This is a genomic window from Enterobacter sp. T1-1, assembly GCF_000710795.1.
Classification (GTDB): Bacteria; Pseudomonadota; Gammaproteobacteria; order Enterobacterales; family Enterobacteriaceae; genus Enterobacter; species Enterobacter cloacae.
Map to the genome: position 1 here is coordinate 1 of NZ_JALW01000011.1, position 55,715 is coordinate 55,715.

Below are 55,715 nucleotides of genomic sequence, written 5' to 3' on the forward strand. Positions count from 1 at the left end.
GGCTTATCGGGGACGGGCGGATGTAACGTCCCTGTAAAGCCGCCCTCTCGGCGCATCCCTGCGCCTCGCCCCGGCCTGCAGGAAACGCCTCAGCGATTTACAGCCGGACCAGGGCATCGCTGAATGCTCTCAGTCATTCTGAGAGCAGCGTTATCGCTTATGGTTAAAAAATTACTGGGGAACCCTCAGCCCACAGGGAGAGGGAACAAACACTAAAAACGGCAACTTATGTTGCCGTTTTGCTTTTACCTAAGCCACCTGCTGATTTTCCGCTTCCGCATTACGCTGCGCTTCTTCCGCCTCCTGCTCCAGCAGCTGCTTCTCGTACACTTTAAAGAACGGGAAGTAGATAATGGCGGAGACACACGCAAGCACCACTACCAGAATGGCCGCGCGGAAATCCCAGCCCAGCGCCCATGCGGCGCCCACAGGCGCGGGTGCTGTCCATGGAACAACAGAGATAACGCGGCTAATCAGATCAAACTTCATTGCCGCCCAGGCCAGCACGGCGTTGACCATCGGCGCCAGCAGGAACGGAATAAAGAACACCGGGTTCATGACGATCGGCGTACCAAAAATGACCGGTTCGTTGATGTTAAAGATGCTCGGCACCACGCTCAGACGCCCGATGGAGCGCAGGTGCGCTGAACGGCTGCGCAGGTAGCAGAACACCAGCCCCATTGTCGCGCCCGAGCCCCCAATCACGATAAAGAACGTCCAGAACGCTTCCATAAAGATATGGGGAAGAGGCTGGCTTGCCGCAAGGGCGGTCTGGTTAGCCCCGAGATTGGTCAGCCAGAACATCTGCAGCATCCCGGAGACAATTGCCGCCCCGTGGATCCCTGCGAACCACAGTAAATGACCAATCAACACCGCCAGCAGGATGGCAGGCAGAGAATCCGCAGCGGAAACCAGCGGTTTGAAGATTGACATAATGGCCTGCGGGATCAGCATGCCAAACTGAGATTGAATCAACAAACTCAGCGGATAGAGCGTCAGTACGACCACCAGCACCGGGATCAGCAGATCAAAGGAGTTTTTGATCATCGGAGGAACCTGGTCCGGCAGACGGATACCGATATTGTGCGCTTTGAGGAAACGCATCATCTCAACGCAGTAGATTGCTACCAGAATTGCGGTAAAGATCCCCGTGCCTCCCAGGCTGTCTACGGGCAGCGTGCCTTTGGTCTTAGGTGCAGCCACCAACAGAAACGCCATCAGCGACAGCATGGCGCACATGAACGGATCTAACTGATGCGATTTCACATAGTGTTTGCCGAGGTTATAGGCAATGGCCGCACAAATATAAATGGACATAATGCCCATCGTCATATCGAACGGCGTGAGAATCTGGCCTTCAAATTGCTTTGCCATGTCCAGCCAGGCGCGCGCGAAGCCCCAGGTGGTGTCTGGCGAAAACGGTGGGTAAGCAAACACTAACAAAAATGAACCGACAATCATAAAGGGCATCGCGGAAATAAACCCGTCGCGGATAGCCATAACATGACGCTGGGAAGAGATCCGCCCGGCAATGGGACTGACGTAATTTTCAACGAAACGGAATATCAGATTAAACGCAGCATGGTTGGCAGACATAGCAGATCTCCTGTCAGACGTTCGATACGGGCGTTTTCACGCCACACGTTGTTCCATAAATCAGCTTCACAACCTTGCTGGCTCGTGTACCAGCGGTACTGCTCAGACGGAATGGTTTCATAATGTGCTCTTATTATTGGATACAGGGGACGTTACGTCCTCAGTATTAATCTCTGATTCACGCTCTGCAACCGGTTACTGTAACCGGTTTCCGTGAATGTGAAGGCGATCCAGAAATCGGCCATGTAGGATATTTGTTACTTAAGAGATATTTACAGCAGATAAATTCTTATGACAGATTACGCAGGATATTTGTCAGGAGGAAACAATGAGTTTGCAGTCTGTACAGCAGTTTTTTGCCGACAACGCGCCGGATATAGAAATCATTGAACTGAGTCAGAGTACCGCGACCGTTGCGCTGGCTGCTGCCGCTCATCGCGTTGAGCCGGGACAAATCGCCAAGACGTTATCGCTAAAAGTAAAAAATGAGGTGATTCTGGTAGTGGCGAAAGGCGATGCGCGTCTGGACAACAAAAAACTGAAAGATACCTTTGGTGCAAAAGCGCGCATGCTCAGTAGTGATGAAGTGGTGACGATTACAGGCCATCCCGTCGGGGGAGTCTGTCCGTTCGGGCTGGAAAACCCACTTTCTGTTTACTGCGATATTTCGTTAAAACAGTACGCGGAAGTGCTGCCCGCCGCAGGTGCCATCCACAGCGCCGTACGCATTTCACCAGACCGGATGGCTGAGCTGACGTCCGCAAAGTGGGTCGATGTATGCATTTAATTGATGTGCCAGAATGTATCTGGCGCATCAAAAAATCACCGATTATAAAAATGCCGGCGAGCCTGACACCGAACAGCGCATGTCTCTTGCCGGAAGATGAGTAAGAATATCCGCCGCATCAAGCAACCCTACGTCAGAATTCACCCCCAGTTTCACCATCGCATTAAACTTGTGCGCGCGGATGGTTTTAATATTGCGTTCAAGTTGTGTCGCGATTTCAGGAATGGAAAACCCGAAAGACATATACCGCAATATCGCCCGCTCCGTTGGGCTTAACAATCTGTTTTGATTGACATACCAGTGGTTCAGCATATTGTCATTGATATGATGCGTCTCTCTCAATAGCACCACCAGCTCCTCCTGCAGGTGGCTCAGCGGTACCGATTTACTCACAATGCCATGCAGACGAGAAGGCGACAGATGGCTTATCAGGCGCGCTTCCATGTCATCAGACGCAAGTACAATTCGCTGAATATCGCTATGGGTGAAAGCGAGATCCCGCAGGGAAGCCAGGCAGTTACGACGCTCCTCACGCGCATCTGAGAGCGAATAGATCACCGAGAAAAAAGAGATATTGGTCAGCGCCTTTTTAAAGCTTTCGAACTGACTGAAGAGGTGCAGTCGATAATGGCTGAGCATCGGCATCGCAAAAAGATGCTGCAGCCCAACGGCACTCATTGTGCAATTTTCGATGACAGCGATATGTCCTGGTGTATCGGTTTTTTCCATTCCTCATACTCTCCATAGGCTGACATTAAACTCAGCTCTCTCATTCCCTGTGCACTGTTAATCCAGGCGTACATATCGGCATTGCTGCGCAGCGACAACCGTCGCATCGCACTGTTTTTCTGCGCACTGATTGTTTTGTTGCTCTTCTTGAGCAAGGTAGCAATTTGGTTAATTCCCCAGCCCTTACCTAGCAGGCGTAACACTTTGCGTTCAGAGTGGGTAAGCGCAACAAACGGTTCGTCTTCGGTTTCCGCCTCGGCGGGTTCAGGAGACAATAACGTCTGGCTTATCCGCTCCGCCCGCTCGCTACCTGCACGAATAGCATTAATCACGCCTTCAATCGGCTCCATTTCAGAAAGCAACGTGCTTTCCGGGCGCATAAGCAGTTCCACTGCAATGGGATAAAGGGGACGAGAGACCATAAAAATCCAGTGAATATCCCGGTATTGGTTCAGTAAGTTGTAATATTCTTCTAACGTTCCCCGGGGTTTCCTGTATTCACCTGAAATATCAGCAATAATGACATTAGCCCGGCGAAGCTGAAGTAACGTTAACTCCTGCAGCGAACGACAATAAGTCAATTCAAATTCTGGGAAATGGTTTGCCATAACGCTGCCTAACCCGTTTTGCATAACGGGTACCCTGCTAATAACTACGCCATGTTTACCATTCAATGACAACATAGACCCTCCGTGTCCATTTTTCATTTGATGAGTAGCGTCTAAACGCATCAAGATTTATGTTTTTTCGTCCCTGAGTGTAGACTGATTAATACAAGCAGAAGATGAGATATGTTCTTAGCTTAAGAAAGGCCTAAAACAACGCTAATATCTCACAAAGCGCAATTAAATTTAATTGCAAGAGCATTAAAATAATGAAAACATAAAATAAGAATAACTTAATATAAATATTCTATATTTCGACTCATATAAATTCATCGCATTTATATTTAAACCGCATTCTCTTTCGCGAACCGGGCTGCAACTGTTTGCAGGAATCTTGATCTGACCCAGAGCAAGGGATACCGCACTCTGTGCTAAAAGTAAGCATCAGGGGCCAACAGGCAAGCGACTCACCAACACTTCGGGACACTACATGCAGGCAGAAATATCGATGCAGCGTGCCACCACGCGGCTGTGTATTCAGTGCGGACTTTTCCTGCTCCAGCACGGGGCGGAAAGCGCCCTGGTCGAGGAGCTTTCGACGCGTCTGGGGCTGGCATTGGGGATGGATAGCGTCGAAAGCGCGATTTCATCGAACGCTATCGTGCTGACCACCATCAAAGATGGCCAGTGCCTCACCTCTACCCGTAAAAACCACGACCGCGGCATTAATATGCATGTGGTAACCGAAGTGCAGCACATCGTCATTCTGGCTGAACATAAGCTGCTCGACCTGAAAGAGATAGAAAAACGGTTCAACCAAATCAAACCTCTACGTTATCCGCGCTGGCTGGTGGTGTTGATGGTGGGGTTATCGTGCGCCTGTTTTTGTAAGCTCAATAAAGGGGGCTGGGACGGCGCGTTCGTGACCTTCTGCGCCAGCAGCATCGCCATGTATGTACGCCAGGTACTGACGCACCGGCAGTTGCACCCACAAATCAACTTCTGCATCACCGCGTTTGTTGCCACCACGGTGTCGGGGCTGCTGCTGCGCCTGCCGCAGTTTGCCAACACGCCCACCATCGCCATGGCCGCCAGCGTGCTCCTGCTGGTTCCGGGCTTCCCGCTGATTAATGCCGTTGCCGATATGTTTAAAGGGCACATCAATACCGGTCTGGCGCGCTGGGCGATTGCCAGCCTGCTTACGCTGGCAACCTGTATCGGCGTAGTGATGGCCATGACGCTGTGGGGGTTACGCGGATGGGCATAATAACGTTTCTGCTGGCACTGATGCAGGACATGATCCTGGCCGCCATTCCCGCCGTCGGCTTTGCGATGGTCTTCAACGTCCCGCAGCGCGCTTTGCCATGGTGTGCGCTGCTGGGCGCCATCGGTCATGGCTCGAGAATGATCATGATGACCGCTGGTTTTAACATCGAGTGGTCAACTTTTATGGCCTCCATGCTGGTCGGCAGCATTGGTATTCAGTGGTCGCGCTGGTATCTGGCGCATCCTAAGGTGTTCACCGTCGCGGCCGTCATCCCGATGTTCCCCGGCATTTCAGCCTATACGGCCATGATTTCAGCGGTAAAAATCAGCCACTTTGGCTACACCGAGCCACAGATGATCCTGCTTCTGAGCAACTTTCTTAAGGCCTCATCTATTGTTGGCGCACTCTCGATCGGGTTGTCGATCCCGGGACTGTGGCTTTACCGCAAACGCCCGCGCGTTTGATGTTTGTGTTATTTCGCTGCCATGGGGATAATCTTTCTATTCCGTTTAGTGACGATAAGGAAAGGATGTGGCAAACCCTGGCAGCGAACTCCCGGAGCACAGTGAAGAATCCAGCCTGAAGGAAAAAATCTTTCAGAGCGCTATCGCCCTTTTTGCCGAATATGGGTTGAACGGCGCCCGCATGGAGCAGATCGCAGAGAAAGCAGGCACCACTAAACGGATGGTGGTTTACCATTTTAAGAACAAAGAAAATCTTTACCTTCTCGTTCTTGAGTACGTCTACACCCGGATCCGCGCCAGTGAAAAAGCGCTCAGCCTTGCAGAGATACCGCCGGTTGAAGCGCTGGTGCACCTGGTGGAAGCCACCTTTGACTACCACGCAGACCACCCGGATTACATTCGTATTATCTGCATGGAGAACATGCAGCGTGGTCGCTTTATGCAGCAATCCAGCTACCTGCGCCAGGTCAACCGCAGCGCGCTCGACCTGCTCGACGATATCCTGCGGCGCGGAAAAGAAAAGCAGCTGTTCAGCCAGTCGGTTGACCCGCGGGATCTTCACCGCCTGATCAGCAGCTTCAGCTTCCACTATGTTGCCAACAGCTACACCTTTACGCTGCTGTTTGAAGAGGGAGCAGACGAGCAAGCTCAGCGCCAGCACTACCGGAAAATGGCCGTTCAGGTGGCGCTTCGTTATACCTGCCCATAAAATTGCTTGCAATTATATCGTGCACTATCTATATTCAACACATGAACGCAAAAACGAACGACACCACCAACGCGCTTCTGCTGGATAACCAGCTCTGTTTTGCCCTCTATTCGGCAAACCTGGCGCTTAACAAGCTGTACCGGCAACTGCTGGCGCCGCTTAACCTGACCTACCCGCAATACCTGGTGATGCTGGTACTGTGGGAGCAGGATGACATTACGGTGTCGGACATCGGTGAGCGGCTGTTTCTTGACTCTGCCACCCTGACGCCGCTGTTGAAGCGTCTGGAAAGCGCCGGGCTGATCAACCGTCAGCGTTCGCGTAAAGACGAACGCCAGGTCGCCGTCACGCTGAGCGATGCGGGACGTGAGCTGCAGCAGCAGGCCTCCGGGATCCCTCACGCGGTGGGATGCGCAGCGCAATGTGACACTGACACCATGCTGGCACTCAAGCAGCAGCTTGAACTTTTGCGACATCAGTTACATCACGCGTAAGGCTATACTTTTCGCGTATTTATTTACCCCAATATATCGCGCGCTATTTAATAGCACGCACTAACGTAAGATGAGGAACCTGCCATGTCTTTAGAAAAAGTTGTCTACACTGCCAAAGCAAAAGCGACCGGAGGCCGTGACGGCCGCGCAACCTCTTCCGATGGCGTCCTGGACGTCAAACTGGGTGTGCCAAAAGAGATGGGCGGCATGGGGGGCGAAGTGACCAACCCTGAACAGCTGTTTGCTGCCGGCTACTCTGCCTGTTTCCTGGGGGCGATGAAATTTGTGGCTGCGCGCGACAAATTTACGCTGCCAAAAGAGGCCTTCATTGAAGGTGAAGTGGGAATTGGTCCACTGCCAACCGGTTTTGGTATCGAAGCCAAACTGAACATTCACGTTGAAGGCATGGATCCTGCAGAAGCCAAAAAACTGGTGGATGCCGCGCACATTGTGTGCCCGTACTCCAACGCGACCCGCGGCAACATCGACGTGACCCTGAATATCATCGCGTGATAAATGCCTGATGGCGCTGCGCTTATCAGGCCTACGACTGTAGCCCCGGTAAGCGCAGCGCCACCGGGGAAATCCCCTCCATTCCCTCATCCTCTCTGTGCTACCATAAGCCCATATCACGCCCGTAGTAATCAGTAGAGAAAGCGTTATGTCCTCCAGAATTCTGACCACCAGCATTGCTGGTATTGATGCCTTTATGCGCGATCCCCGCGGTGTGTTGACGCACGCCGAAGGCGGCACGCTTGCAGTGTTGGCCGATAACGCCCCGGCGTTTTACGCCCTCACCCCGGAGCGTCTGGCGCAGCTTCTGGAGATAGAAGCGCGGTTGTCGCGCCCGGCAAGTGACGTCACGCTCGATAACCAGTTCTTTGAAGAGCCGGGTAACGCCCCCGTCACGGTGCCGATGGGGAAATTTGCCCTGTACGCGGGCTGGCATCCGGATGTGGATTTTCAGCGGCAGGCGGCATTGTGGGGCATTGCGCTGACGCAACCGGCTACCCCTGAGGAGCTTGCCGCCTTTATTGCCTGGTGGCAGGCAGAAGGCAAAGTCTTCACCCACATTCAGTGGCAGCAAAAGCTCGCCCGCCATCTGCAAATTAACCGCGCCAGCAATAACGGCCAGCCAAAACGCGATATCAACGCTTTTTCAGAACCGGATAAACAGATCCCTAATGGATTCCGAGGTGCGAAATGAAAAACGTCGGCGACCTGATGAAACGACTGCAAAAGATGATGCCAGCCAATGTGAAGCCTGCCTTCACAACGGGTGAAGAACTTCTGGCGTGGCAAAAAGAACAGGGTGAGATCCGCGCTGCCGCCCTCGCCCGTGAAAACCGGGCGATGAAAATGCAGCGTACCTTTAACCGCTCCGGTATTCGCCCCCTGCATCAGAACTGCTCATTCGATAACTATAAAATTGAGACCAACGGGCAGATGAACGCCCTGGCCGCCGCCCGGCAGTACGTGGACGAATTCGACGGCAACATCGCCAGCTTTATCTTCAGCGGTAAGCCCGGCACCGGTAAAAATCACCTGGCCGCCGCCATCTGCAACGAACTGCTTCTGCGTGGGAAATCGGTGTTAATCATTACCGTGGCCGATATCATGTCTGCCATGAAAGACACCTTCAGCAACCGTGAAACCAGCGAAGAGCAGTTGCTTAACGATCTGAGCAATGTGGATTTGCTGGTTATTGACGAGATCGGTGTTCAAACCGAATCCCGCTATGAAAAGGTGATCATTAACCAGATTGTCGATCGCCGCTCTTCTTCCAAGCGTCCCACCGGCATGCTGACCAACCACAATATCGACGAGATGACCCGCTTACTGGGCGAGCGCGTGATGGATCGCATGAAGCTGGGCAACAGCCTCTACGTCATCTTTGACTGGGAAAGCTATCGCAGCCGCGTCACCGGTAAAGAGTATTAAGACAGTTCCAAGAATCGCCGCCGGAACGGAGGTATATACTGGACCCCTTCCGGCCCAAAACGGACCTTTTTGAGAAAGTCATTATGAAAAAACAGATTCTTTTCAGCACACTTTTAGGCGCACTGCTGGTCACCGGCATGGCCCATGCCGCGTCATGGCAGGAGTCCCTCTCCAGCGCCGCCAGCGAACTCACCAAAGAGAGCGGCAGCACTCAGAGCGGGCTGTCAGCCTCTTCCCTCACCAGCCTGCTGGGCAATAGCTCCCAGAGTCTGAGTGCCGGCACCATGAACAACGCAGCAGGCATCCTGGAATACTGTGCGAAGCAAAAGCTGGCTTCCGTCACCGATGCGCAAAATGTGAAAAACCAGGTGCTGGGTAAGCTGGGTCTGGACACCCAGGAGCAGAAAGCCGACACCAACTACATGGACGGCATTCAGGGTCTGCTGAACGCGCAAAATGGTCAGCAGCTGAATCTGAGCACCCTTGGCAACTCATCTCTGGCGAAACAGGTGAAAACCAAAGCCTGCGATCTGGTGCTGAAACAAGGCGTTAATTTCATCTCCTGATCGGCCCCATTTCCTGCCACAACACGCCGCGTTTAATACGTTAGTCTTGCAACGCGGCGTGAAACCGGCATTTTCCCCTTCTGCCCTCGTCTCAGCATCCGTACAGCAGGATGCGACCGCCTTCAAAAAATCGATTTTCTAAACCAATTCCTAACAACGGCACACTTTCGTGACACTAAAATTGCAGCTTAGCGACATCACCATTACATTGTATTACCCAAAAAATAATCAATTAGCCAGCGAAGCACCTGGCGTCATGAGGATATGCTGTTGTCAGAGTTAATGTCCCTTGCCCTTTTTCTGGCCTCCATCGGCGTTTACGCCTGGAAAGCTGGCCGTAACACCTGGTGGTTTATCGCCACGCTGGTGGTGCTCGGCATTTTTATTGTTTTAAACATTACGCTCTACGCCAGCGATTACTTTACCGGAGACGGGATAAACGATGCGGTGCTCTACACCCTGACCAATAGCCTGACGGGCGCGGGAGTGGGTAAATATATCCTCCCCGGTCTGGGCCTGGTGCTGGCGCTGGTGACCATTTTTGGCGCGCTCGCCTGGGTGCTGCGCCGCCGCCGTCATCTTCCGCACCACCATGGCTACAGCCTGCTGGCGCTTTTCCTTGCGCTGGCCTCCGTGGATGCCAGCCCGGCATTTCATCAGATCACCGAGCTGGTGAGATCCCAGTCGCGCGACGGTGACCCGGATTTCGTGGCGTACTATAAAGAGCCATCGAAAACGATAGCCAACCCGAAGCTTAATCTGGTGTACATCTACGGCGAGAGTCTGGAGAGGACCTATTTCGATAACGACGCCTTCCCGAACCTGACGCCGGATCTGGGCGCGCTGAAAAACGAAGGCCTCGACTTCAGTCACACCATGCAGCTGCCCGGCACCGACTACACCATTGCCGGAATGGTCGCCTCCCAGTGCGGCATTCCTCTGTTTGCCCCCTTTGAAGGCAACGCCTCAGCTTCAATGTCGAGCTTCTTCCCGCAGAATATCTGCCTGGGCGACATCCTGAAAAACTCCGGTTACGAGAACTATTTTGTCCAGGGGGCCAACCTGCGCTTTGCCGGGAAAGATGTGTTCCTGAAATCACACGGGTTTGATCATCTGTACGGCTCAGAAGAGTTAAAAACGACCGTCGCCGATCCCACTTACCGCAACGACTGGGGCTTCTACGACGATACCGTGCTGGAGGAAACCTGGAAAAAATTCGAAGAACTGTCCCGCGCCGGGAAACGCTTCTCCCTCTTTGCCCTGACGGTAGATACTCACCATCCTGACGGTTTCGTCTCGCGCACCTGCAAGCGCAAACGCTACGACATTGACGGAAAAGATAATAAATCCTTCAGCGCCGTCACCTGTAGCCAGGAGCATATCGCCGCCCTTGTTCAGAAAATCAAAACCTCACCCTGGTTCAAAAACACGGTGATCGTGGTCTCTTCAGACCATCTAGCGATGAAAAACAGCGCGTGGGATCAGCTGAACAAACAGGATCGCAGCAACCTGTTCTTCGTTCTGCGCGGCGACAAACCGCAGCAGGAGGTAATCGCCACCAAGCGTAATTCGATGGATAACGGCGCCACGGTGCTGGATATTCTTGGCGGTGACAACTTTATTGGCCTGGGCCGCAGCACGCTGTCGGGACAATCGCTGTCCGAAGTGTTCCTCAACATGAAGGAAAAAATCCTCGCCTGGAAGCCGGATATCATACGTCTGTGGAACTTCCCGAAAGAGATGAAAGACTTCATTATCGATCAGGATAAAAAAACGATCGCCTTCTCAGGCAGCCACTTCCGGCTGCCGCTGCTGCTGCGCGTGTCGGATAACCGCGTTGAGCCGCTGCCCGAAAGCGAATACTCGGCGCCGCTGCGCTTCCAGCTGGCGGAGTTTGCCCCGCGAGATAACTTTGTCTGGGTCGATAAGTGCTACAAAATGGGCCAGCTCTGGTCGCCGCCGCTGGCGCTGTCGACGGACTGGTGCGTCTCTCAGGGGCAGCTTGGCGGGGAGCAAACCGTGCAGCACGTGGATAAGCCAGTATGGAAGGGCAAAACCGCCTTCAGGGATACGGTTATCGATACCGCCCGCTATCAGCGCAACATTGATATGCTGAAAATCGTCGACAACGATATTCGCTATAAAGCGGACAGCTTCATCTTCAACGTCGCCGGTGCGCCGGAAGAGGTTAAACAGTTCAGCGGTATCTCTCGTCCGGAGTCCTGGGGACGCTGGTCCAACGCACAGCTGGGCAATGAGGTAAAAATTGAGTATGCCCACCCCTTGCCGCAGAAATTCGACCTGGTGATCACCGCCAAAGCGTATGGCGCTAATGCTAACCGCCCTGTTCCGGTACGGGTGGGCGACAGCGAGCAAACGCTGACCCTTGGCAACGAAGTCAGCACTACCACGCTGCATTTCGATAATCCTTCACGGAGTAATACCCTGGTGATTGTGCCGCCAGAGCCGCAATCCACCAATGAAGGCAATATTCTCGGCCACTCACCGCGCGAGCTCGGGATTGGCATGGTCGAAATTAAAATCGTGGGTAACGCAGGCTAATGCGTGTCGGCCTTAACATCACCGTTCGCCCAACACGCCCCGGTGACGTCACCGCCCTGCCCGCCATAGAACGCGCGGCGGGCGAGCGTTTCCGGGATTACCCGGAACTCGCCTGGCTTGCAGAGGGCGATGTCATTTCCGCTGAGCAGCATCTCGACTACGCCGAACGCGGACTGAGCTGGCTGGCGCTGGCCAACGAACTGCCGGTCGGTTTTATCCTCGCAGAGACGCACGTTTCGTCGCTGTTCATCGTGGAGCTTTCGGTGCATCTGGACTGGCAGGGAAAAGGGATCGGCCGACGGCTCATCGCCTGTGTCGCTGACCAGGCCCGCAAAAGGGGGCTGGCATCGCTGACGCTGACAACCTTCCGGGACGTGCCGTGGAATGCGCCGTTCTATGCGCGGCTGGGGTTTGAAATGATAACGACGCTGACGCCTGAACTGCGTGAAAAACGCGAAGAAGAGACGGCGCACGGTTTAGCGTATGACGCTCGCTGTGCCATGCGCCTGCCTCTGTAATATCGTCCGACGGCGCACCGTCATTGCGTAGGCCGGGTAAGGCGTAGCCGCCACCCGGCACCACATACGGCGTTAGAAGGTTTCCCAGTTATCGCCCGCATCCGCGGTCGCCGGTTTACGCATCACCACCGGTGCAGCAACGCTTTTGGCAGCGGCAAACTCACGTGCTTTCATCTGCTCCTGCTGAATACGGAACACCGCGACGGCCTGCGTCAGGCGGCTCGCCTGCTCTTCCAGCGCCGCAGCGGCAGCAGCAGACTCTTCCACCAGCGAGGCGTTCTGCTGAGTCACGCGATCCATCTCCGCCACCGCCAGACCAACCTGATCGATACCGCGGCTCTGCTCATCAGAGGCAGAGGCGATTTCGCCCATGATATCGGTCACGCGGGTCACCGCATTAACGATTTCACCCATCGTTTCACCGGCGCTTTCCACCAGCGTTGAGCCCACTTCCACACGACCGACGGAGTCTTCAATCAGGCTCTTGATCTCACGGGCAGCCTGGGCACTGCGCTGGGCCAGGTTACGTACTTCACCTGCCACGACGGCGAATCCGCGACCCTGCTCACCCGCACGTGCAGCTTCAACCGCCGCGTTCAGTGCCAGAATGTTGGTCTGGAAGGCAATACCGTCAATCACGCTGATAATATCGGCGATTTTCTGCGAACTGCCCGCGATGTCGCGCATGGTTTGCACCACGTTATCCACCACTTTCCCGCCCTTCTGTGCGGTTTCAGACGCGCTCAGCGCCAGGTTGCTCGCCTGGCGGGCATTCTCGGCGTTCTGCTTCACGGTCGCCGTCAGCTGCTCCATGCTGGCTGCGGTCTCTTCCAGGGAAGCGGCCTGCTGTTCAGTACGGGAAGAGAGATCGTTATTGCCCATCGCGATTTCGCTCGCGCCGCTGTAGATGGCGTTTGCGCCGTTACGCACGTCACCAACGGTACGTACCAGTTCGCTCTGCATATGACGCAGCGAGTCGGCCAGTTCACCCATCTCGTTAGCGCCTTCCACTTCAATGCGCTTCACCAGATCGCCGCTGGCGATATGGCGGATGTTGTCGATGAGACGGGTCAGCGGAGAGATCAACGCCTGCTTGATACCCAGCCACACGCCCACGATGACCACCAGCACAACGATCAGCACGCTGATCAGCACCCAGATCGCCTGGCTGTAAGAGCTGTTGCTGTTTTCCACCGCCATCTGATACAGCTTGTCGTTCTGCAGCAGGTAGTTCACATACTGCTTCTCAAAACCATCCTGATAGCTCTGGGTAGGCTGATCGAAGAAAGCGTTAATTTTGCCTGCACCCAGCAGCTGAATCAGCTCCGCCAACGCGCCGTGATAAATATCGTAGTTACGCTTAATTTCCATCGCTTCAGCGTCGCTCTGACGCGGATCGCGCGGCAGGGCTTCGTAGGCAGCCCAGTTTTTTTCCGCCTGTTTCAGTGACACAGAGGCAATTTGCATCAGATCGTTCACGGTCGCGCCGCTGCCGATATTGTTCTGATCCATCATGTAGCGGATGCCTGCGCGGTTCAGGGTGTTACGGGTTTGCAGCAACGCCACCCAGCTGGCGTTCAGCGTGGATTGTTGCTGGCGAATGGTTTGCAGGACGGTGAAATTCTCTTTGTCATGCTTCAGGGCATTGAAGAAAAGACCACCGGAGGTCAGTTGTAAAAGGCCAAATATCGCTAAAACCAGCATTAAGCTGGTGACAATCTTGATACGGTTTAACATGTTTTCTCTTCCTTCAGACAGATACAGAATTTTCGGCCTGGAAAGGGAAAACTTTACGAAAATCATCCTTTAATTTGTGGTTTTTACTCTTCGTCACGCGCTGCGTTATGGCGGTTTCCCAGCGCGATAAACTCCTCAAGCAGCGCCGTCAGCTGTTTCATCTTCTCCGGCGTATATTCCGCCTCTATTTGCTGGTACGCCTCTTCCACCTGCGCCTGGGCGTGCTCATACAGCGCGTTGCCCTCTTTGGTCAGCGACACGTACAGCTTGCGCTGGTCATTGACCGGTTTTAAGCGCAGCACCAGACCGTCGCGCTCCATGCGCGTCAGAATGCCCGTCAGGCTCGGGCGCAATATGCAGGTCCGAAACGCCAGATCGTGAAAATCCATCGAGGGATGTTCAGCCAGCACTCGCACAATGCGCCACTGCTGCTCGGTCAGGTTATGCCGCTTCACAATCGGTCGGAAGTAGGACATCGCCGCTTCCCGCGCCTGCAACAGGGCGATAGTTAAAGAATCATGCATAGCCACTCCCGCTTATTGTTAACAAGTAAACAATTCAAAATCGCTGTTTTAATCAACTGCTTTTTGACCATCGAAAAGTCTAACAGAAACAACAGCACTTTATTAACACGATGATAAATATATTATTTTAAACGAAAATGTAAATTTATTGTTATTCATATCACAAATATTTCACTTCTGATTGCGAAATAATCAGTAAAAGCATAAAACCAGATCATTAACATATTAACAAAATCAACGCCGGCGTTCCGGCCTGAGGAGTATGTCAATGAAAGGTACCGTTTTTGCCGTGGCGCTGAACCACCAAAGCCAGCGCGACGCCTGGGCTGAGGCGTTTGAAAAAGCCCCTTACAACACCCCGCCAAAAACCGCGGTGTGGTTTATCAAGCCACACAACACGGTGATCCGCGCAGGTGAACCCATCCCGTTCCCGCAGGGTGAGACGGTGCTGAGCGGCGCAACCGTCGCGCTGGTGGTGGGCAAAACGGCCAGCAAAGTTCGCGTGGAGGACGCGGCGGCCTACATCGCCGGGTACGCGCTGGCCAACGAGGTAAGCCTGCCGGAAGAGAGCTTTTATCGTCCGGCAATCAAAGCCAAATGCCGGGACGGGTTTTGTCCGCTGGGTGAGCTGGTCGCCGTCGACAACGTAGATAACCTGACTATCATCACTGAAATCAACGGCCGTGAAGCGGACCACTGGAACACCGCCGGGCTACAGCGCAACGCCGCCGAACTGCTGAGCGCCCTGAGCGAGTTCGCGACCCTGAATCCGGGCGATGCGATCTTGCTCGGCACGCCGCAAAGCCGCGTCGAGATCCGCCCGGGCGATCGGGTACGCATTCTGGCGGAAGGGTTCCCGGCACTGGAAAACCCGGTGGTGGATGAACGCGACGTGGCGATGGCTCAGGGCGCGCACCCTCACCCCACGCTGTTCGCCCTCGGCCTGAACTACGCCGATCACGCCAGCGAGCTGGCATTCACGCCACCGACCGAGCCGCTGGTATTTATCAAAGCGCCCAATACCTTCAACGGCGACAACCAGACCTCGGTACGCCCGGACAACGTTGAGTACATGCACTACGAGGCGGAGCTGGTGGTGGTCATTGGCAAAACCGCGCGTAAGGTCAGTGAAGCCGAGGCGATGGATTTTGTTGCCGGCTACACGGTCTGTAACGACTACGCCATTCGCGACTATCTCGAAAATTACTACCGCCCGAATCTGCGGGTCAAAAGCCGCGACGGGTTAACCCCCATCAGCCCCAACATCGTGCCAAAAGCAGCCATTCCCGATCCGCATAACTTAACCCTGCGCACCTTCGTCAACGGTGAATTACGTCAGGAAGGGACCACGGCGGATCTGATCTTCAGCATCCCATACCTGATTGCATACCTGAGCGAATTCATGACTCTGCAGCCGGGTGACATGATCGCCACCGGCACGCCAAAAGGACTGTCCGACGTGGTACCGGGGGATGAAGTGGTGGTGGAAGTGGAAGGCGTGGGTCGCCTGGTAAACCGGATTGTGAGTGAGGAGACGGCAAAATGAAAAAGATTAACCACTGGATCAACGGCAAAAACGTGGCGGGAAGCGACTACTTCCACACCACCAATCCGGCCTCCGGCGAGGTGCTGGCAGAAGTCGCCGCCGGCGGGGAAGCGGAAATCCATCAGGCCGTGGCGGCAGCAAAAGAGGCTTTCCCAAAGTGGGCCAACCTGCCGATGAAAGAGCGTGCGCGTCTGATGCGTCGCCTGGGCGATCTGATTGACCAGAACGTGCCGGACGTTGCCGCGATGGAAACCGCCGACACCGGCCTGCCCATCCACCAGACCAAAAACGTGCTTATCCCGCGCGCCTCGCACAACTTCGAGTTCTTCGCCGAAGTGTGCCAGCAGATGAACGGCAAAACCTACCCGGTTGACGACAAGATGCTGAACTACACCCTGGTGCAGCCGGTGGGCGTCTGCGCGCTGGTGTCGCCGTGGAACGTGCCGTTTATGACCGCCACCTGGAAGGTCGCCCCATGCCTGGCGTTGGGGAATACCGCCGTGCTGAAGATGTCTGAACTCTCGCCGCTGACCGCCGACCGTCTGGGCGAACTGGCGCTGGAGGCGGGTATTCCGGCGGGCGTGCTGAACGTGGTGCAGGGCTATGGCGCCACGGCAGGCGATGCGCTGGTGCGCCATCACGACGTGCGGGCCGTCTCCTTCACCGGCGGCACCGCCACCGGGCGCAATATCATGAAAAACGCCGGGCTGAAGAAATACTCCATGGAGCTGGGCGGCAAATCCCCGGTACTGATTTTTGAAGATGCCGACATTGAGCGCGCGCTGGACGCCGCCCTGTTCACCATCTTCTCCATCAACGGCGAGCGCTGCACCGCGGGCTCGCGCATTTTCATCCAGCAGAGCATCTACCCGGAATTCGTCAAACGCTTCGCCGAGCGCGCCAACCGCCTGCGCGTGGGCGATCCGACCGATCCGAACACCCAGATTGGCGCGCTGATTAGCCAACAGCACTGGGAGAAAGTCTCCGGCTATATCCGCCTGGGCATTGAGGAGGGCGCGACCCTGCTGGCGGGCGGCCCGGACAAACCGGCCGACCTGCCCGCGCACCTGAAAGGCGGTAACTTCCTGCGCCCGACGGTACTGGCGGATGTCGACAACCGCATGCGCGTGGCGCAGGAGGAGATCTTCGGCCCGGTAGCATGCCTGCTGCCGTTCAAGGACGAAGCGGAAGGGCTACGCCTGGCCAACGACGTGGAGTACGGCCTGGCGTCGTACATCTGGACCCAGGACGTCAGCAAAGTGCTGCGTCTGGCGCGCAATATCGAAGCGGGCATGGTGTTCGTGAATACCCAGAACGTGCGCGATCTGCGCCAGCCGTTTGGCGGCGTGAAGGCCTCCGGTACCGGGCGCGAAGGCGGCGAGTACAGCTTTGAGGTGTTCGCGGAGATGAAGAACGTCTGCATCTCCATGGGCGACCATCCGATTCCAAAATGGGGGATCTAAAATGGGAAAGTTAGCGTTAGCGGCAAAAATCACGCACGTACCGTCAATGTATCTCTCTGAGCTGCCGGGTAAAAACCACGGCTGCCGTCAGGGGGCCATCGACGGGCATAAAGAGATCGGCAAGCGCTGCCGCGAGCTGGGCGTCGATACCATCATCGTTTTCGACACCCACTGGCTGGTGAACAGCGCGTACCACATCAACTGTGCCGACCATTTTTCAGGCGTTTACACCAGTAACGAGCTGCCGCACTTTATCCGCGACATGACCTACGACTACGACGGCAACCCGGAGCTCGGGCAGCTGATCGCCGACGAGGCGGTCAAGCTTGGCGTGCGCGCCAAAGCGCACAACATCCCGAGCCTGAAGCTGGAGTACGGCACGCTGGTGCCGATGCGCTACATGAACGCGGATAAGCACTTCAAAGTGGTCTCCATCTCGGCGTTCTGCACGGTTCACGACTTCGCCGACAGCCGCAGGCTGGGCGAGGCCATCGTCAGCGCCATTGAAAAGTATGACGGCACCGTGGCGGTGCTCGCCAGCGGCTCGCTGTCGCACCGCTTTATCGACGACCAGCGTGCGGAAGAAGGGATGAACAGCTACACCCGCGAGTTCGACCGCCAGATGGACGAACGGGTGGTGAAGCTATGGCGCGAAGGCCAGTTCAAAGAGTTCTGCAGCATGCTGCCGGAGTACGCCGATTACTGCTACGGCGAGGGCAACATGCACGACACGGTGATGCTGCTGGGCATGCTCGGCTGGGACAAATACGACGGCAAGGTTGAATTCCTCACCGAGCTGTTCGCCAGCTCCGGTACCGGCCAGGTTAACGCCGTTTTCCCGCTGCCCGCGTAAGGAGCCACCATGCCGCATTTTATCGCTGAATGTACCGACAACATCCGCGAGCAGGCCGACCTGCCGGGGCTGTTCTCCAAAGTGAACGAGGCGCTGGCCGCCACCGGAATTTTCCCCATCGGCGGTATCCGCAGCCGCGCCCACTGGCTGGATACCTGGCAGATGGCGGACGGCAAGCAGGAGTACGCCTTTGTGCATATGACGCTGAAGATTGGCGCCGGGCGCAGCCTGGAAAGCCGCGAGGCCGTGGGGGAGATGTTGTTTGCGCTGATCAAAGCGCATTTTGCCAACCTCATGGCGAGCCGCTATCTGGCGCTGTCGTTTGAGCTCGATGAACTGCACCCGACGCTCAATTACAAACAAAACAACGTACACGCGTTGTTTACGTAATACCGGCACGGTCTGTCCCCTCTCCCACTGGGAGAGGGAGAAAACAAACATAAAACAGGATATCGCCATGCTCGACAAACACACCCATACCCTGATCGCCCACCGCCTGCATCAGGCGGAGCAGTCCCGGGAGCAGATCCGCGCGATCTCGCTGGAGTACCCGGAGATCACGATTGAAGACGCCTACGCCGTACAGCGCGAATGGGTGAACCTGAAAATCGCCGAAGGCCGCGTGCTGAAAGGCCACAAGATCGGCCTCACCTCAAAAGCGATGCAGGCCAGCTCGCAGATCAGCGAGCCGGACTACGGTGCGCTGCTGGACGATATGTTCTTCCACGACGGCAGCGACATCCCCGTCGATCGCTTTATCGTCCCGCGCATTGAGGTGGAGCTGGCCTTCGTGCTGGCAAAACCGCTGCGCGGCCCGAACTGCACGATCTTCGACGTCTACAACGCCACGGATTACGTCATCCCCGCGCTGGAGCTGATCGACGCCCGCTGCCACAACGTTGACCCGGAAACCCAGCGCCCGCGCAAGGTGTTCGACACCATCTCCGATAACGCCGCCAACGCGGGCGTCATCCTCGGCGGCCGTCCGATTAAGCCCGACGAGCTGGATCTGCGCTGGATCTCCGCCCTGCTCTATCGCAACGGGGTGATCGAAGAGACCGGGGTCGCCGCGGGCGTGCTCAACCACCCGGCTAACGGTGTGGCGTGGCTGGCTAACAAGCTTGCGCCGTACGACGTGCAGCTTGAGCCGGGGCAGATCATCCTCGGCGGTTCGTTTACCCGTCCGGTCGCGGCCAGCAAAGGCGATACCTTCCACGTGGACTACGGCAACATGGGCTCCATCAGCTGCCGCTTTGTCTAGGAGATAACCATGCAAAACGCATTCAAAACGGCGCTGAAAGCCGGAAAGCCGCAGATTGGTTTATGGCTGGGGCTGACCAGCAGCTACAGCGCCGAACTGCTGGCGGGGGCTGGTTTCGACTGGCTGCTGATCGACGCCGAACATGCGCCGAACACCGTGCAGACCGTCTTAACCCAGCTGCAGGCCATCGCCCCTTATCCGAGCCAGCCGGTGGTACGCCCGTCGTGGAACGATCCGGTGCAGATCAAACAGCTGCTGGATGTGGGCGCGCAAACCCTGCTGGTACCGATGGTACAAAACGCCGAAGAAGCCCGTCTGGCGGTCCGTTCCACGCGCTATCCGCCTGCGGGTATTCGCGGCGTGGGCAGCGCCCTGGCGCGGGCCTCGCGCTGGAACCGCATCCCGGACTACCTGCACCAGGCCAACGACGCCATGTGCGTGCTGGTGCAAATCGAAACCCGCGAGGCGCTAAAAAACCTGCCGCAGATCCTGGATGTGGACGGCGTCGACGGGGTGTTTATCGGCCCGGCGGATCTGAGCGCCGACATGGGCTTTGCCGGTAATCCTCAGCACCCGGAAGTGCAGGCGGCCATTGAACAGGCGATCGCGCAGATCCTGAGCGCCGGCAAAGCGCCCGGCATCCTGATGGCCAACGAGCAGCTGGCAAAACGCTATCTCGAACTCGGCGCGTTGTTTGTCGCCGTCGGCGTCGACACCGCCCTGCTCGCCCGCAGCGCCGAAGCGCTGGCGGCACGTTTTATCGATCACCCGGTTACGTCAGTTAATAACAATAAATCCGTCTACTAAACGTAAGATCTGGAGCGCACCATGACGACCTCTACCCTGCAAGATAATAAAGCTGTTGAACATCGCGTTATAAATAAGCTGTTCCGTCGTTTGATCGTGTTTCTCTTTATCCTGTTTGTCTTCTCGTTTCTCGATCGCATCAACATTGGCTTTGCCGGGCTGACGATGGGCAAAGATCTGGGCCTCACCTCCACGATGTTTGGCCTGGCCGCGACGCTCTTTTACGTCACCTACGTGCTGTGCGGGATCCCGAGCAACATCATGCTGGCGAAGATCGGCGCCCGGCGCTGGATCGCCGGGATCATGGTGGTGTGGGGGATCGCCTCCACCTGCACCATGTTCGCCACCAGCCCGGAAACGCTCTATGTGCTGCGTATGCTGGTGGGCATTGCCGAGGCTGGCTTCCTGCCTGGGATTTTGGTCTATCTCACCTGGTGGTTCCCGGCCTATCACCGCGCCCGCGCCAACGCGCTGTTTATGATTGCCATGCCGGTAACCATGATGCTCGGCTCTATTCTTTCCGGCTACATCCTGGCGATGGACGGGCTGTGGAACCTGAAAGGCTGGCAGTGGCTGTTCCTGCTGGAAGGGTTGCCGTCGGTGGTGCTCGGCGTGGTGACCTGGTTCTACCTTAACGACACCCCGGATCAGGCCAGTTGGCTGGATGATGAAGAAAAGCAAACGCTGAAAACCATGATCGCCCGTGAGCAAGAGCTGGCGGTGGCGCATGCCGCCACGCCGCGTTCAACGCTGCGTGAAGTCCTGACCCCGGCGGTACTGCTCTATACGCTGGCCTATTTCTGCCTGACGAACACGCTAAGTGCGATCAACATCTGGACGCCGCAGATCCTGCAAAGCTTCAACACCGGCAGCAGCAACATTGTGATCGGCCTGCTGGCAGCGATCCCGCAGTTTTGCACCATCCTCGGCATGATCTGGTGGAGCCGTCGCTCCGACAGGCTGAAAGAGCGAAAAAAGCACACCATCCTGCCGTATCTCTTCGCGGCGGCGGGATGGATGCTGGCCTCGGCCACCGATCACAGCCTGATCCAGCTGCTTGGCATCATCATGGCCTCAACCGGATCGTTTACCGCCATGGCGATATTCTGGACCACGCCGGATCAGGTTATTAGCCTGCAGTCCCGTGCGGTGGCGCTGGCGGTGATCAACGCTATCGGCAACGTCGGATCCGCCGTCAGCCCGCTGCTGATCGGCATTCTGCGTGATGCCACCGGCAGCTTCAGCTCCGGGCTGTGGTTCGTCGCCGGGCTGCTGGTGGTGGGCGCGCTGGTGCTGACGCGGATCCCAATGACCCGCCAGGAAAGCCTCGGGCGCGATCCGGGGATGGCGGCACAGAAGATCCACTGAGGAGGAGCTATGTGCCAGAGCCCCGTCGCCAATATCGATATCAGCAAAGAGTACGACGAAAGTCTGGGCACCGACGATGTGCACTATCAGTCGTTCGCCCGCATGGCGGCCTTTTTTGGCCGCGACATGCAGGCGCATCGTCACGACCAGTATTTTCAGATGCACTTTCTTGATACCGGGCAGATAGAACTCCAGCTCGACGATCATCGCTACTCGGTACAGGCTCCGCTGTTCGTCATTACCCCGCCGTCGGTGCCACACGCGTTTATCACCGAATCCGACAGCGATGGCCACGTTCTGACGGTACGCGAGGATCTCATCTGGCCGCTGCTGGAGGTGCTCTACCCCGGCACGCGAGAAGCGTTTGGCTTGCCGGGAATCTGCCTGTCGCTGGCCGATAAGCCCGACGAGCTGGCGGCGCTCAGGCACTACTGGCAGCTGATTGCCAGGGAATCCACCGGGCAACTTCCTGGGCGCGAGCATACCCTGGTGCTGCTCGCGCAGGCGGTCTTTACCCTGCTGCTGCGTAACGCCAGGCTCGACGACCACGCTTCAGGCGGCATGCGCGGTGAGTTAAAACTGTTCCAGCGCTTTACCCAGTTGATTGACACCCACTATCATCAGCACTGGACGGTGCCGGACTACGCCTGTGAACTCCACCTGACCGAATCCCGCCTGACCGATATCTGCCGCCGCTTCGCCAACCGTCCGCCGAAGCGGCTGATCTTCGACCGCCAGCTGCGCGAAGCCAGACGGCTGTTGCTCTTTTCCGACAGTACGGTCAGCGAGATTGCGTGGCAGCTGGGCTTTAAGGATCCGGCCTATTTTGCCCGCTTTTTCAATCGCCTGACGGGCTGCTCGCCCAGCGCGTATCGGGCGCAGAAAGTACCGGTTTCCCCTGTTGCCCTCACCTCTGCCCTCTCCCAACGGGAGAGGGAGTAACCGTCCCCTCTCCCGTTGGGAGAGGGTTAGGGTGAGGGAAATCACACTCTGCCATCTCTCGCGAAAAGTACCTGCCGTTGTCCCAATCGTCCCTTCACGTTCCGCCCCTCTCACGCTTCAATTAAACAACAAAAACAAAACATAAATTTAACAAACCAATTCCGATACGAGGTCCCTATGAAGCCTGAAGAGTTCCGCGCTGATACCAAACGCCCGTTAACCGGCGAAGAGTATTTAAAAAGCCTGCAGGATGGCCGCGAGATTTATATCTACGGCGAGCGCGTTAAAGACGTCACCACCCATCCGGCGTTTCGCAATGCGGCGGCCTCCATCGCGCAGATGTACGACGCGCTGCACAAACCGGACATGCAGGACACGCTGTGCTGGGGCACCGACACCGGCAGCGGCGGTTACACCCATAAGTTCTTCCGCGTGGCGAAAAGCGCCGACGACCTGCGTCAGCAGCGGGACGCCATCGCCGAGTGGTCTCGCCTGAGCTACGGCTGGATGGGCCGCACGCCGGACTACAAAGCCGCGTTCGGCTGCGCGCTTGGCGCGAACCCGGCCTTCTACGGCCAGTTCGAGCAAAATGCCCGTAACTGGTATACCCGCATTCAGGAAACCGGCCTGTACTTTAACCACGCTATCGTCAACCCGCCTATCGACCGCCACAAACCGGCGGACGAGGTGAAAGACGTCTATATCAAGCTGGAAAAAGAGACCGACGCCGGGATCATCGTCAGCGGCGCCAAAGTGGTTGCCACCAACTCCGCGCTGACCCACTACAACATGATCGGCTTTGGCTCCGCGCAGGTGATGGGCGAAAACCCGGACTTTGCGCTGATGTTCGTCGCGCCAATGGACGCCGAAGGGGTGAAGCTGATCTCCCGCGCCTCCTACGAGATGGTGGCTGGCGCTACCGGCTCGCCGTACGACTACCCGCTCTCCAGCCGTTTTGATGAGAACGACGCGATCCTGGTGATGGATAATGTACTGATCCCATGGGAAAACGTGCTGATCTACCGCGATTTCGACCGCTGCCGTCGCTGGACTATGGAAGGCGGTTTTGCCCGCATGTACCCGCTGCAGGCCTGCGTGCGTCTGGCGGTGAAGCTCGACTTCATCACCGCCCTGCTGAAAAAATCGCTGGAGTGTACCGGCACCCTGGAGTTCCGCGGCGTGCAGGCAGATCTCGGCGAAGTGGTCGCCTGGCGCAATATGTTCTGGGCGCTGAGCGACTCCATGTGTTCCGAAGCCACGCCGTGGGTGAACGGTGCGTACCTGCCGGATCACGCGGCGCTGCAAACCTATCGCGTGATGGCGCCAATGGCCTACGCGAAGATTAAAAACATCATCGAACGCAACGTCACCAGCGGGCTGATCTACCTGCCATCCAGCGCACGGGATCTGAACAACCCGCAGATCGATCAGTATCTGGCGAAGTACGTGCGCGGCTCCAACGGCATGGATCACGTCGAACGCATCAAGATTTTGAAGCTGATGTGGGATGCCATCGGCAGCGAATTTGGCGGCCGTCACGAGCTGTATGAGATCAACTACTCCGGCAGCCAGGACGAAATTCGCCTGCAGTGTCTGCGCCAGGCGCAAAGCTCCGGCAACATGGACAAAATGATGGCGATGGTCGACCGCTGCATGTCTGAGTACGACCAACACGGCTGGACGGTGCCACACCTGCACAACAACAGCGATATCAACATGCTGGACAAGCTGCTGAAATAACGCAGCGGGAGGTTTCAATGCATTCAGATGAACAACGCCTGCGTTTTCGCGACGCCATGGCCAGCCTGTCGGCCGCGGTGAATGTCATCACCACGGCGGGCGATGCCGGACGCTGCGGGATCACCGCCACTGCCGTCTGCTCGGTAACGGATTCCCCGCCGTCGATCATGGTCTGTATCAACGCCAACAGCGCCATGAACCCGGTGTTTCAGGGCAACGGCAAACTGTGCGTGAATGTGCTCAACCACGAGCAGGAGATCATGGCTCGCCACTTCGCCGGTATGACCGGGATGGCCATGGAGGAGCGCTTTACCCTCTCCTGCTGGCAGAAAGGTCCGCTGGCGCAACCGGTGCTGAAAGGGGCGCTGGCAAGCCTGGAAGGCGAGATAAGTCAGGTGCAAACCATCGGCACGCATCTGGTTTATCTTGTTGAAATTAAAAATATCATCCTCAGTGAAGAGGGCCACGGCCTGATCTATTTCAAACGCCGTTTCCACCCGGTAATGATGGAGCCGGAAGCAGCCGTGTGATCCCCTCTCGTGCTGGCCCTCCTGAGGCCAGCGCGCCTTTCTGCAAAAATTCCTAAGGTTTCCGCTAAATCACGCCGTTATATAGCCATAAGAGAAATTTTCTGTGCCTGAATACTGACACGCTGTGTCAGTGCTATCCGCATCATTCAGCGCATACCCTAATATACAGGAAGACCTTATGGCTAAAACGACGCGGAGCCGCTCGGCTGAACGTCTGGTCGATATTCTCCTTGAGCTACATTTAAACGGTGTGATAAACCGCAGTGCGCTGATGGAGAAATTTAATATTACCGAGCGTACCGTCTACCGGGATTTAAATGCGCTCTCCCCGATTGTGGAACATACCGGAAACGGGCTATATCGGCTGATCCATTCCGCGCAATCGCCCGGCGGACAAGGATTACACCATACCCTTGCTAACTTCCTGAATGCTGATAGCTTTTTCCCCGAAAGAAACGCGGAGTTTTGGGAGAAACTCGAAAAGCGCGTTGACGAAAATCATATTCTTATTCTCGCCAACGAGGCGGAGCACACGGCGGAACGTGATATTCGTCGCCATTTATCCAACATTGAAAAATCGATTAAAAACTGTAATGTTTGCCAGATCGTTTATAAAGGCAAAACCCGGCTGATTAACCCCTATAAACTCATTAACAAAAAAAATATATGGTATTTACAAGCTACCGAAAATAGCCGGTTAAAATCCTTCTCATTGAGTCAGATTCGCTGGCTTGATATTCAGAAACGCACCTTTACGCCGGACGAAAATGTGATCGGGCTGTTGGAAAAAAACCTCGATCCGTGGGTATCGGAAGATACTTTCGAGGTGAAAATATTTATTAAGGATAATATTTCACACTACTTCCTGCGCCGCGATCTCCTCCCGGCACAAGAGCTGCTGGAGGAGCAACACGACGGCGTGACGCTGCGCTGTCAGGCAGCACATGAAAACCAGATCCTGCCGCTGCTGTTCTACTGGTTACCCAACATTCAGATCCTGGAGCCAGCCTGGCTTAAGGAAAAGCTGGTTAAAACGCTGGAAGGCTACCTGGCGGGGAGCGCAGCCACGGTAACCGGGTGATCTGTATCACATTATTTCTCCCGCTGGCGGCGAGCCTGAACCACTCGCCGCCCCCTTTGACCGCTCACCAGGCACTTTCAACCACTCACCCATTTTCTCCCCTTTACGCGCGCAAGCTTCTGGCACGATCGCTCCAGCATTACTCAATACCTCCTCACAACGAACCCTGACCCTTTTTTCTTTACATAAAAAACCAGGTCTTACTATGGATACTAAAAAACTACTGAAGCACGTGCCCTGGGCCTTACTCGGGATCCTCGGCGCTTTCTGTCTGGCGGTTGTCGCATTACGCCGGGGCGAACACGTAAGCGCCCTGTGGATCGTGGTCGCGTCGGTTTCCGTCTACCTTGTGGCTTATCGCTACTACAGCTTATACATCGCGCAGAAGGTCATGAAACTCGATCCGACGCGTGCCACCCCGGCGGTCATTAACAATGACGGCCTGAACTACGTGCCAACCAACCGCTATGTGCTGTTTGGTCACCACTTTGCCGCCATTGCAGGCGCTGGCCCTCTGGTCGGCCCGGTACTGGCCGCGCAGATGGGCTACCTGCCGGGTACCCTGTGGCTGCTCGCTGGTGTCGTGCTGGCGGGTGCGGTGCAGGACTTTATGGTGCTGTTTATCTCCTCGCGCCGTAACGGTTCGTCGCTGGGTGAGATGATCAAAGAAGAGATGGGCCGCGTGCCGGGTACCATCGCCCTCTTCGGCTGCTTCCTGATTATGATCATCATCCTCGCGGTGCTGGCATTAATCGTGGTGAAAGCGCTGGCTGAAAGTCCGTGGGGCGTCTTTACCGTCTGCTCTACCGTGCCGATTGCGCTGTTCATGGGGATCTACATGCGCTTCCTGCGCCCTGGCCGCGTCGGCGAGGTGTCGGTCATTGGTATCGTGCTGCTGGTTGCCTCTATCTACTTCGGCGGTGTGATTGCGCACGACCCGTACTGGGGTCCGGCGCTGACCTTCAAAGACACCACCATCACCTTTGCCCTGATTGGTTACGCGTTTATCTCTGCCCTTCTGCCGGTATGGCTGATTCTGGCTCCGCGTGACTATCTGGCGACCTTCCTGAAAATCGGCGTCATCGTCGGGCTGGCGATCGGTATTGTGATCATCAACCCTGAACTGAAAATGCCGGCGGTGACCCAGTACATTGACGGTACCGGTCCGCTGTGGAAAGGCGCCCTGTTCCCGTTCCTGTTTATCACCATCGCCTGTGGTGCCGTTTCTGGCTTCCACGCGCTGATCTCCTCCGGCACCACGCCGAAGCTGATGGCCAACGAAACCGACGCGCGTTTCATCGGTTACGGTGCCATGCTGATGGAATCCTTCGTGGCGATCATGGCGCTGGTGGCTGCGTCTATCATCGAACCGGGTCTTTACTTCGCGATGAACACCCCGCCGGCAGGCCTGGGCATCACCATGCCAAACCTGCATGAGATGGGCGGTGACAACGCGGCGCTGATTATGGCGCAGTTGAAGGACGCCAGCGCTCACGCGGCGGCGACCGTCAGTTCCTGGGGCTTTGTGATTTCGCCTGAGCAGATCATGCAGACCGCGAAAGACATCGGCGAACCGTCCGTGCTGAACCGCGCCGGTGGCGCACCGACGCTGGCGGTAGGTATTGCACACGTGTTCCACAAAGTGCTGCCGTGGGCAGACATGGGCTTCTGGTACCACTTCGGTATTCTGTTCGAAGCGCTGTTCATCCTCACCGCGCTGGACGCCGGTACCCGTGCAGGCCGCTTTATGCTGCAGGATCTGTTGGGGAACTTCGTGCCGTTCCTGAAGAAAACCGACTCTCTGGTGGCGGGCGTGCTGGGTACCGCGGGCTGCGTTGGCCTGTGGGGTTACCTGCTGTACCAGGGCGTTGTTGACCCACTCGGCGGCGTGAAGAGCCTGTGGCCGCTGTTCGGTATCTCTAACCAGATGCTGGCCGCCGTTGCCCTGGTGCTCGGCACCGTGGTACTGGTGAAGATGAAACGCACCAAATACATCTGGGTCACCGTGGTGCCTGCGCTGTGGCTGCTGCTCTGCACCACCTGGGCGCTGGGTCTGAAACTGTTCAGCAGCAACCCGCAGCTGGAAGGCTTCTTCTACATGGCTAACCAGTACAAAGCGAAAATTGCCGCCGGTGGCGCGGATCTCACCGCCCAGCAGATTGCCAACATGAACCATATCGTGGTGAACAACTACACCAACGCGGGTCTGAGCATTCTGTTCCTGGTGGTGGTGTACAGCATTATCTTCTACGGCATCAAAACCTGGATGAAAGTGCGTAACGCTGAAGGTCGTACGGACAAAGAGACCCCGTACGTGCCGGTACCGGAAGGCGGCGTGAAGACCTCTTCGCACCATTAATCTACTAATACCCCTCCCCCCAGCCCTCTCCCCATAGGGGAGAGGGTGTAAAAGTTCCCTCTCCCCTATGGGGAGAGGGTTAGGGTGAGGGGCTTTTCCTGTCTGGAATCCACAATGTTTGGTAACTTAGGCGAAGCAAAAAAATACCTCGGTCAGGCAGCGAAAATGCTGATTGGCATTCCGGACTATGACAACTATGTTGAGCATATGAAAACCAACCACCCGGATAAGCCCTACATGACCTACACTGAATTCTTCCGCGAGCGTCAGGAAGCGCGCTACGGCGGAAGTGGAGAAGGCGGCGTCCGCTGCTGCTAAAGGAGAGACCATGACCCCGATTGCCGTCACCCTGTTGACCGGTTTCCTCGGCGCCGGTAAAACCACCCTGCTGCGCCACATTCTCAACGCGCAGCACGGTTTCAAAATCGCCGTGATCGAAAACGAGTTCGGCGAAGTCTCCGTTGACGACCAGCTGATTGGCGATCGCGCCACGCAGATCAAAACCCTGACCAACGGCTGCATCTGCTGTACCCGCTCTAACGAACTGGAAGATGCCCTGCTGGACCTGCTCGACAGCCACGATCGTGGGGACATCCACTTTGACCGCCTGGTGATTGAATGCACCGGCATGGCCGACCCCGGCCCGATTATTCAGACCTTTTTCTCACATGACATCCTTTGCCAGCGCTACCTGCTGGACGGCGTGATTGCCCTGGTCGACGCGGTTCACGCCGACGATCAGATGAACCAGTTTACCATCGCCCAGTCTCAGGTGGGCTACGCCGACCGCATCCTGCTGACCAAAACCGACGTGGCGGGCGAGAGCGTTAAACTGCGCGAGCGCCTGGCACGCATCAACGCCCGCGCGCCGGTATACACCGTGACGCACGGCGATATCGACCTGTCTCAGCTGTTCAACACCAACGGTTTTATGCTGGAAGAGCATGTCACCTCAAAACCGCGTTTTCACTTTATGGCGGATAAGCAGAACGACGTAGCGTCGATTGTGGTGGAGCTAGATTACCCGGTAGACATCAGCGAGGTCTCCCGCGTGATGGAGAACCTGCTCCTGTCGTTTGCTGATAAGCTGCTGCGCTACAAAGGCATGCTGTGGATCGACGGCGAACCAAACCGCCTGCTGTTCCAGGGCGTACAGCGGCTGTACAGCGCGGACTGGGACAGACCCTGGGGCGACGAGCCGCCGCGCAGCGTGATGGTGTTTATTGGCATCCAGCTGCCGGAAGAGGAAATTCGGGCGGCGTTTGCGGGGCTGAAGAGATAACCGCCCAGCATCCCCTCTCCCCTATGGGGAGAGGGTTAGGGTAAGAGATAAACTTATTTCACCGCCTCCGGCAGCGTCACAATCCACAACTCACTGTCAGACGCCGGTTTCTCCAGCGGCTTCACGCTGAGGGTCGTCTCAACCGGTTTATCATCCAGCGTCAGCTTTCCTTCCGCGTTCACCCGATAATCCTTGAGCTTCTTGCCCTCGACCGGATGTTGCATCGCCACCTTCACGCCAAAGTCGTTATCGTTCGCCACCGCCAGCGTTTTGCTGTCGATCAGCGCCAGCCCTTCAGCCTTTTCCTGCTGCCAGCCCAGGGCGCGCAGATCAACAACCTGCGTTTTCTGCGCAAGGGTAATGCCGCGCTGTGCCAGGGTTTTCTCATCATCAAACTCCGGATACTCGCCCGGCTTGTCGAAACCTGACAGGTCGCTCGCCTTACTGAGATCGACCTTGTAAATCAGGTTACGCATTCCGTCGTTTTTATCACTTCCCTGTTCGATCAGCAGGATGTGCTGGTTATCGAGCGCCACGATGTCGCCGATTTTAGCGTCGCTGTTTTTGCTGTAGGCCGCGCTGTCGATGGGATAACCGTACATCGCGGTTTTCCCGCTTGCCGGGTCAAAGCTCACCAGACGCGTAAACAGCGCCTTTTTCTTGCTCTTACCGTCGATATCCAGCGTACTTTGCACGGCGGCAATAATACGCCCGTCCGGCATACGGGTGAGTCCTTCAAAGCCGCGGTTCGCCTGACGCCATTTGAGGACATTTGGCAAACCGCCCGCAATTGCTTTTTCCCCTTCCGCCGCCTGCGGACCGTGGATCGCCAGGATTTTCCCTTTACTGTCGATGTTAATCAGGAACGGGCCATACTCATCGCACAGCCAGTAACCGCCTTTACCGTCCGGGGTGATCCCTTCCGTATCCAGCCCGCGATTATCCCCCTTCAGCCTCTTTAACGTGTCGCTGAAGGCCACTTCATTGGTGGATCCAATCACGTCGCTTTCCAGCGGCAGACCGTTGATCGCGCCTTTATCGTCATGCAGAGGACGGGCATCAATGGCCTCCGCTTTGCCGTTTTGTACACGAATCGTCATCAGCAGCGGCGCGAAATCTGGCGTAACGAAAATTTTGGCTTCGTTTTTACCCACTTTCGGTGAATCCGCGTTCGGACCGCGATCGGTAATGGTGGCGAAGGTCAGGGCATCGCCCTGTTTCCCGGTGAACAGCAGGCCAGAACCTATCCCAACCGGAAGGCCGTTCGGGAATGCACTGGCAAATGCGCCGGTGTAGTTCACGTGTGTGCCTTCTGGAAAACTGACGACATAGCGCTCAGCCGTAGGCTGCGCCGCGAGGGCAGAGAAAGAAAGCACACAACCGATTAGCACAGGAATAATTTTTCTTTTCATGTTGTTAGCATCCATAAAGTGAAGCTCATACCGTAAAGAAGAAACGTGTCAGGAAAATGACATCGAATGGCAACATTGCGCGGGCCGGAGCGCCAAAGAAATGTAAAGCTCTGTTGTTATCTGTAACAGCGGAAACATTTCTGGAAATTATTAGAAACTCAATTAATTCGCTGCGAACCACTCTTTCTGCTCTCGTTCAGATTATGTTTAGCTAAAAAAATAAACACTTTCTAAACGCCAAATCATTACCCGTTGACGACCTCGCAACCCAACACTCTCGCAACACCACCAAATTAAAAAATTAACAAAACCAGCATAAAACGGCGACTTTCATCACATTTGCAGTCATTAACATCGCTTGTTAAGGTGCGCCCAGATTAAATTGATGACGAGGCATATGAGATGAAAAAACTGAATATCCTTCTGCTGACTGCGTTGACTGCTGTATCGGGTTCTGCACTCGCTCTGGGTGGCAGCGTTGAGCAGGGTAAAAACTTTACCAACCTCAACCTGGAGATGGGTAAATCCTCATCTGGCCTGTATGTGGAAAGCAACTGGCTGAAAAACACCGATGACGGTACGCAGACCGGCGGTGTGGGTGCAGGTTATAACCTGGGTCTTGGCCCGGTCATGCTGAACGCGGGTGCAAAAGCTATCTATATCGGCCCGAAAAAAGGCGATAACGGCGTGGCGTTCCCGATCGGTGGCGGCGTAAACGTTGCCCTGACCGACAGCATTCATCTGTATGGTGAAGGCTACGTGGCACCAGAAGGGATGAACAACAGCGTGAAAAACTACGTTGAAGCCAACGGCGGCGTAAGCTGGACGCCAGTTACACCTGTGACCCTGAAAGTGGGTTACCGCCACGTGAGCGTTGATGGTAAAGACGGTCGTCCAGGCCACACCCTGATTGACGGTGCGTATGTTGGCGGTGGAGTCACCTTCTGATGAAACACCGCATTACCGCGCTTTGCGTTCTGAGCCTCACGCTTCTGCTCACCGGCTGCGTCCAGTACAAATGGGTGAAACCGGGCGTCAGCGACGCTGAAATGAACAAAAAGCTCACGGAATGTGAAGCGCAGGCGCTGATCGATCTGCCCCCGGATAACGTCGTAACCGGTTCGGACTCGGAAAAAACGGATCTGAAGAACAAGAAAAAGGATATTTCCACGAGCTACACGGTTGAAGACGCCAATGAGGATCGCAGGGCGACCCTCGTAGACAGCTGCATGTTCAAAAGCGGCTGGGATAAAATTGAAGTGCAATAATCTCTAAAAAACCTGCCTACTGGCAGGTTTTTTATTGCCGCTTACTTACGCACCACCACCAGCTTCTGGTTCACAAACTCTTTGATCCCCAGATCCGACAGCTCGCGTCCGTAACCGGAGCGCTTCACGCCGCCAAACGGCAGCTCTGGCGCGGTATCGGTGAGCCAGTTGATATACACCATGCCGGTCTCAATCCGTGACGCCATTTTCTTCGCGCGTTCAATATCCTGACTGAACACCGCACCGCCCAGTCCGTAGTGAGAGTCGTTCGCCAGGGCGACCGCCTCGTCATCGTTTTTCACCACATATATCTGCGCCACCGGGCCGAAGAACTCCTCGAAGTACGCCGGGTTGTCGCGGGAGATATTCGTCAGGATCGTCGGCTCAAAGAAGCTCCCGTCGCGCTGCACCGGTTTACCACCATAGTGTAACGTCGCGCCCTTTTTCACCGCCTCGTTGACCTGTTTTGTCAGCGTTTCGAGCGCATCTTTAGAAGACAGTGGCCCAAGCGTGGTGCTTTCATCCAGCGGGTCGCCAATTTTCACCTGCTTAAAGGCGTCGGTGAATTTGCTCAGGAAGGCATCGGCAATTTTCTCATGCAGGATAAAGCGCTTCGCTGCGGTACAGACCTGACCGGCGTTGTTAAGTCGCGCGTTCACGCCTGTCTTCACCGCTTTATCAAGATCCGCATCGTCCAGCACCACGAAAACGTCGTTACCGCCCAGCTCAAGGGTGGATTTCTTGATGTGCTTCGCCGCCTGCGCGGCCACCACGCTGCCCGCTTTCTCAGAGCCGGTTAGCGCGGCCCCCTGTACGCGGTCGTCAGCAATGATGTTCGCCACCTGCTCAGACGAGATAAAGAGATTGGTCCATGCCCCTTCCGGCGCCCCTGCCTCACGCACCAGATGAGCAAAGGTTTCGGCACAGTGCGGCACGATGCTGGCATGTTTAGCCAGAACCGGGTTACCCGCCGCCAGGTTAGGTGCCAGAACACGCATCAGCTGATAATACGGGAAATTCCACGGTTCCACGGCCATCAGCACGCCGATGGGGTGATGCTCCACCCACGCTTCTCCGAGTTCAGACGGGTACTTCACCGGGGCCAGGAACTGCTTCGCGTTATCGGCATAGTAGCGGGCGATTTGCGCGCACAGCTTCACCTCACCGCGGCTTTGTTCGATGAGCTTACCCATCTCCTGACTGGCAATTTTAGCCAGCTCCTCGGTGCGTTCGTCGATCAGGTCAGCAAGCTTATGCAGCACCGGCAGGCGCTGTTCAATGTCGCCTTTCGCCCACTGCGAATGGTAAAGGGCGTCGGCCGCTTTCAGCGCCGCTTCGATATCCGCGTCGGTATGAGAGGGATATTCTTTGATGAGCTGGTTGGTGGCAGGATTTACTGTCTGATAAGCCATATCGAATCTCCATGTTTTACCGCTTAGGGTAGTAAGGGTAGACAACATGACGGGTGATGGACGTAAAGTTGGGTATATCCGGAAGGTTCTTAGTAAGGCCAGGGCATGGTATAAAAATGTTCCTGACAGGAGCGCCTATGACCCATACCCGACACATCCGCCAGACCTTTAACCGCCTTCCGGGCCTTGAGCTGCGCAGCACGTGGCAGAGTACCGTGGCATATAAACGTCATTGTCACCCTCAACTCTCGATTGGCGCGATAGTGGAAGGCCAGACCTGCTGCCGGTGCAATGACACGCAGTACATCCTCCACCCCGGCGATCTCATCGTGATCCCGGCACATGTGCCGCACAGCTGCAACCCCGTTGCGGGCCAGCCCCGCAGCTATCACATGCTCTATATCGACACGGATTATCCCCTGGCAGAACAGGTCATTCGCGACAGCACGCTGTTTGCTCTTTACCAGAACGTTGTTGAGAACATGTCGGCTAATTCCCTGAACATGCTGATTTCTGCCCTTCCGCGCTGCGCCAGCCGCACGGGTGAATTACGCTCAACCAGCCAGCACATTCAGCAGGCGTTTCTTGCCGATTTAACCAGCCCGCCGTCACTCGACGACCTTGCCCACCGCTTCTCGCTGCGCAAAGAGACGCTGATCCGCACCTTCAGGCAGGACACTGGCCTTACGCCGGGCACCTTTCTCAACATCTCCCGCGTGGAATACGCCAAAGCGCGGCTGCGTGCCGGGGATGATATTGCCGATGTCGGCTACCAGAGCGGGTTTGCCGATCAGAGCCATTTTCATAAGACCTTTGTGAGCTATACCGCCGCCACGCCGCGCCAGTACGCCACGGGCCGATCAATATCGAACAATAAATAGCGTTTGCATCGCCGTAGTCTGACCTCGGTTTTTTACACAGAGGTTGCTATGGAACTGTTATTCCCTTCCGCTTTTCTCGCTCTGGCGCTGGCGCATTTTGTCGCCCTGTTAAGCCCGGGCCCGGATTTCTTCCTGCTGGTGGGCTACGCGGCGCGCTACCGGGTGCGCGGCAGCGCCGGGCTGTGCCTCGGCATCGCCGCGGGCAACGGGTTGTATATCCTGCTGGTGATTATCGGCTGGAGCGCGCTGCGCCAGTTTACGTGGCTGTTTACCCTTATCGAGATTTGCGGGGCGCTGTATCTGCTGTGGATCGGTTCGCATCTGGTGCGCAGCCGCCCGCAAGCGCTGGCGCTGAATGAAACCCACCAGCGCTTCCCTTCACTGCGTAAGCAGATCCTGCTGGGACTTGGCTCGGCGTTGTTAAATCCAAAGAACACCCTGTTCTATCTGGCGCTGATGACGGCGCTGCTGGGGCCGAACGTCACGCTGCTTCAGCAGGCGACCTGCGGCGTCTGGATGGTGCTGGTGGTGCTGGTGTGGGATCTGGCGCTGGTGTCGCTGATGGGGCTGCCCGCGGTGCAACAGAGGCTCAGCCGTTCGCTGTGGCTAATTGAGCGGGCGGCAGGGGTTGTACTAATGGGGTTTGGCGGGTGGGTACTGTGGCGGCTGCTGGATCTGATAAGCTGAAATAAGGGGCAGCCCAACGCTGCCCGTGGTTTATTTTTTGTTTTGATCGCGCAGCATCGCTTCACGCAATATGGCGTTTAGCCGCGTCTGGTAACCCTTTCCAGGCCGTTTCAGCCACTCCATCACGTCGGCGTCAATGCGTACAGATGCCTGCGTTTTAAGTGGCCGATAGAACTTCCCTCGCACCGCCCCGGACCACTGTTTATCGTCCGTGGCAGGAATATCGCTGTAATCGATTTCTGCTTCTGGTTTTTCAGCTAATGCTTTTAGCTCAGCGTCACGACGAGCGCTAACCTCAGGCGAACTACCTCGTTTATGTTTAACGATGCTCATAACGGTTCCTCTCTTTACGGTCCGCCTTACATGCGCTAATGATACGAATAATTTCGCCTCCGCTTTCGAAACGTACCGTATGTGCGACCAGGATAACAATGACGCCTTGCACAAGGCCGATGGTTTGCCAGCGAAACTCACCGTTCTCATAGCGATCCTGAACAGACAAATGATAAGGATCGTCGAAAACCAAAACCGCATCCTCAAAGCGTATGCCATGTTTTTGCTGGTTACTTTTCGCCTTATCGCTATCCCACTCATACTCCGTTGGCATAGTGTACCCTTCCCTGATTGTATATACAAAAAAGCATATACAAACTGCGCAAGGATTAAACCAATTAAGCAAAAGCGGTGTTTAATTTCGGAAGGCGGATTCCACAAGCGAAGATGGTGTAACGCTCCCGTCTTTGCACTTTCCCCCCGTCTCCCTCTATCCTTAACCCATGGAAAAAATCGCTGAACTCAAACGCGCCAAGCTGCTGGCGCTGTCGCTGCTGCTGATTGCCGTCGCGGCGTTTATCACTACCCTGTTTCTGCCGCAAACCTTCTGGGTGCGCGGCGTGAAGGCCATTGCCGAGGCGGCGATGGTTGGTGCGCTGGCGGACTGGTTTGCGGTCGTCGCGCTGTTTCGCCGGGTGCCCATTCCGTTTATCTCGCGCCATACGGCGATTATCCCGCGCAATAAAGACCGGATTGGCGATAATCTCGGCCAGTTCGTGCAGGAGAAGTTTCTCGACACCCAGTCGCTGGTGGCGCTGATCCGCCGTTATGAGCCGGCGCAGATGATTGGCACCTGGTTTAGCAAGCCCGACAATGCCCAGCGTGTCGGACAGCATCTGATTCAGGTGATGGGTGGTTTTCTTGAGCTGACCGACGACGGGCGTATTCAGCGCCTGCTCAAACGCGCGGTGCATAAAGCCATCGATAAGGTCGATTTCACCGAAACCAGCGCAGTGATGCTGGAGAGCATGACCAAAAACAACCGCCATCAGGTACTGCTGGACGCCATCATCAACCGCCTGATCACCCTGATTCAACGCGACAGCACGCGGGAATTCATTTCAGACCAGATCGTCCACTGGCTTAAGACCGAGCATCCGCGCAAGGCGATGGTGCTGCCCACCGAGTGGCTGGGCGATCAGAGCGCGGAGATGGTGTCGAACGCGGTGAATACCCTGCTGGACGACGTTAGTCATGACCGCACCCACCAGATCCGCCAGGCGTTCGACCGCGCCACGCTGAAGCTTATCGACAACCTGAAAAACGATCCGGAGATGGCCGCAAAGGCAGAGAACATCAAGCATTACCTGAAGAACGACGACGCGTTTAACCGCTATCTGGGTGAGATGTGGGCTGACCTGCGCCAATGGCTGAAGGCGGATATGCAACGTGAGGATTCCCGCGTGAAGCAGCGCATCGCCAACGCCGGGCAGTGGTTTGGCGAAACGCTGCTCGGTGACGACAGCCTGCGGGCATCGCTCAATGAGCATCTCGAGCAGGCGGCACACCGCGTGGCACCGGATTTCGCGGCGTTTCTCACCCGTCATATCAGCGACACGGTAAAAAGCTGGGACGCCAAAGATATGTCCCGCCAGATCGAGCTTAACATCGGCAAAGATCTGCAGTTTATCCGCGTCAACGGCACCCTGGTGGGCGGGACGATTGGCCTGATCCTGTTTTTACTTTCGCAACTGCCCGCCGTGCTTGCACATTACTCCGTTTTGGGTGGTGCAATGACGTAGCGCGTCGCCTCAAAGCGATTGAGGATCAAGTGCACCAGAAACACCATCGTCAGCGTCGCCACCAGAGAAAAGGTCACCGAGGTGATGCGGTAGAGATCGCTGAACACCAGGTCGCTGTCCGGGTGCATGTTCTGACCGAACATAATCCCGATGGTGGTGATGCTGGCAAACCCAACGCCGGCTCCCACCTTCTCCATCACATGCAGACGCGCACCAAACGCCAGCCCGAGGCCGATAAGCGGCATCATCAGTAGCATGTGGCTGCTGTGATCGTAGAGGATAAGCTGCACCACCAGAATATAGAGACAGCCCAGCACCACGCCAGCCACGCGCCAGATAGAGCTCATCACCGCGCCGCGATAGTGCATCGGGAACAGAATCAACACACCGGCCATCAGCGCCGAAAGCGAATCGCTCAAATCGCTTATCTGGAAGATGACAAAAATCATCGTCGCAACGGTGCCGGAGAGCAGAGACTCGTGCCGCACGCGGGCATCATCTTTCTCGATCAGCGGCGGCGGCTTGCGCGGCTCAACGTCCGGCAGGAGGTAGTTCATCAGCGCGCTCAGGCATACCGCCATCACACTCGCTTCAATGTTGGAAAACAGCAGCGTGTGCCAGTCGGTTGTGGGATAGCTCATAAAGTTGAGCATCACGCTCTGGCACACCACGCCCATCGACCCGAACAGGAACAGCGGCCCCTTACTCATAAAGCGAAAACGCATGACATACAGGGCAAAAACTACCAGCGTCATGATCACCGGCCACTGGGACAGATAGCCGATGATAATCACCATTTCGACGCAGTTTAGCGATGCGCTGAAGATAAACTGCTTCGCCACATGGCGGTTAAAAACCGGCACCAGCGACAGCAGCATGATGGGGTAGACCACATAAAACACGCCGTAGCTGGTGTTATAGAAACTTGAAATACTCAGCGCGATCATCCCGGCAAAGACGATGCGCAGGGTCTGGCGAAAGTCATTGGCCGTATAGACGATGTTGCCGTGCGGGGTAAAGACCCGCGCCAGCGTGCTAATAGACATAGTGGAGCAGGCTCACCAGGTGGATTTGCATCCCGGAGAAGAAGCGCGCAAACGGCCCTTCGCTGTTGTAGAGCTGCACGGTGGCACGAGCGCCGGTCGGGAGCGGTTTCGGCAGCGTCTCATCCAGCGCCACGTGAATGCGCATTCGCTGAGCGTCGCGCACCCAACGGTTGGAGGTTTCCGGCGCGGACAGTTCGCCGCTCACCGCCTCCTGTCCGGCAAGGATCCCCGCATCGCTGCTGGTCACGTGGGCGCGGAAAACCTGTCCCGGAAAGGCGTCAAATACCACGGCGGCATCGGTCCCCTGATGGGTATGGCGCAGACTCTTCTCACGAAAATCGGCCACAATATCGGTCTGATTATTCACCAGCGCCAGCGCCGCCGAGCCGGACGAGGCATAAAACCCGGGGCTCAACTGCAGGTTGCTGACCGTACCATCCGCCTGGGCGTAAACCTTCGTCCAGCCGAGGTTCAGCTCCGCCTCATCCAGCGCGTTACGGTATTTTTGCAGCGTCACGTTGCGGTGCTCTTCCCGCTCGCCGCGCTGGATGCGCAGGTTATGGATGTTCGCCTGAATCGAGCTCACGGACTGCTCGCTGCTCTGCCAGGTGGTACGGACCTTATCCAGATCCGCCTGCGAGACGTTCTGTAACGTGCTCAGCTTCTGGTAGCGGTCAAAGGTCACTTTGTCGTTACGCGCGGTTAGCACGGCGGTTTTCAGGCTGGCCTGGGCGGCGGCGATCTGCGCGTCCAGCTGTTCATTGGACAGGCGTGCCTGCTCAAGCGCGATTTGCGCCGCTTCCACTTTATTGCGAAACGGCGTGTCATCCAGCTCAAACAGCAGGTCGCCCCGCTTCACCTGGCTGTTGTTGTGTACGTGCACAGCCGACACATACCCGGAGACGCGCGGAGAAACCGGCGTCACCACGCGCATGACGGTGGAGTCCGGCGTCAGCGGGATCCAGATATCGGCGACGACAAAGTAGACAAACATCAGCAGGAAAGAGGCAATACTCACCCTTACCCAGCGGGCAAACTTTTGTTCAGGAGTCATTATTTTTCGGTCTTGTTATCTTCTTCGCGGATTGTCCGCAAATTGCAGGCGATTTGATTCAAGGTGGCGCTGAAAATTTCGATATGCTCAGGCGCGATGTTTTGCGATACGCGTGTCTGGTACGTCTCAATCACCTGGGTGAGCCTTTTTAGGATGGCTTTTCCCTCAGGCGTCAGCGTCAGAAGCCGGATGCGCTTGTCATAAGGCGATACGGTGCGCAGCAGGTATCCCTGCTTTTCCAGCTGTGTCAGGGTGCGCATCAGCGGCGGCAGTTCAATGCCCTGCACCTCCGCCAGCTCACTCACCGAGACGTTATCCCCCAGTTGATGTAGCTGCATCATTACCGTCCAGCTCGACTGGGTTAACCCGGTATCGAGAATGGCGTCGTCAATAACGGCGCGCCACTGGCGCACAATCATCGCCATCCGCATGCCCATCGGCCTGCGGCAAAACAGTTGTTCTTCACTCATGGGGGGACCTCTCGAAACACGTCGTCAAGATAATAGTTATCATGGTAACTATCAAGAAACGCGAGGCGAAAGAGCAGGAATTGCGAAACGATGTCTCCCTCTCCCGGCGGGCTGAGGGTTTCCCATACAATAATGCCTGCACGGAGGACCCCCTCTCTCTTGAGGGAGAGGGCTGGGGTGAGGGGGAACATACGGCTGTGGAGGTCATTCCGTTCACTTTATGTTCCTTGCTACTCTGTAATAACATGACCCGTGAACGTGCCAGGGCGGCTCAATCGCCGCTTCGCGGTGCCTTCGGCTTATTCCTTCCGGCTTATCGGGGACGCCTCAGCGATTTACAGCCGGACCAGGGCATCGCTGAATGCTCTCAGTCATTCTGAGAGCAGCGTTATCGCTTATGGTTAAAAAATTACTGGGGAATCCTCTCCCGGCAGGTGAGGGCACAGCCCGCAGCGGAGTTTAGCGGCTAAAATGTCGGGTAATGGCGCCCTTCCCCGAAGCCGTAAGCACCACTTCCCGATACCCCGCTACCCGCTGGATCCAGCCCTTGCTTTCCAGATGCATGAGCAGCGCCGCACCGGCTTCACCGCCCAGATGAAATCGCCGCTCGCTCCAGTCCAGACAGGCGCAACAGGCCTTTCGGCGGGGATGGGTGCTTAACGGGATACCGAGTTTCAGAAACTGCTCCCGGCCATACAGCGTTAATGCTGAACCGTCTGGCTCCAGCCAACTTTCGGCCTGCATGAAATCGTAGATCTGCACCGCCACCGCGCCCGCCAGATGGTCGTAGCAGGTGCGGGCTTCACGCAGGGCTTTTGGCGCGCTGGTTTCCGGCGGAGAAATGCGGTGCCACGACAGCCCCATCATCTGCTCCACCAGCCCCGCTACGTCATGCCCTGCCAGGCGATAATAGCGATGGCGCCCCTGCGACAGGCAGGTAATGAGCTTTCCGTCCAGCAGCCGCGCAAGGTGCCCGCTGGCGGTAGACGGCGCCACATCCGCAGCCGCACTCAGCTCGGTGGCCGTCCACGCCCGCCCGTCCATCAGCGCACAAAGCATTTTCACGCGCGACGGATCGGCCATTGCGGCTGCTACTGCGGCAATGGCCTGCTCCAGCGCTGCGCTGTTATCTGGCGGTAAGCTCGTCTTTAACATAGGTTGCCCAGGGTTCGGTGATTGCTGCGGCCAGCTTATCATTATCCGTCAGCAGAATAAGGTGATTCGCGTGGTCGCTGTACTGGGTAAGAATAGACACCCCGCGAGCCGCCAGTGCAGCAGCTATCTCCCCCAGTTCGCCGGGGCGTTCCTGCCGCAGTTTTCTGATGATGGGCCGACGAACCGCTTTCAGGTTAAATCCGGCCTCAAGCAGAACATGGCGGGCTTTTTCGCCGTCTTCCACCAGAAAATGCGCCTCAACGCCGAATACACCACCGCCTTCCAGCCCAATCCCCTTACTGCCCAACAGCTGACCAAAGCGTGCCAGTTCACCCGGCGTATCGTTAAAAATCACATGAACATCATACATCCGCGTGCCCTCCGTTTTCGGCGCTGTATTCCCGCACCAGCTGTGCCACCCGAATGCGGTAGTACGTAAAAATCGACTCCCGCCCCTCGGCCTGCGCGGCCTGATGAAAAACGTTCTGCTTCCAGTTGCGGATAGCCTCTTCGTCCCGCCACCAGGAGAGCGAGAGAATTTTGCCGTCGGTGGTCAGGCTCTGGAAACGTTCGATATCGATAAAACCGTCAATATCCGCCAGCAGGGGTTTAAGTTCGGCCGCGAGCTGCAGGTAGCGCGCCTGATGCGCCGGCGCGGCTTTGGCTTCGAAAATGACTGCGATCATGAAGGTCTCTCCGTTGTGATGGTGTGAAGAGAATGCAGGACAGATGACAAGGATGCTTCGGTATGGAGCGAAGTGTTGTGCCGGATGGCGCTGCGCTCAATTTCCCGTTGAAATCCGATGATGACAGACATATGATTTATGTACGGTAAACTTCCGTACAAAATATTACTATGCAACCGGGGCATTAACCCCAGGTCACGATGAAGAGCGAATCATGTCAGCACTAAAGAAACAGCGCATCGATCTACGCTTAACCGAAGACGACAAAAGCCTGATCGAAGAAGCAGCGGCAATGACGAACCAGTCAATTTCACAATTCATGGTAAGTACGGCCTCCGAACGCGCAGCAGAAGTGATTGAACAGCACCGCCGCCTGATCCTCAACGAGGCATCATGGAACCAGGTGATGGATGCGATCAGTAACCCGCCAACGCCAAATGAACGACTGAAGCGAGCAGCCAGGCGTCTCCAGGATCTGGAGTGATACGTGAATAACATGAAAATAGGGATTTTTTCAGATGACGTTGAGTATGATCTAAGCCATTTCGATTGCGGAGAAGAGAGCCTAAACACCTTTCTGACGGCGCACCTGAAACGCCAGCATCGTGGGAAATTTTTGCGGGGTTACGTTCTTGTCGCATCCGGGGAAAAGCCGCGGGTGTTGGGTTATTACACGCTGTCCGGGAGCTGCTTTGAAAAGGCGTACCTTCCATCTAAAACCCAGCAGAAGCGAGTGTCTTACAAAAATGTTCCCAGCGTCACGCTGGGCCGCCTGGCGATTGATAAACGCTTCCAGGGGCAAGGATTGGGGGAGTTGCTGGTCACCCATGCTCTGAAAACGGTCTACCTGGCGTCTTTTGCCGTGGGTATCCACGGGATATTCGTAGAAGCGCTGAACGACAGCGCCAAAAACTTTTACCTTAAACTGGGGTTTATCACCCTTCAGGCAGAGAATGAAAATACTCTCTTCCTGCCGACTAAAACCATTGAAAGACTGTTTGCAGATTAAGCCTGTTTCTCACGCCCCGCGAACCGGGCGTGAGTAACACGTAATGGGTTTAACCCACAATCGACTTCGGCTCCATAAACGCCCCAATTCCCCATTCGCCCATCTCGCGTCCCACGCCGGAGTGTTTAAACCCGCCAAACGGGGCTTTTGGCTCATGCGCGAGGGTGTTTACCAGCACGCGCCCGGAAACAATCTGCTGCGCCACGCGACGCGCACGCCCGGTGTCACGCCCCAGCACCATCGCGCTCAGGCCGTACTCGGTATCGTTGGCAATCGCGACAGCCTCCGCCTCGTCCTGATAAGGAATAATGCACAGCACCGGGCCAAAAATTTCCTCACGCGCGATGGTCATCTGGTTGTTCACATCAGTAAACAGCGTCGGGCGCACAAACCAGCCGTCCCGCGTCCCGTCCGGTCGCCCTTCGCCGCCCGCCAGCAGTCGCGCGCCTTCGTCGAGCCCTTTGCGAATATACCCCTGCACCCGCAGCCACTGCTTTTCGCTGACCATCGGGCCAATCTCTGTCGCACTTTCGCGCGGGTCGCCGGATTTCACCGCCGCCACCGCCTGCGCCAGGGCGATTTCCATCTCGGCCTTGCGCGACTGCGGCACCAGAATACGCGTACCAGCCACGCACGCCTGCCCGCTGTTCATAAACCCGGCCTGAATCACCAGCGGGATCGCCCGTGCAAGATCGATATCATCCAGCAAGATCGTCGGCGATTTACCGCCTAACTCCAGCGTGACGCGCTTAAAACCCTCCGCTGCGTTACGCAGGATCGCTTTGCCGGTATTCGTCGACCCCGTAAACGAGATTTTCGCCACGTCCGGGTGGCGGCTAATGGTCTCCCCCACCGTCTCGCCGCGCCCGGTGATGATATTAAACACGCCCGCTGGCAATGCGGCATCACGCAGCGCCTCGGTAATAATCTGCGTTTGCAGGGCGCTCATTTCGCTGGGTTTGATCACCGCCGTGCAGCCCGCCGCGAGCGCCGCCGCCAGTTTGCCGCAGATAAACCCCGCATCGCTGTTCCACGGCGTGATCAGGCCCGCTACGCCTAGCGGCGTCATCTGCACCGATGCCGCCCCCGCTGAAAATGCGAATTCAAACCCCTCCAGGGCCTCAATCGCCTGGGCTATGACATCGGCCGGATAACTGGCCATCCACGCCGAGCGCGCAGCCGGTGCGCCGTACTCTTCGATTATCGCCTCCAGCAGCTGATCATGACGGGCGGCAACAGCGGCATGCATACGTGTTAACGCAGCAATCCGTTCCTGTTTTGTGGTTTGCGACCACGCCGGAAACGCCGCTTTGGCGGCCGCAATGGCGCGTTCAGCGTCGACCTCATCTGCCAGACGCACCTGCCCTATGACCTGTGCCGTCGCCGGGTTGTATAAATCAAAACGCTCGGTGCCGTGCGGGGTAACAAATTCGCCGTTGATAAAAATCTGTTCGATGTGGTGCATATAAACCTCCTCAGGCTGTGTGGACACAGTCTGGCACGACTACTCCGTTGCGATAATCCACGCTATGCTGCAAGGGTTGTTTCGATTTTCAGGATAATCTATGCATCGTTCAGGTTTGACAGAGCTGGAAGTGGTGATGGCGGTGGTACGACGCGGCAGCTTTCGCGGTGCCGCCCAGGAGCTGGGTATGTCTGCCACGGCGGTGAGTAACGCCATCGCCGGGCTGGAGAGCCGCCTCGAGACGCGTCTTTTTAACCGCACTACCCGCAGCGTGGCGCTCACCGACGCCGGGCAGCGTTATGTGGCGCGCATCGGTCCGGCGCTGCAGGAAATTCGTCAGGCCGGGGAAGAGATCCACAGCGACACCGGTGAACCCGCAGGCACCCTGCGCCTGAACGTGCCGAACAATATTGGCTCCCTGTTTCTGGACCAACTGCTGATCGACTTTATGATCCGCTACCCGAAAATGCGTGTTGAAACGGTGAGCGAGGCGCGAATGATCGATATCGTCGCCGAAGGCTACGACGCCGGGATCCGCCTTGAAGAAGCGGTGCCGCAGGATATGATCGCCGTACCGCTGACCGGTGAGATCCGCCAGCTCGTGACCGCCACACCGGACTATTTTGCCCGCCACGGTATCCCGCAAACGCCGGAGGATCTGCTGTTACATCAGGGGATCGGGATGCGCATGGCCCACGGTGGGATCTACCGCTGGGAGCTGGCCCGTCGGGGAGTCCAGTATGCGCTGGCCGTGCCGCCGCGTTTTGCGACATCCGATCTTTTTGCCTCGATCCGCGCGGTCAAAGCAGGGCTGGGGATTGGCTTTTTGCCGGAACTCTATATCCGTGACGAGCTGAAAAGCGGGGAACTGGTGAGCGTGTTAAACGACTGGACGCAGCCGTTTGCCGGGCTGCGTCTTTACTATCCGGGCCATCGCCACGTCCCGCCGGGGTTGCGGGCGCTGGTGGCGATGATCCGCGAGCGCGGGATTATTCCAGGTTAGCCTTGTTCAGTCCGTAAGCTGCGTCCAGCGAGCCGGGGGCCATGCGCGAGGTAATGCCTAAACGGTTCCAGGCGTTGATCGCCACGATGGCGAAGTTCAGCTCTGAAATTTCCACGTCAGAAAAGTGTTCCGCCACGCTGCGGTACAACGCGTCGCTCACCCCGTGAACGCCAATTTGGGTCAACGCTTCGGCGAAGGCCAGCGCCGCTTTCTCGCGAGCGCTGAACAGCGGAGATTCGCGCCAGGCCGCCAGGTGGTAAAGGCGCAGTTCGCGCTCCCCGGCAATTTTGGCCTCTTTGGAGTGCATATCCAGACAGAAGGTACAGCCGTTCAGCTGGGAAACGCGAATGTCGATCAGGTGCTTCAGCGCCGGGTCGATAGAGGTTTTCGCCACTTCCATGCTCAGGGCGGACAGCGCGTTGGCAAGGGCTGGAGTGGCTTTATGGTGGTTTACGCGAGTGCTCATTGTCTTTCCTCTTATTTACACGGTATGTGTCATGCGATGAGGACAATCTACGCGGGTCATGACATAGTAAAAAGATACAAAAACCATAAAATGAGGTAGGACATGAAGCCGGGCTATCACGACATTTACACCCGCTATCGCGACAACATTACGCGCGGCGTGCTGAAGCCTGGCGATAAGGTGCCCGCCATTCGCGTACTGGCCGAAGAGCTCAAGGTGGCGCGCAAAACCGTCGAAACGGCGTATGCTATTTTAATCGGCGAAGGGTACCTGGTGAGCCAGGGCGCGCGCGGCACGCGGGTCAATCCCGATCTCTTGCTGCCCGCGACGCCGGCTCCAGCGGATCACACCACCGGTACACTCCCGGCATCGCTTATCAGCCAGCGTGAACGAGCGGGTTTTCTGCGCCCCGGCATTCCCTCCCTCGACAGCTTCCCCTATAAAAAATGGTTACTGCTGGCAGGCCAGGCGACGCGCTCCATGCGCCCGGAAGAGATGCTCAACCCGCCGGTGCTGGGCTGGTATCCCCTGCGCCAGGCTATCGCCCGCTATCTGAATATCTCCCGCGGGCTCTCGTGTACCGCCGAACAGGTGTTGATCACCAGCGGCTACAGCGGCAGTCTGCGCCTGATCCTCGATACGCTCGCCAGCCGCAGCGACAAAGTGGTGTTTGAAGATCCGGGCTATTTTATGGGCCAGCAGTTGCTTAAGCGGATTGTGCCACGTCTGCACACCGTGCCGGTCGATCGCTGCGGCATCGACACGGAGTACCTGTTGCACCATCACCGCGACGCCCGTTTTGCTATCGTGACGCCCTCTCACCAGAGCCCACTGGCGGTAACGCTCTCTCTGCCGCGTAAACAGCAGCTTCTCGACTGGGCGAGCCAGAACGGGGCGTGGATTATTGAAGATGATTACGACGGAGAATTTCACTATACCCGCAAGGTGCTGCCGTCGCTGAAAAGCCTCGATCGCCATGATCGGGTGATCTTTATGGGCACTTTCAGTAAAACCATTATGCCCTCCTTACGCATGGGCTACATCGTGATGCCCGCCAGCACGGTTGAGGCATTTACCGACTGTGCGGACATCGTCGCCAGCGGCCAGCCGGTATTGACGCAAAAAATCCTCACCACCTTTCTCAACGAGGGCCATTTTTTCCGTCATCTCAAGAAGATGCGCGCGCTGTACCAGACCCGCCGGGAGTGGATGATTGCCGCCCTGCGTGAAGTATATGGCGATCTGTTTTTCACCGAGCAAAACGACGGCGGAATGCATATCGTGGCGTTTCTGGCGAAAGGCAGCAACGATCGGGAGGTGGCGTGCTGCTGGCAAGCGCAGCAGCTGCAGGTGAATGCCCTTTCAGAGTGGTATCGCGGGTCGGGCAAACGCTACGGGCTGGTGATGGGCTATAACAACGTGCGGTCATATCAGGAGGCGGTGGATTTGCTGGAAAGACCGAAGCGGCAGACGCTTGCGCTGTTGAGCTAAACATCGCCCGGTGGCGCTACGCTTACCGGGCCTACGGGATCGAGTAGGCCGGGTAAGGCGCAGCCGCCACCCGGCGGCGACGTGTCTCACACATCATACCGCGACAACCCAACGTCCTTGAGCTGCTCGTCGCTCATCTGGCTCAGAATGCGGCGGGTACGGTTGACGCGATACCAGTTACGCAGCGTTTTCGCTACCCACACAAACGCGATAAACGGACGTTTTGAACGATTTTCGTAGAATTCCATGATGCTCTCCTCACCGTGTCAGTGGGGCTATGATCGTGGAAAACGGCTTTAGCAATACAGACTCAAAAACAACTTTTGTTTAACATACAGATCCGCTAAAACGGTATCTGCATGCCGTTTTTTGCGGCAATCTGTACTGGTTTTGTAATCTGTATGGTGACAACAAAGGATACAGCATGACGCGCTACCAACATCTGGCCAATCTACTGGCAGAACGCATTGAACAAGGGCTGTATCGCAGCGGTGAACGTCTGCCGTCGGTACGCGCGCTGAGCCAGGAGCACGGCGTGAGCATCAGCACCATACAGCAGGCCTATCAGATCCTCGAAAACCTGCAGCTCATCACTCCCCAGCCGCGTTCCGGCTATTTTGTGTCTAAGCGCAAGGCCCAGCCGCCGGTGCCGGCCATGACGCGCCCGGTGCAGCGCCCGGTGGACGTCACCCAGTGGGATGAGGTGATGATGCTGCTGGATGCCCGCGCCGACAAAGAGATGATCTCCTTTGGCGGCGGTTCGCCAGACGTTAACCAGCCGAGCCTGAAGCCCCTGTGGCGTGAGATGAGCCGCATCGCACAGCACAACCCCGCCGAAATGCTGAGCTATGACGTACTCGACGGCCGCCTTGAGCTGCGCGAGCAGATCGCCCGGCTGATGCTCGACGGGGGCTCCACCGTGGCGGCGAACGAGATTGTGATCACCAACGGCTGCCACGGCGCGCTCTCCATCGCCCTGCTGTCGGTCTGTAAACCAGGAGACATTGTGGCGGTGGAGTCGCCGTCGTTCCACGGCACCATGCAGATGCTGCGCGGGTTTGACATCAAGGCGATAGAAATTCCGACCGATTCGCAAACCGGGATCAGCATTGAGGCATTAGAGCTGGCGCTGGAGCAGTGGCCCATCAAAGCGGTCATCCTGGTGCCCAACTGCAATAATCCGCTTGGGTTTATCATGCCGGAGTCGCGTAAGAAGCAGGTGCTGGCCCTGGCCCAGCGGCACGATATCGTGATCGTCGAGGATGATATCTACGGCGAGCTGGCGGCGGAATACCCGCGCCCGCGAACCATTCACTCCATGGATATTGATGGCCGCGTGATCCTCTGCAGCTCGTTTACCAAAACCGTGGCGCCAGGGTTACGCGTCGGCTGGATTGTGCCGGGACGCTACTACGACCGGGTGATGCACATGAAATACGCCGCGGGCGGGTTTAACGTGCCGGGCACGCAGATGGCGGTGGCGGCGTTTATCCGCGACGGCCATTATCATCGCCACGTGCGCCGTATGCGCCAGATTTATCAGCAGAATATGGAAACCTATACCTGCTGGGTACGGCAATATTTTCCGGCAGACATATGCGTGACGCGCCCGCAGGGCAGTTTTTTGCTGTGGGTGGAGCTACCGGAGAAGGTCGACATGGTGTGCGTCAGCAAGCAGCTGTGCCGGTTGAAGATCCAGGCGGCGGCCGGGTCGCTGTTTTCCGCCTCCGGGAAGTACCGCAACTGCCTGCGGATTAACGTGGCATTACCGCCAACTGATAAGCATCGCGAGGCATTGAAGAAGATGGGTGAAGCGATTGTGATTGCGATGGAGGAGGGCTAGTGCGGCCTGATGCCCTCACCCCGGCCCTCTCCCACAGGGAGAGGGAGAAAACCGTACAGCACTACTCGTCGAAATACCAGTACCCCTGGTTAATCAGCCCGGTGAGCTCCTCGACAAACGCCGGGTTGTTCAGCGCATCGCCCAGTTCGGCCTGGCCCAGCTCAGTGTAGCGGCACAGCGCGTCCGCCGCCTTCGCGTCTACCGTCTCGAGCTGTTCACTGTTGATAAAGAAACTGCCGTTGATATTCAGCACGCGCAGGCCGCTCAGGCGAGACAATCTCTCGCCGCCCTGCAACGCGTCCAGCACCTCCTCGGGCGCATACGGCGGCTCGGCGGCGGCGATATCCAGCTCGTGACGCGGCGTGGAGACAAAGCTACCGAACCATTTTGTGAAATCATCCGGCTTACCGATCATGTCGATCATCATCTGGCGAATGCGATCGAGCTCGTACTGCTCAATGCGCCCAGGGTGTTCGCGACAGGTCAGATCCGGATCGCTGTAATGCTCCCCGCCCAGATCGTTTTCCAGCGCGTAATCGGCAAAGCTGCTGATCAGATCGCGGCCGTTTGGCCCCCGGAAACCCACAGAGTAGTTCAGCGCGGTTTCATGGGTGAAGCCGTCGTGCGGGAATCCTGGTGGAATGTAGAGAATATCGCCCGGCGCCAGATCTTCGTCGATGATCGGTTCAAACGGATCCACGTGCAGCAGCGCCGGATGCGGACAGAACTGACGCATCGGCAGCTTGTCACCCACGCGCCAGCGACGGCTGCCCATCCCCTGAATGATGAACACATCGTACTGATCGATATGCGGGCCCACGCCGCCGCCCGGCACGGAGAAGGAGATCATGAGATCATCCAGACGCCAGTCCGGCAGCACGCGGAACGGGCGCACCAGCTCCGCCGCCGGCATGTGCCAGTGGTTCACCGCCTGCGCCAGCAGCGACCAGCCGGTTTCACCCAGGCCGTCAAAGTGCTCAAACGGACCATTGCTGGCCTGCCATTTGCCGTTGAAATGGCTCACCAGACGGCTATCGACCTCCGGCTCCATCGCCAGGCCTGCCAGCTCGTCCGGGGTAATCGGGTCGACAAAATTCGGGAAGGCATTTTTCAGCACAACGGGTTTTTTTTGCCAGTATTTCTCAAGAAATTCCGGCCAGTTCAGGTTCAGTTGATACGCCATGGATAGCACCAGTGAGAGGGGAAACAGGCGCGATTATAGGCAAGAAGGCAGAGGGGGAACTTGTCATGGGTCAAACCAGCACGCGTAGGTCGGGTAAGGCGTAGCCGCCACCCGACACGTACACGGCGTTAAAAACTTAATCCAGCTTCAGATCGTCATAATGGGTAATCAGTTTACCCACAATGCCGTAATCCAGCGCTTCGGCCGGAGACATCCAGAAGTTGCGGTCGGTGTCTTTTTTCACTTTTTCCAGCGGCTGGCCGGTGGCGTCGGCGATCAGTTTGTTCACCCGGTCCAGCATGCGGATGATCTCGCGCGCTTCAATCTCAATATCCGTCGCCTGACCGCGCACGCCGCCCAGCGGCTGGTGGATCATAAAGCGGGTGTTTGGCAGCGAGTAGCGATGCTCTTTTTTCGCCGCCAGGAAGATGGTGATCCCGGCGCTCGCCACCCAGCCGGTACCGATCACGTGCACGTCCGGGCGGATGAACTTGATGAAGTCGTGAATGGTATCACCGGCTTCCACGTGACCGCCCTGGCTGTTGATGTACAGTTTGATCGGATCGTTGCTCACGCTTTGCAGCAGGATCAGCTGGGTGATGACTTTCTCTGCCAGCGCCTGGTTGATTTCACCGGAGATAACAATCGAGCGGGATTCCAGCAGCTTCTGCTGCAGTGCGCTCTGTGTCCCTTCCGCTTTATCCTTATCGCCGTCTTTCAGTGTGTAGTGCATTGTTATGTCCTCAGCATTTAGCGCTTAAAACCAGAGTGTAGCCTGTTTTACCCGTGAAAGTCCTCAGGCGCACACAATGCGAATGTCCTGGGCCGCAAACGCGTCGACAACGCCCTGTTCCAGCGCCTCTTCTACCACCAGCACATCAATGTCCTGACACGTCGCCACCACAAAGCGCGCCACGCCGGGAAGTTTGTCTGCCGTCAGAGCCACGATGGTCTGGTTGCTCTGGGCGATAACCGCCTTTTTGAATTCGCAGTCGGCAAAGTCAAAGCCGGTGAGCCCCATCTGCGGATCCATCGCGCAGCCGCCAATAAAGGCCTGATCGAAGATAATGCCCTGGATCTGACCCGCGGCCGTGGCGCCCACCGACCCGCCGGATGCCCGCTGGATCTGCCCGCCGGTGATGATCACCTCGCACAGGGGATGGCGCAGCAGTTCCGTGGCGATAGCCGGGGAGTTGGTCACCACCGTGACGTTGAGATCCGCCGGGAGGGCTTTCGCCAGCGCCAGGTTTGTTGTCCCCGCGTCAATAAAAATGCACCCGCCCGCCTGAACCAGCGTTGCTGCTTTCTGCGCGATTGCGTGCTTTTCTGCACTTATTTTCTGCTCGCGGCTTAAAAAATTACCCGCATCCGGAAGCTGAAGCACCGCGCCGCCGTAGACCTTTTTGCAATAGCCCTCTTTGCTAAGTTCATGTAAATCACGGCGAATCGTGTGCTCGGATACGTTCATCTGGCTCGCCAGCTCGGTACAGACCACCCTTCCGCTCTTCTGAAGGATCTGGCGGATCCGCGCTTGTCGCTGTTCAGGAAAAGCTGCATAATCGAGCATTGAAAGTCCTTTAAAAATTCTAATCGAGTATCAATGCGCATAATGTTGCATAACCGCGCAACACAAACAACGAGGGTTACAATGAATATTGCACATGTCGCACTCTGGACCCGCAGCCTTAACGCCCAGGTTCAGTTCTGGGAAACGGTGTTTAATGGCCGCAGCAACGCACGCTACGTCAGTAAAAATCGTCCGGGCTTTGAGTCCCATTTTATTACCCTGGACGAGGGGCCGACGATTGAGCTGATGACCATTCCGGATCTGCCCGACGCGCCCGCCCACCCTGAATTTATTGGCTGGGCGCATATCGCCATCAACGTCGGCGGAAAAGCACAGGTGGACAGCATGGCGGCACAGGCCAGGGCAAACGGCACGCTGCTTAGCGCCCCGCGGATGACCGGGGACGGCTTCTATGAAGCGGTAATCGCGGACCCGGACGGCAATCGCATTGAGCTTGTCGGTGCATAAAAACAGCGTTTCGTTCCTTCACCGCCCCTGCTCCGGCTCGCTATACTTCATATGGTTATCATATTGTTAAATGATAATGATATTTAATGTGTTAAGATGAAAGTCAACATAAACAGTCTCTTACGTAACCGAAGGGACAGTTTGCATCCTCGACATTTAAATCAGCACCGGGGCGGTGAATGGAACACATTGTGTATGTGGTTGATGACGATGACGCCGTCAGGCAGTCCGTGACCGGGCTACTGGAATCGGCAGACCTGAACGCTATCGGCTTTTCATCGGCAGAAGCATTTCTTCAGCACCGCTTCGAGGATCTGCCTTCGTGCGTGATCCTCGATATGCAAATGCCCACCATCTCCGGTTTTGAGGTAGCTGATGCCCTCAGGGACAGCGGGCGTGAGATCCCGATTATTTTCCTCACCGGCCACGGCACCATCCCGATGTCGGTTCGCGCCATCAAAGGCGGGGCCTACGAGTTTCTGACCAAACCGGTTGAATCCGCCGCGCTTATCGACGCCATTGAATCCGCGCTCCGGCTGGCGGAAAACAACGCCGTGCGTAATAAAGAGCACTACGCCCTGAAGCAGCGCCATATGTCTCTTACCCCGCGCGAAAATGAAGTGCTCCAGCTGGCGATAAGCGGCCTGCTGAACAAGCAGATCGCCGCCGAGCTTGGGGTGAGCGAAATCACGGTAAAAGTCCATCGCCGCCGCGTGATGGAGAAGATGCAGGTGCGCTCCGTGGCAGAGCTGGTCAGGGTCGTGGAACGCCTGAGCAAAAGTCTGCCAACGGAATAGCCGTTACCCTTCCTGTGCCGCAAGCGGCAGCGCAAAAGCAAAGACGGTGCCGTGCGGCTCCCGGCGGCGCGCGCTCAGTTTTCCGCAGTGCCGCTCAATGATGCTGGCGCTGATGGTCAGCCCCATCCCCATGCCCTGCGCTTTGGTGGAATAGAACGAGTCAAAAATCTTCTCCAGCCGCTCAGGCTCTATGCCGCTGCCGGTATCGGCTATCTCCACCAGCACTCTCCCTTCTGCATTGCTGGTGCTGATGGTGATGGTGCAAGAGCGATCTTTCACCTCGGCCATCGCCTCTACCGCGTTCATCACCAGGTTGAGCAGCACCTGCTGGATCTGCACGCTGTCGCCAGTGATAAAGCTGTCCTGCGCCTGCAAAAGGTAATCGACGCTAATGTGTCGCTGCTCAAGCTCGCTGCGCGACAGCGCGATGATATGGTGGACCAGGTAGTGCAGATCAATGCGTGAGAAGGTCGGATCCTGCTTGCGCGTCAGGGACTGAATGCTGCGGATGATCTCCCCCGCCCGCGCCCCTTCAGCGGCGATCTCCTCCAGCCCTTCGCGCACTTTATCCAGCCGGGCTGGCTCCCGGTTGAGCCAGCGCAGGCTCGCCCCGGCGTTGGAGACGATCGACATCAGCGGCTGGTTGATCTCATGGGCAATGGAAGAGGTCAATTGCCCGACGGTGGTCGCCCGGGAAACGCGCGCCAGATCTGCCTGCGCCACCCGCATCGCATCTTCCGCCGCCCGCTGGCTGGTAATGTCGGTGATGATGCCGTAATACTCGTTCACCTCGCTGCCCACGCCCACCGGATCGCCAATCCCGAGAATATAGCGGGTTGAGCCATCGGTGCGATTAATGCGGAACTCCGCCCGCATGGAGAGCCCTTCGCGTACGCTTTGGGTGACGATGGTACTGATCCGGGCGTAATCATCCTGATGCACAAAGGTCAAAAACTCCGCCATGGAGATCTTCTTTTGCTGTTCAGGCAGGCCGAGGATTCGGGCGTACTCCTCGGAGATAAACATCAGATCCTGCTCCAGTTCCCAGCGCCAGCTGCCGGTGTGGCTGATCTGCTCGCCCAGCATCAGCGAGGTCTGGCTGGATCGCAGCTCTTTCTCCACGCGACGACGCTGGATGTTTTCCGCCAGCAGCTCGGCATACAGGCGCGCCGTCTCCAGCGAGACCGCCGCCTGCGCCCCCAGCAGGCTCACCACGCGGGAGTGCTCGGCGGTAAAGACCTCCGGCATCAGGCGATTTTCCAGGTAGAGCACGCCCACCAGCCGCGCCTGTTTGAACATCGGGACGCACATCACGGCCGCCCCCGAGGTCACGAGATAAGGATCCTGGCTGAAGGGATGGAACTCTTCCGGCTTGCCGGTGCGGATCTCCTGTCCGGTGCGGATCACCGCCGCCAGCACCGACAGCGGCATATCGGTCGCCATCGGGACCTCTTTCAGGATCCGCACCCGCACGCCGTCGGTACTGGTCCACGCGCTGGCCTCGATCTCCGGGATATGGTTGTCGCTCACGCGCAGCAGCAGACCGCGCTGCGCCCCGGCCCGTTCAAGCAGCAGCGTCATCAGGTTTTCAATCAACCGCTCAAGGTTAATTTCTTCAGACAGCGCGCGTGACGCCTTGATCACGCTTTGCAGATCGCGAATCACTTCATTCTGCGCGAAAGCCACCGTGTCGTACGCGCTGGCCTGGGCGGAGCTCAGAAGATGCGGAAAATCCTGCTCAAGCTGGCGCACTTTTGCCTGTGCACCGGCGCGGCCCCAGGCGGCGATCGCCCCGCGGAAGTGGGCGTCCGATGCGGTCGGGTAGCCGCAGGCAAGGGCAAAGCGCCCAGCCAGCTCGTGGGCCAGCGCGTTCAGCGGATTGAAACCGCCCTCCCGCGAGAGGCGCACCGCTTTCTCATACTGCTCAAGCGCAATGCTGTTCATCCCATCCAGACGCACGATTTCGGCGTAAATCAGCGCCTCTTTGTCGGCAAACGTGCCCGGATTAATCCGCGCCCAGAGGGCGATTTTGTCGTAGTGGGCGTGAATGCTGCGACGGTGATTCGCCGAGAAGGTCTCCGGCGTAAGCTGTCTGGAAAGCGACAGGGCGCTGTAGAGATGGTAATCCAGCAGGTGAATGTGGCCGGGCGCAGACCACGCGAACCAGCCCGCCTGCTCCAGCTCCGCCTGCGCGGCGGCATACTCCCCGCAGGTAAAGTGCGCCATCCCACGGTACAGCCAGTACCAGAACAGCATGGTCGAGGTCTGCTCCGGGGCCTGCTCAGGCGCCGCTGGCAGCATCGCTTCAGGGAGCACCTGCGCGGCGCTCCAGGTGCCGATGACCGGCGTACGCAGAAACTCAACGTAGCCGCGCTGGAGCATCAAAATCGTTTCGATGTCCTGGAAGTGGGTTTTACGGACAAAGGCCAGACCGCGATCGATGCTGGTCAGCACCCCGTCCAGATGATCGCCCCGCGAGAGGAAGTTGATCACCTGATGACAGGCCGCAAAGCAGGCCACCGTCATATCACCGTGAGTGACGGCGG

59 protein-coding genes (1 of these 59 running past the window's edge) are annotated in these 55,715 nt (G+C 56.9%); 37 read left to right on the forward strand and 22 right to left on the reverse strand.

All coding sequences use genetic code 11. The annotated features are described in order from the left end of the window. Positions 1–249 precede the first annotated feature (249 nt). On the reverse strand, positions 250–1,596 hold the full coding sequence (locus AK59_RS0104760) for a PTS cellobiose transporter subunit IIC (RefSeq protein ID WP_013095475.1): 1,347 nt from the start codon (positions 1,594–1,596) through the stop codon (positions 250–252). A gap of 328 nt (positions 1,597–1,924) precedes the next feature. Between AK59_RS0104760 and AK59_RS0104765 the strand changes: the two genes are divergently transcribed. Beyond that, positions 1,925–2,383 carry a YbaK/EbsC family protein gene (locus AK59_RS0104765; RefSeq protein ID WP_013095474.1) on the forward strand — a complete coding sequence of 153 codons (459 nt, stop codon included), beginning with the start codon at positions 1,925–1,927 and terminating at the stop codon, positions 2,381–2,383. 42 nt (positions 2,384–2,425) lie between these two features. Here AK59_RS0104765 and bglJ read toward each other — a convergent pair whose 3' ends face one another. Both bglJ and AK59_RS0104775 read right to left on the reverse strand, forming a co-directional pair. Next, the gene (bglJ, locus tag AK59_RS0104770; RefSeq protein ID WP_013095473.1) at positions 2,426–3,061 is read right to left on the reverse strand and encodes a DNA-binding transcriptional activator BglJ; all 636 of its coding nucleotides are present in this window, start codon (positions 3,059–3,061) and stop codon (positions 2,426–2,428) included. After that, positions 3,058–3,795, reverse strand: coding sequence for a helix-turn-helix transcriptional regulator (locus tag AK59_RS0104775; protein ID WP_020688833.1), 738 nt, complete (start codon positions 3,793–3,795; stop codon positions 3,058–3,060). Before AK59_RS0104775 ends, bglJ begins: the two co-directional genes overlap by 4 nt. 412 nt (positions 3,796–4,207) lie before the next feature. Here AK59_RS0104775 and AK59_RS0104780 point away from each other — a divergent pair, with 412 nt between their 5' ends. From AK59_RS0104780 to AK59_RS0104825, 10 genes are all read left to right on the forward strand, one after another. Then, positions 4,208–4,984, forward strand: coding sequence for a threonine/serine ThrE exporter family protein (locus tag AK59_RS0104780; protein WP_029882175.1), 777 nt, complete (start codon positions 4,208–4,210; stop codon positions 4,982–4,984). Continuing rightward, the gene (locus AK59_RS0104785) at positions 4,975–5,448 is read left to right on the forward strand and encodes a threonine/serine exporter (RefSeq protein ID WP_029882176.1); all 474 of its coding nucleotides are present in this window, start codon (positions 4,975–4,977) and stop codon (positions 5,446–5,448) included. Before AK59_RS0104780 ends, AK59_RS0104785 begins: the two co-directional genes overlap by 10 nt. Positions 5,449–5,515: 67 nt before the next feature. After that, positions 5,516–6,157 carry a TetR family transcriptional regulator gene (locus tag AK59_RS0104790; RefSeq protein WP_029882177.1) on the forward strand — a complete coding sequence of 214 codons (642 nt, stop codon included), beginning with the start codon at positions 5,516–5,518 and terminating at the stop codon, positions 6,155–6,157. A gap of 41 nt (positions 6,158–6,198) precedes the next feature. Next, positions 6,199–6,651: a MarR family winged helix-turn-helix transcriptional regulator gene (locus tag AK59_RS0104795; protein WP_013095464.1), complete on the forward strand. Its 453-nt coding sequence runs from the start codon at positions 6,199–6,201 to the stop codon at positions 6,649–6,651. Between the two features lie 84 nt (positions 6,652–6,735). Further along, positions 6,736–7,164, forward strand: a complete 429-nt coding sequence (locus AK59_RS0104800; protein ID WP_013095463.1) for an organic hydroperoxide resistance protein — start codon at positions 6,736–6,738, stop codon at positions 7,162–7,164. Between the two features lie 148 nt (positions 7,165–7,312). After that, positions 7,313–7,858, forward strand: coding sequence for a primosomal protein DnaT (gene dnaT / locus AK59_RS0104805; protein ID WP_014830554.1), 546 nt, complete (start codon positions 7,313–7,315; stop codon positions 7,856–7,858). Continuing rightward, on the forward strand, positions 7,855–8,592 hold the full coding sequence (gene dnaC / locus AK59_RS0104810) for a DNA replication protein DnaC (RefSeq protein ID WP_013095461.1): 738 nt from the start codon (positions 7,855–7,857) through the stop codon (positions 8,590–8,592). Before dnaT ends, dnaC begins: the two co-directional genes overlap by 4 nt. An 83-nt stretch (positions 8,593–8,675) precedes the next feature. Continuing rightward, entirely contained in the window at positions 8,676–9,158 is a 483-nt protein-coding gene (locus AK59_RS0104815) for a DUF2501 domain-containing protein (protein WP_029882178.1), read from the forward strand. A gap of 270 nt (positions 9,159–9,428) precedes the next feature. Continuing rightward, entirely contained in the window at positions 9,429–11,720 is a 2,292-nt protein-coding gene (gene opgB, locus AK59_RS0104820; RefSeq protein ID WP_029882179.1) for a phosphatidylglycerol--membrane-oligosaccharide glycerophosphotransferase, read from the forward strand. Further along, complete coding sequence (locus AK59_RS0104825; protein WP_029882180.1) at positions 11,720–12,238, forward strand: GNAT family N-acetyltransferase; 519 nt, start codon at positions 11,720–11,722, stop codon at positions 12,236–12,238. Before opgB ends, AK59_RS0104825 begins: the two co-directional genes overlap by 1 nt. A gap of 72 nt (positions 12,239–12,310) precedes the next feature. Here the strand turns inward: AK59_RS0104825 and tsr are convergent, their stop codons facing one another. Both tsr and hpaR read right to left on the reverse strand, forming a co-directional pair. Beyond that, positions 12,311–13,975 carry a methyl-accepting chemotaxis protein gene (gene tsr / locus AK59_RS0104830; RefSeq protein ID WP_029882181.1) on the reverse strand — a complete coding sequence of 555 codons (1,665 nt, stop codon included), beginning with the start codon at positions 13,973–13,975 and terminating at the stop codon, positions 12,311–12,313. Between the two features lie 83 nt (positions 13,976–14,058). After that, on the reverse strand, positions 14,059–14,499 hold the full coding sequence (gene hpaR, locus AK59_RS0104835) for a homoprotocatechuate degradation operon regulator HpaR (RefSeq protein WP_013095456.1): 441 nt from the start codon (positions 14,497–14,499) through the stop codon (positions 14,059–14,061). A gap of 268 nt (positions 14,500–14,767) precedes the next feature. On the opposite strand from hpaR, the gene hpaG reads away from it, so the two are divergent. The 14 genes from hpaG (at position 14,768) to yjiA (ending at position 29,731) form a co-directional block, all read left to right on the forward strand. Next, entirely contained in the window at positions 14,768–16,045 is a 1,278-nt protein-coding gene (hpaG, locus tag AK59_RS0104840) for a 4-hydroxyphenylacetate degradation bifunctional isomerase/decarboxylase (RefSeq protein ID WP_013095455.1), read from the forward strand. Beyond that, positions 16,042–17,508 (forward strand): 5-carboxymethyl-2-hydroxymuconate semialdehyde dehydrogenase, encoded by a 1,467-nt coding sequence (gene hpaE, locus AK59_RS0104845; protein ID WP_029882182.1) that lies wholly within the window; start codon positions 16,042–16,044, stop codon positions 17,506–17,508. Before hpaG ends, hpaE begins: the two co-directional genes overlap by 4 nt. Before the next feature lies 1 nt (position 17,509). Then, a complete protein-coding gene (gene hpaD, locus AK59_RS0104850) occupies positions 17,510–18,361 on the forward strand; it encodes a 3,4-dihydroxyphenylacetate 2,3-dioxygenase (protein WP_029882183.1) in 852 nt (283 codons plus the stop codon). Positions 18,362–18,370: 9 nt separating this feature from the next. Then, positions 18,371–18,751 (forward strand): 5-carboxymethyl-2-hydroxymuconate Delta-isomerase, encoded by a 381-nt coding sequence (locus AK59_RS0104855; protein WP_029882184.1) that lies wholly within the window; start codon positions 18,371–18,373, stop codon positions 18,749–18,751. A gap of 67 nt (positions 18,752–18,818) precedes the next feature. Then, the gene (gene hpaH / locus AK59_RS0104860) at positions 18,819–19,622 is read left to right on the forward strand and encodes a 2-oxo-hept-4-ene-1,7-dioate hydratase (protein WP_013095451.1); all 804 of its coding nucleotides are present in this window, start codon (positions 18,819–18,821) and stop codon (positions 19,620–19,622) included. A 9-nt stretch (positions 19,623–19,631) separates the two neighbouring features. Continuing rightward, on the forward strand, positions 19,632–20,429 hold the full coding sequence (hpaI, locus tag AK59_RS0104865) for a 4-hydroxy-2-oxoheptanedioate aldolase (protein WP_029882185.1): 798 nt from the start codon (positions 19,632–19,634) through the stop codon (positions 20,427–20,429). A 21-nt stretch (positions 20,430–20,450) separates the two neighbouring features. Continuing rightward, positions 20,451–21,797, forward strand: a complete 1,347-nt coding sequence (gene hpaX / locus AK59_RS0104870; protein ID WP_013095449.1) for a 4-hydroxyphenylacetate permease — start codon at positions 20,451–20,453, stop codon at positions 21,795–21,797. 9 nt (positions 21,798–21,806) lie between these two features. Further along, positions 21,807–22,739 carry a 4-hydroxyphenylacetate catabolism regulatory protein HpaA gene (gene hpaA, locus AK59_RS0104875; RefSeq protein WP_029882186.1) on the forward strand — a complete coding sequence of 311 codons (933 nt, stop codon included), beginning with the start codon at positions 21,807–21,809 and terminating at the stop codon, positions 22,737–22,739. A 177-nt stretch (positions 22,740–22,916) separates the two neighbouring features. Continuing rightward, positions 22,917–24,479, forward strand: coding sequence for a 4-hydroxyphenylacetate 3-monooxygenase, oxygenase component (gene hpaB / locus AK59_RS0104880; protein ID WP_013095447.1), 1,563 nt, complete (start codon positions 22,917–22,919; stop codon positions 24,477–24,479). 17 nt (positions 24,480–24,496) lie between these two features. Continuing rightward, a complete protein-coding gene (locus AK59_RS0104885; protein ID WP_020688846.1) occupies positions 24,497–25,009 on the forward strand; it encodes a 4-hydroxyphenylacetate 3-monooxygenase reductase subunit in 513 nt (170 codons plus the stop codon). Positions 25,010–25,187: 178 nt separating this feature from the next. Continuing rightward, entirely contained in the window at positions 25,188–26,090 is a 903-nt protein-coding gene (locus tag AK59_RS0104890; protein WP_029882187.1) for a helix-turn-helix transcriptional regulator, read from the forward strand. A gap of 205 nt (positions 26,091–26,295) precedes the next feature. Then, entirely contained in the window at positions 26,296–28,449 is a 2,154-nt protein-coding gene (locus tag AK59_RS0104895) for a carbon starvation CstA family protein (protein ID WP_029882188.1), read from the forward strand. A gap of 114 nt (positions 28,450–28,563) precedes the next feature. Further along, on the forward strand, positions 28,564–28,767 hold the full coding sequence (locus tag AK59_RS0104900) for a YbdD/YjiX family protein (protein WP_003856610.1): 204 nt from the start codon (positions 28,564–28,566) through the stop codon (positions 28,765–28,767). 10 nt (positions 28,768–28,777) lie between these two features. Beyond that, on the forward strand, positions 28,778–29,731 hold the full coding sequence (yjiA, locus tag AK59_RS0104905; protein WP_029882189.1) for a GTPase: 954 nt from the start codon (positions 28,778–28,780) through the stop codon (positions 29,729–29,731). 53 nt (positions 29,732–29,784) lie between these two features. On the opposite strand, the gene AK59_RS0104910 is transcribed toward yjiA, so the two are convergent. Continuing rightward, on the reverse strand, positions 29,785–31,143 hold the full coding sequence (locus tag AK59_RS0104910) for an esterase-like activity of phytase family protein (RefSeq protein ID WP_029882190.1): 1,359 nt from the start codon (positions 31,141–31,143) through the stop codon (positions 29,785–29,787). 402 nt (positions 31,144–31,545) lie between these two features. On the opposite strand from AK59_RS0104910, the gene AK59_RS0104915 reads away from it, so the two are divergent. Beyond that, positions 31,546–32,091 carry a YfaZ family outer membrane protein gene (locus AK59_RS0104915; protein WP_013095440.1) on the forward strand — a complete coding sequence of 182 codons (546 nt, stop codon included), beginning with the start codon at positions 31,546–31,548 and terminating at the stop codon, positions 32,089–32,091. Continuing rightward, a complete protein-coding gene (locus tag AK59_RS0104920; RefSeq protein ID WP_013095439.1) occupies positions 32,091–32,411 on the forward strand; it encodes a hypothetical protein in 321 nt (106 codons plus the stop codon). Before AK59_RS0104915 ends, AK59_RS0104920 begins: the two co-directional genes overlap by 1 nt. Before the next feature lie 41 nt (positions 32,412–32,452). On the opposite strand, the gene AK59_RS0104925 is transcribed toward AK59_RS0104920, so the two are convergent. Next, positions 32,453–33,823 carry an NAD-dependent succinate-semialdehyde dehydrogenase gene (locus AK59_RS0104925; RefSeq protein WP_013095438.1) on the reverse strand — a complete coding sequence of 457 codons (1,371 nt, stop codon included), beginning with the start codon at positions 33,821–33,823 and terminating at the stop codon, positions 32,453–32,455. Positions 33,824–33,960: 137 nt separating this feature from the next. Between AK59_RS0104925 and AK59_RS0104930 the strand changes: the two genes are divergently transcribed. Both AK59_RS0104930 and AK59_RS0104935 read left to right on the forward strand, forming a co-directional pair. Beyond that, positions 33,961–34,704 carry an AraC family transcriptional regulator gene (locus AK59_RS0104930; RefSeq protein ID WP_029882191.1) on the forward strand — a complete coding sequence of 248 codons (744 nt, stop codon included), beginning with the start codon at positions 33,961–33,963 and terminating at the stop codon, positions 34,702–34,704. A 48-nt stretch (positions 34,705–34,752) separates the two neighbouring features. Continuing rightward, complete coding sequence (locus tag AK59_RS0104935) at positions 34,753–35,391, forward strand: LysE family translocator (RefSeq protein ID WP_029882192.1); 639 nt, start codon at positions 34,753–34,755, stop codon at positions 35,389–35,391. Positions 35,392–35,421: 30 nt separating this feature from the next. Here AK59_RS0104935 and AK59_RS0104940 read toward each other — a convergent pair whose 3' ends face one another. Both AK59_RS0104940 and AK59_RS0104945 read right to left on the reverse strand, forming a co-directional pair. Further along, complete coding sequence (locus AK59_RS0104940; protein ID WP_023620649.1) at positions 35,422–35,724, reverse strand: BrnA antitoxin family protein; 303 nt, start codon at positions 35,722–35,724, stop codon at positions 35,422–35,424. Continuing rightward, positions 35,711–35,998, reverse strand: a complete 288-nt coding sequence (locus tag AK59_RS0104945; RefSeq protein ID WP_029882193.1) for a BrnT family toxin — start codon at positions 35,996–35,998, stop codon at positions 35,711–35,713. The genes AK59_RS0104940 and AK59_RS0104945 overlap by 14 nt, the downstream gene beginning before the upstream one ends. Positions 35,999–36,167: 169 nt before the next feature. Between AK59_RS0104945 and AK59_RS0104950 the strand changes: the two genes are divergently transcribed. Further along, positions 36,168–37,466, forward strand: coding sequence for a DUF445 domain-containing protein (locus AK59_RS0104950; protein WP_013095435.1), 1,299 nt, complete (start codon positions 36,168–36,170; stop codon positions 37,464–37,466). Here the strand turns inward: AK59_RS0104950 and AK59_RS0104955 are convergent. From AK59_RS0104955 to AK59_RS0104985, 6 genes are all read right to left on the reverse strand, one after another. Continuing rightward, positions 37,436–38,512, reverse strand: coding sequence for a DUF2955 domain-containing protein (locus tag AK59_RS0104955; protein ID WP_013095434.1), 1,077 nt, complete (start codon positions 38,510–38,512; stop codon positions 37,436–37,438). The genes AK59_RS0104950 and AK59_RS0104955 overlap by 31 nt on opposite strands. Further along, entirely contained in the window at positions 38,502–39,569 is a 1,068-nt protein-coding gene (locus tag AK59_RS0104960) for an HlyD family secretion protein (protein ID WP_029882194.1), read from the reverse strand. The genes AK59_RS0104955 and AK59_RS0104960 overlap by 11 nt, the downstream gene beginning before the upstream one ends. Then, complete coding sequence (locus AK59_RS0104965; RefSeq protein ID WP_013095432.1) at positions 39,566–40,036, reverse strand: MarR family winged helix-turn-helix transcriptional regulator; 471 nt, start codon at positions 40,034–40,036, stop codon at positions 39,566–39,568. Before AK59_RS0104965 ends, AK59_RS0104960 begins: the two co-directional genes overlap by 4 nt. A 459-nt stretch (positions 40,037–40,495) precedes the next feature. Further along, positions 40,496–41,191, reverse strand: a complete 696-nt coding sequence (locus AK59_RS0104975) for an ArsR/SmtB family transcription factor (RefSeq protein ID WP_029882196.1) — start codon at positions 41,189–41,191, stop codon at positions 40,496–40,498. Continuing rightward, positions 41,163–41,561: a hypothetical protein gene (locus AK59_RS0104980; RefSeq protein ID WP_029882197.1), complete on the reverse strand. Its 399-nt coding sequence runs from the start codon at positions 41,559–41,561 to the stop codon at positions 41,163–41,165. The genes AK59_RS0104975 and AK59_RS0104980 overlap by 29 nt, the downstream gene beginning before the upstream one ends. Continuing rightward, the gene (locus AK59_RS0104985) at positions 41,554–41,877 is read right to left on the reverse strand and encodes an antibiotic biosynthesis monooxygenase family protein (RefSeq protein ID WP_023620659.1); all 324 of its coding nucleotides are present in this window, start codon (positions 41,875–41,877) and stop codon (positions 41,554–41,556) included. The genes AK59_RS0104980 and AK59_RS0104985 overlap by 8 nt, the downstream gene beginning before the upstream one ends. Before the next feature lie 214 nt (positions 41,878–42,091). Between AK59_RS0104985 and AK59_RS0104990 the strand changes: the two genes are divergently transcribed. Together AK59_RS0104990 and AK59_RS0104995 are read left to right on the forward strand one after the other, a co-directional pair. Beyond that, on the forward strand, positions 42,092–42,361 hold the full coding sequence (locus AK59_RS0104990; protein ID WP_013095428.1) for a type II toxin-antitoxin system TacA family antitoxin: 270 nt from the start codon (positions 42,092–42,094) through the stop codon (positions 42,359–42,361). Positions 42,362–42,373: 12 nt separating this feature from the next. After that, entirely contained in the window at positions 42,374–42,886 is a 513-nt protein-coding gene (locus tag AK59_RS0104995) for a GNAT family N-acetyltransferase (protein ID WP_442854870.1), read from the forward strand. Between the two features lie 49 nt (positions 42,887–42,935). Here AK59_RS0104995 and AK59_RS0105000 read toward each other — a convergent pair whose 3' ends face one another. Then, positions 42,936–44,351 (reverse strand): aldehyde dehydrogenase family protein, encoded by a 1,416-nt coding sequence (locus AK59_RS0105000; RefSeq protein WP_029882199.1) that lies wholly within the window; start codon positions 44,349–44,351, stop codon positions 42,936–42,938. 100 nt (positions 44,352–44,451) lie between these two features. Between AK59_RS0105000 and AK59_RS0105005 the strand changes: the two genes are divergently transcribed. Continuing rightward, complete coding sequence (locus AK59_RS0105005) at positions 44,452–45,354, forward strand: LysR family transcriptional regulator (protein ID WP_023620661.1); 903 nt, start codon at positions 44,452–44,454, stop codon at positions 45,352–45,354. Here AK59_RS0105005 and AK59_RS0105010 read toward each other — a convergent pair. Then, positions 45,341–45,820 carry a carboxymuconolactone decarboxylase family protein gene (locus tag AK59_RS0105010; protein WP_014830510.1) on the reverse strand — a complete coding sequence of 160 codons (480 nt, stop codon included), beginning with the start codon at positions 45,818–45,820 and terminating at the stop codon, positions 45,341–45,343. The two genes, AK59_RS0105005 and AK59_RS0105010, sit on opposite strands and share 14 nt — an antisense overlap. 102 nt (positions 45,821–45,922) lie before the next feature. Here AK59_RS0105010 and pdxR point away from each other — a divergent pair, with 102 nt between their 5' ends. Continuing rightward, positions 45,923–47,311, forward strand: a complete 1,389-nt coding sequence (gene pdxR, locus AK59_RS0105015) for a MocR-like pyridoxine biosynthesis transcription factor PdxR (protein ID WP_029882200.1) — start codon at positions 45,923–45,925, stop codon at positions 47,309–47,311. Between the two features lie 86 nt (positions 47,312–47,397). Here the strand turns inward: pdxR and AK59_RS01000000123585 are convergent, their stop codons facing one another. After that, positions 47,398–47,559 (reverse strand): DUF1127 domain-containing protein, encoded by a 162-nt coding sequence (locus AK59_RS01000000123585; RefSeq protein WP_020687816.1) that lies wholly within the window; start codon positions 47,557–47,559, stop codon positions 47,398–47,400. A 176-nt stretch (positions 47,560–47,735) separates the two neighbouring features. Here AK59_RS01000000123585 and AK59_RS0105025 point away from each other — a divergent pair, with 176 nt between their 5' ends. Next, positions 47,736–49,154, forward strand: coding sequence for an aminotransferase-like domain-containing protein (locus tag AK59_RS0105025; protein WP_029882201.1), 1,419 nt, complete (start codon positions 47,736–47,738; stop codon positions 49,152–49,154). 61 nt (positions 49,155–49,215) lie between these two features. Here the strand turns inward: AK59_RS0105025 and AK59_RS0105030 are convergent, their stop codons facing one another. From AK59_RS0105030 to AK59_RS0105040, 3 genes are all read right to left on the reverse strand, one after another. Then, a complete protein-coding gene (locus AK59_RS0105030; protein ID WP_013095420.1) occupies positions 49,216–50,337 on the reverse strand; it encodes a ribosomal protein uL16 3-hydroxylase in 1,122 nt (373 codons plus the stop codon). 136 nt (positions 50,338–50,473) lie between these two features. After that, on the reverse strand, positions 50,474–51,070 hold the full coding sequence (locus AK59_RS0105035; RefSeq protein ID WP_013095419.1) for an ATP-dependent Clp protease proteolytic subunit: 597 nt from the start codon (positions 51,068–51,070) through the stop codon (positions 50,474–50,476). Between the two features lie 63 nt (positions 51,071–51,133). After that, positions 51,134–51,904, reverse strand: coding sequence for a DeoR/GlpR family DNA-binding transcription regulator (locus AK59_RS0105040; RefSeq protein WP_029882202.1), 771 nt, complete (start codon positions 51,902–51,904; stop codon positions 51,134–51,136). Positions 51,905–51,985: 81 nt separating this feature from the next. On the opposite strand from AK59_RS0105040, the gene AK59_RS0105045 reads away from it, so the two are divergent. Beyond that, positions 51,986–52,372: a VOC family protein gene (locus AK59_RS0105045; RefSeq protein ID WP_029882203.1), complete on the forward strand. Its 387-nt coding sequence runs from the start codon at positions 51,986–51,988 to the stop codon at positions 52,370–52,372. 179 nt (positions 52,373–52,551) lie between these two features. Beyond that, positions 52,552–53,169: a response regulator transcription factor gene (locus AK59_RS0105050; protein WP_029882204.1), complete on the forward strand. Its 618-nt coding sequence runs from the start codon at positions 52,552–52,554 to the stop codon at positions 53,167–53,169. Between the two features lie 3 nt (positions 53,170–53,172). Here the strand turns inward: AK59_RS0105050 and AK59_RS0105055 are convergent, their stop codons facing one another. Then, on the reverse strand, positions 53,173–55,715 hold the final stretch of the coding sequence (locus AK59_RS0105055) for a trifunctional serine/threonine-protein kinase/ATP-binding protein/sensor histidine kinase (RefSeq protein WP_029882205.1). Its footprint extends 3,040 nt past the window's final position; only the last 2,543 of its 5,583 coding nucleotides appear in the window; its start codon lies off the right edge, out of view; it ends in the stop codon at positions 53,173–53,175.

Coding starts and splice junctions, on each gene's coding strand:
- AK59_RS01000000123585 (WP_020687816.1), bottom strand. CDS start 47,559: ATGGAATTCTACGAAAATCGTTCAAAACGTCCGTTTATCGCGTTTGTG.
- AK59_RS0104825 (WP_029882180.1), top strand. CDS start 11,720: ATGCGTGTCGGCCTTAACATCACCGTTCGCCCAACACGCCCCGGTGAC.
- AK59_RS0104985 (WP_023620659.1), bottom strand. CDS start 41,877: ATGATCGCAGTCATTTTCGAAGCCAAAGCCGCGCCGGCGCATCAGGCG.
- AK59_RS0105035 (WP_013095419.1), bottom strand. CDS start 51,070: ATGCACTACACACTGAAAGACGGCGATAAGGATAAAGCGGAAGGGACA.
- hpaI (WP_029882185.1), top strand. CDS start 19,632: ATGCAAAACGCATTCAAAACGGCGCTGAAAGCCGGAAAGCCGCAGATT.
- AK59_RS0104780 (WP_029882175.1), top strand. CDS start 4,208: ATGCAGGCAGAAATATCGATGCAGCGTGCCACCACGCGGCTGTGTATT.
- AK59_RS0105030 (WP_013095420.1), bottom strand. CDS start 50,337: ATGGCGTATCAACTGAACCTGAACTGGCCGGAATTTCTTGAGAAATAC.
- hpaE (WP_029882182.1), top strand. CDS start 16,042: ATGAAAAAGATTAACCACTGGATCAACGGCAAAAACGTGGCGGGAAGC.
- dnaC (WP_013095461.1), top strand. CDS start 7,855: ATGAAAAACGTCGGCGACCTGATGAAACGACTGCAAAAGATGATGCCA.
- hpaG (WP_013095455.1), top strand. CDS start 14,768: ATGAAAGGTACCGTTTTTGCCGTGGCGCTGAACCACCAAAGCCAGCGC.
- AK59_RS0104895 (WP_029882188.1), top strand. CDS start 26,296: ATGGATACTAAAAAACTACTGAAGCACGTGCCCTGGGCCTTACTCGGG.
- AK59_RS0104990 (WP_013095428.1), top strand. CDS start 42,092: ATGTCAGCACTAAAGAAACAGCGCATCGATCTACGCTTAACCGAAGAC.
- AK59_RS0104995 (WP_442854870.1), top strand. CDS start 42,374: ATGAAAATAGGGATTTTTTCAGATGACGTTGAGTATGATCTAAGCCAT.
- AK59_RS0104765 (WP_013095474.1), top strand. CDS start 1,925: ATGAGTTTGCAGTCTGTACAGCAGTTTTTTGCCGACAACGCGCCGGAT.
- AK59_RS0104885 (WP_020688846.1), top strand. CDS start 24,497: ATGCATTCAGATGAACAACGCCTGCGTTTTCGCGACGCCATGGCCAGC.
- AK59_RS0104785 (WP_029882176.1), top strand. CDS start 4,975: ATGGGCATAATAACGTTTCTGCTGGCACTGATGCAGGACATGATCCTG.
- AK59_RS0104940 (WP_023620649.1), bottom strand. CDS start 35,724: ATGAGCATCGTTAAACATAAACGAGGTAGTTCGCCTGAGGTTAGCGCT.
- AK59_RS0104945 (WP_029882193.1), bottom strand. CDS start 35,998: ATGCCAACGGAGTATGAGTGGGATAGCGATAAGGCGAAAAGTAACCAG.
- AK59_RS0104965 (WP_013095432.1), bottom strand. CDS start 40,036: ATGAGTGAAGAACAACTGTTTTGCCGCAGGCCGATGGGCATGCGGATG.
- AK59_RS0105000 (WP_029882199.1), bottom strand. CDS start 44,351: ATGCACCACATCGAACAGATTTTTATCAACGGCGAATTTGTTACCCCG.
- AK59_RS0104980 (WP_029882197.1), bottom strand. CDS start 41,561: ATGTATGATGTTCATGTGATTTTTAACGATACGCCGGGTGAACTGGCA.
- dnaT (WP_014830554.1), top strand. CDS start 7,313: ATGTCCTCCAGAATTCTGACCACCAGCATTGCTGGTATTGATGCCTTT.
- AK59_RS0104775 (WP_020688833.1), bottom strand. CDS start 3,795: ATGTTGTCATTGAATGGTAAACATGGCGTAGTTATTAGCAGGGTACCC.
- bglJ (WP_013095473.1), bottom strand. CDS start 3,061: ATGAGTGCCGTTGGGCTGCAGCATCTTTTTGCGATGCCGATGCTCAGC.
- pdxR (WP_029882200.1), top strand. CDS start 45,923: ATGAAGCCGGGCTATCACGACATTTACACCCGCTATCGCGACAACATT.
- AK59_RS0104800 (WP_013095463.1), top strand. CDS start 6,736: ATGTCTTTAGAAAAAGTTGTCTACACTGCCAAAGCAAAAGCGACCGGA.
- AK59_RS0104760 (WP_013095475.1), bottom strand. CDS start 1,596: ATGTCTGCCAACCATGCTGCGTTTAATCTGATATTCCGTTTCGTTGAA.
- hpaX (WP_013095449.1), top strand. CDS start 20,451: ATGACGACCTCTACCCTGCAAGATAATAAAGCTGTTGAACATCGCGTT.
- AK59_RS0104795 (WP_013095464.1), top strand. CDS start 6,199: ATGAACGCAAAAACGAACGACACCACCAACGCGCTTCTGCTGGATAAC.
- AK59_RS0104910 (WP_029882190.1), bottom strand. CDS start 31,143: ATGAAAAGAAAAATTATTCCTGTGCTAATCGGTTGTGTGCTTTCTTTC.
- AK59_RS0105025 (WP_029882201.1), top strand. CDS start 47,736: ATGACGCGCTACCAACATCTGGCCAATCTACTGGCAGAACGCATTGAA.
- hpaA (WP_029882186.1), top strand. CDS start 21,807: ATGTGCCAGAGCCCCGTCGCCAATATCGATATCAGCAAAGAGTACGAC.
- AK59_RS0104890 (WP_029882187.1), top strand. CDS start 25,188: ATGGCTAAAACGACGCGGAGCCGCTCGGCTGAACGTCTGGTCGATATT.
- tsr (WP_029882181.1), bottom strand. CDS start 13,975: ATGTTAAACCGTATCAAGATTGTCACCAGCTTAATGCTGGTTTTAGCG.
- AK59_RS0104950 (WP_013095435.1), top strand. CDS start 36,168: ATGGAAAAAATCGCTGAACTCAAACGCGCCAAGCTGCTGGCGCTGTCG.
- AK59_RS0105005 (WP_023620661.1), top strand. CDS start 44,452: ATGCATCGTTCAGGTTTGACAGAGCTGGAAGTGGTGATGGCGGTGGTA.
- hpaH (WP_013095451.1), top strand. CDS start 18,819: ATGCTCGACAAACACACCCATACCCTGATCGCCCACCGCCTGCATCAG.
- AK59_RS0104900 (WP_003856610.1), top strand. CDS start 28,564: ATGTTTGGTAACTTAGGCGAAGCAAAAAAATACCTCGGTCAGGCAGCG.
- AK59_RS0105045 (WP_029882203.1), top strand. CDS start 51,986: ATGAATATTGCACATGTCGCACTCTGGACCCGCAGCCTTAACGCCCAG.
- AK59_RS0105010 (WP_014830510.1), bottom strand. CDS start 45,820: ATGAGCACTCGCGTAAACCACCATAAAGCCACTCCAGCCCTTGCCAAC.
- AK59_RS0104920 (WP_013095439.1), top strand. CDS start 32,091: ATGAAACACCGCATTACCGCGCTTTGCGTTCTGAGCCTCACGCTTCTG.
- AK59_RS0104855 (WP_029882184.1), top strand. CDS start 18,371: ATGCCGCATTTTATCGCTGAATGTACCGACAACATCCGCGAGCAGGCC.
- AK59_RS0105040 (WP_029882202.1), bottom strand. CDS start 51,904: ATGCTCGATTATGCAGCTTTTCCTGAACAGCGACAAGCGCGGATCCGC.
- AK59_RS0104955 (WP_013095434.1), bottom strand. CDS start 38,512: ATGTCTATTAGCACGCTGGCGCGGGTCTTTACCCCGCACGGCAACATC.
- AK59_RS0104935 (WP_029882192.1), top strand. CDS start 34,753: ATGGAACTGTTATTCCCTTCCGCTTTTCTCGCTCTGGCGCTGGCGCAT.
- AK59_RS0104930 (WP_029882191.1), top strand. CDS start 33,961: ATGACCCATACCCGACACATCCGCCAGACCTTTAACCGCCTTCCGGGC.
- AK59_RS0104915 (WP_013095440.1), top strand. CDS start 31,546: ATGAAAAAACTGAATATCCTTCTGCTGACTGCGTTGACTGCTGTATCG.
- AK59_RS0104815 (WP_029882178.1), top strand. CDS start 8,676: ATGAAAAAACAGATTCTTTTCAGCACACTTTTAGGCGCACTGCTGGTC.
- hpaD (WP_029882183.1), top strand. CDS start 17,510: ATGGGAAAGTTAGCGTTAGCGGCAAAAATCACGCACGTACCGTCAATG.
- AK59_RS0105050 (WP_029882204.1), top strand. CDS start 52,552: ATGGAACACATTGTGTATGTGGTTGATGACGATGACGCCGTCAGGCAG.
- AK59_RS0104975 (WP_029882196.1), bottom strand. CDS start 41,191: ATGTTAAAGACGAGCTTACCGCCAGATAACAGCGCAGCGCTGGAGCAG.
- AK59_RS0104925 (WP_013095438.1), bottom strand. CDS start 33,823: ATGGCTTATCAGACAGTAAATCCTGCCACCAACCAGCTCATCAAAGAA.
- hpaB (WP_013095447.1), top strand. CDS start 22,917: ATGAAGCCTGAAGAGTTCCGCGCTGATACCAAACGCCCGTTAACCGGC.
- yjiA (WP_029882189.1), top strand. CDS start 28,778: ATGACCCCGATTGCCGTCACCCTGTTGACCGGTTTCCTCGGCGCCGGT.
- hpaR (WP_013095456.1), bottom strand. CDS start 14,499: ATGCATGATTCTTTAACTATCGCCCTGTTGCAGGCGCGGGAAGCGGCG.